Annotated in this window: 38 protein-coding genes (1 of these 38 only partly in view); 15 read left to right on the top strand and 23 right to left on the bottom strand. The window is 44.2% G+C overall.

Annotated elements, in window-relative coordinates:
* Nucleotides 1-284: 284 nt before the first annotated feature.
* The 4 genes from Q6344_06515 to Q6344_06500 form a co-directional block, all read right to left on the bottom strand.
* Nucleotides 285-1427, bottom strand: coding sequence for a M14-type cytosolic carboxypeptidase (locus Q6344_06515; protein ID WLG14979.1), 1143 nt, complete (start codon nt 1425-1427; stop codon nt 285-287).
* 291 nt (nt 1428-1718) lie between these two features.
* Entirely contained in the window at nt 1719-2129 is a 411-nt protein-coding gene (locus tag Q6344_06510) for a phospholipase D-like domain-containing protein (protein ID WLG14978.1), read from the bottom strand.
* 23 nt (nt 2130-2152) lie between these two features.
* A complete protein-coding gene (locus Q6344_06505; GenBank protein WLG14977.1) occupies nt 2153-2578 on the bottom strand; it encodes a hypothetical protein in 426 nt (141 codons plus the stop codon).
* 467 nt (nt 2579-3045) lie between these two features.
* Nucleotides 3046-3696 (bottom strand): glutathione S-transferase, encoded by a 651-nt coding sequence (locus Q6344_06500; GenBank protein WLG14976.1) that lies wholly within the window; start codon nt 3694-3696, stop codon nt 3046-3048.
* Nucleotides 3697-3962: 266 nt separating this feature from the next.
* Here Q6344_06500 and Q6344_06495 point away from each other — a divergent pair, with 266 nt between their 5' ends.
* Nucleotides 3963-4265 (top strand): DUF3817 domain-containing protein, encoded by a 303-nt coding sequence (locus Q6344_06495; protein ID WLG15165.1) that lies wholly within the window; start codon nt 3963-3965, stop codon nt 4263-4265.
* Between the two features lie 120 nt (nt 4266-4385).
* Here the strand turns inward: Q6344_06495 and fhuB are convergent, their stop codons facing one another.
* The 8 genes from fhuB to Q6344_06455 all read right to left on the bottom strand — a co-directional run bounded on the left by fhuB (nt 4386) and on the right by Q6344_06455 (nt 18879).
* Entirely contained in the window at nt 4386-6554 is a 2169-nt protein-coding gene (gene fhuB, locus Q6344_06490; protein ID WLG14975.1) for a Fe(3+)-hydroxamate ABC transporter permease FhuB, read from the bottom strand.
* The gene (locus Q6344_06485; protein WLG14974.1) at nt 6551-7576 is read right to left on the bottom strand and encodes an ABC transporter substrate-binding protein; all 1026 of its coding nucleotides are present in this window, start codon (nt 7574-7576) and stop codon (nt 6551-6553) included. Before Q6344_06485 ends, fhuB begins: the two co-directional genes overlap by 4 nt.
* Before the next feature lie 151 nt (nt 7577-7727).
* Nucleotides 7728-8492 (bottom strand): ABC transporter ATP-binding protein, encoded by a 765-nt coding sequence (locus Q6344_06480; protein ID WLG14973.1) that lies wholly within the window; start codon nt 8490-8492, stop codon nt 7728-7730.
* 544 nt (nt 8493-9036) lie between these two features.
* Nucleotides 9037-9960: a uroporphyrinogen-III C-methyltransferase gene (gene cobA, locus Q6344_06475; protein WLG14972.1), complete on the bottom strand. Its 924-nt coding sequence runs from the start codon at nt 9958-9960 to the stop codon at nt 9037-9039.
* 167 nt (nt 9961-10127) lie between these two features.
* On the bottom strand, nt 10128-13637 hold the full coding sequence (locus tag Q6344_06470) for a nitrate reductase (protein WLG14971.1): 3510 nt from the start codon (nt 13635-13637) through the stop codon (nt 10128-10130).
* Entirely contained in the window at nt 13634-15112 is a 1479-nt protein-coding gene (locus tag Q6344_06465; GenBank protein ID WLG14970.1) for an FAD-dependent oxidoreductase, read from the bottom strand. The genes Q6344_06470 and Q6344_06465 overlap by 4 nt, the downstream gene beginning before the upstream one ends.
* A 52-nt stretch (nt 15113-15164) precedes the next feature.
* Nucleotides 15165-17114 carry a protein kinase gene (locus Q6344_06460; protein WLG15164.1) on the bottom strand — a complete coding sequence of 650 codons (1950 nt, stop codon included), beginning with the start codon at nt 17112-17114 and terminating at the stop codon, nt 15165-15167.
* Nucleotides 17115-17370: 256 nt separating this feature from the next.
* Nucleotides 17371-18879, bottom strand: a complete 1509-nt coding sequence (locus Q6344_06455; protein WLG14969.1) for a NarK family nitrate/nitrite MFS transporter — start codon at nt 18877-18879, stop codon at nt 17371-17373.
* A 640-nt stretch (nt 18880-19519) separates the two neighbouring features.
* Here Q6344_06455 and nirB point away from each other — a divergent pair.
* Nucleotides 19520-22120: a nitrite reductase large subunit NirB gene (nirB, locus tag Q6344_06450; GenBank protein ID WLG14968.1), complete on the top strand. Its 2601-nt coding sequence runs from the start codon at nt 19520-19522 to the stop codon at nt 22118-22120.
* Between the two features lie 149 nt (nt 22121-22269).
* Nucleotides 22270-22620 carry a nitrite reductase small subunit NirD gene (gene nirD, locus Q6344_06445; protein WLG14967.1) on the top strand — a complete coding sequence of 117 codons (351 nt, stop codon included), beginning with the start codon at nt 22270-22272 and terminating at the stop codon, nt 22618-22620.
* An 85-nt stretch (nt 22621-22705) separates the two neighbouring features.
* Here the strand turns inward: nirD and Q6344_06440 are convergent, their stop codons facing one another.
* The 4 genes from Q6344_06440 to hppD all read right to left on the bottom strand — a co-directional run bounded on the left by Q6344_06440 (nt 22706) and on the right by hppD (nt 26912).
* A complete protein-coding gene (locus Q6344_06440) occupies nt 22706-24094 on the bottom strand; it encodes a Na+/H+ antiporter NhaC family protein (protein ID WLG14966.1) in 1389 nt (462 codons plus the stop codon).
* Nucleotides 24095-24186: 92 nt separating this feature from the next.
* The gene (locus tag Q6344_06435; protein ID WLG14965.1) at nt 24187-24528 is read right to left on the bottom strand and encodes a 4a-hydroxytetrahydrobiopterin dehydratase; all 342 of its coding nucleotides are present in this window, start codon (nt 24526-24528) and stop codon (nt 24187-24189) included.
* Between the two features lie 126 nt (nt 24529-24654).
* A complete protein-coding gene (phhA, locus tag Q6344_06430) occupies nt 24655-25611 on the bottom strand; it encodes a phenylalanine 4-monooxygenase (protein WLG14964.1) in 957 nt (318 codons plus the stop codon).
* Nucleotides 25612-25811: 200 nt separating this feature from the next.
* Complete coding sequence (gene hppD / locus Q6344_06425) at nt 25812-26912, bottom strand: 4-hydroxyphenylpyruvate dioxygenase (protein WLG14963.1); 1101 nt, start codon at nt 26910-26912, stop codon at nt 25812-25814.
* 145 nt (nt 26913-27057) lie between these two features.
* Between hppD and Q6344_06420 the strand changes: the two genes are divergently transcribed.
* From Q6344_06420 to Q6344_06400, 5 genes are all read left to right on the top strand, one after another.
* Nucleotides 27058-27987: a LysR family transcriptional regulator gene (locus tag Q6344_06420; GenBank protein WLG14962.1), complete on the top strand. Its 930-nt coding sequence runs from the start codon at nt 27058-27060 to the stop codon at nt 27985-27987.
* Nucleotides 27988-28152: 165 nt separating this feature from the next.
* Nucleotides 28153-29349, top strand: coding sequence for an amino acid aminotransferase (locus Q6344_06415; GenBank protein ID WLG14961.1), 1197 nt, complete (start codon nt 28153-28155; stop codon nt 29347-29349).
* A 262-nt stretch (nt 29350-29611) separates the two neighbouring features.
* Nucleotides 29612-30904, top strand: a complete 1293-nt coding sequence (fahA, locus tag Q6344_06410; GenBank protein WLG15163.1) for a fumarylacetoacetase — start codon at nt 29612-29614, stop codon at nt 30902-30904.
* A 113-nt stretch (nt 30905-31017) separates the two neighbouring features.
* Entirely contained in the window at nt 31018-31593 is a 576-nt protein-coding gene (locus Q6344_06405; GenBank protein ID WLG14960.1) for a VOC family protein, read from the top strand.
* 146 nt (nt 31594-31739) lie between these two features.
* Nucleotides 31740-32792 (top strand): TRAP transporter substrate-binding protein, encoded by a 1053-nt coding sequence (locus Q6344_06400; protein WLG14959.1) that lies wholly within the window; start codon nt 31740-31742, stop codon nt 32790-32792.
* Nucleotides 32793-32878: 86 nt separating this feature from the next.
* On the opposite strand, the gene Q6344_06395 is transcribed toward Q6344_06400, so the two are convergent.
* The gene (locus tag Q6344_06395; protein ID WLG14958.1) at nt 32879-33766 is read right to left on the bottom strand and encodes an IclR family transcriptional regulator; all 888 of its coding nucleotides are present in this window, start codon (nt 33764-33766) and stop codon (nt 32879-32881) included.
* A 142-nt stretch (nt 33767-33908) separates the two neighbouring features.
* Between Q6344_06395 and maiA the strand changes: the two genes are divergently transcribed.
* Both maiA and Q6344_06385 read left to right on the top strand, forming a co-directional pair.
* Nucleotides 33909-34556 carry a maleylacetoacetate isomerase gene (gene maiA, locus Q6344_06390; GenBank protein WLG15162.1) on the top strand — a complete coding sequence of 216 codons (648 nt, stop codon included), beginning with the start codon at nt 33909-33911 and terminating at the stop codon, nt 34554-34556.
* A gap of 369 nt (nt 34557-34925) precedes the next feature.
* Entirely contained in the window at nt 34926-36107 is a 1182-nt protein-coding gene (locus Q6344_06385; protein WLG14957.1) for an acyl-CoA dehydrogenase family protein, read from the top strand.
* Between the two features lie 249 nt (nt 36108-36356).
* Here the strand turns inward: Q6344_06385 and Q6344_06380 are convergent, their stop codons facing one another.
* The 3 genes from Q6344_06380 to Q6344_06370 all read right to left on the bottom strand — a co-directional run bounded on the left by Q6344_06380 (nt 36357) and on the right by Q6344_06370 (nt 44386).
* On the bottom strand, nt 36357-41600 hold the full coding sequence (locus tag Q6344_06380) for a YadA-like family protein (GenBank protein WLG14956.1): 5244 nt from the start codon (nt 41598-41600) through the stop codon (nt 36357-36359).
* 417 nt (nt 41601-42017) lie between these two features.
* Nucleotides 42018-43673 (bottom strand): ATP-binding protein, encoded by a 1656-nt coding sequence (locus Q6344_06375; protein WLG14955.1) that lies wholly within the window; start codon nt 43671-43673, stop codon nt 42018-42020.
* Between the two features lie 14 nt (nt 43674-43687).
* A complete protein-coding gene (locus tag Q6344_06370; protein WLG14954.1) occupies nt 43688-44386 on the bottom strand; it encodes a response regulator transcription factor in 699 nt (232 codons plus the stop codon).
* 267 nt (nt 44387-44653) lie between these two features.
* Between Q6344_06370 and Q6344_06365 the strand changes: the two genes are divergently transcribed.
* A complete protein-coding gene (locus Q6344_06365) occupies nt 44654-45190 on the top strand; it encodes a Spy/CpxP family protein refolding chaperone (GenBank protein WLG14953.1) in 537 nt (178 codons plus the stop codon).
* A gap of 161 nt (nt 45191-45351) precedes the next feature.
* Here the strand turns inward: Q6344_06365 and Q6344_06360 are convergent, their stop codons facing one another.
* Entirely contained in the window at nt 45352-46989 is a 1638-nt protein-coding gene (locus Q6344_06360; protein ID WLG14952.1) for a hypothetical protein, read from the bottom strand.
* 44 nt (nt 46990-47033) lie between these two features.
* Nucleotides 47034-49115: a hypothetical protein gene (locus Q6344_06355; protein ID WLG14951.1), complete on the bottom strand. Its 2082-nt coding sequence runs from the start codon at nt 49113-49115 to the stop codon at nt 47034-47036.
* A gap of 180 nt (nt 49116-49295) precedes the next feature.
* Here Q6344_06355 and ggt point away from each other — a divergent pair, with 180 nt between their 5' ends.
* A complete protein-coding gene (gene ggt, locus Q6344_06350; protein WLG14950.1) occupies nt 49296-51242 on the top strand; it encodes a gamma-glutamyltransferase in 1947 nt (648 codons plus the stop codon).
* A 93-nt stretch (nt 51243-51335) separates the two neighbouring features.
* On the opposite strand, the gene Q6344_06345 is transcribed toward ggt, so the two are convergent.
* The gene (locus tag Q6344_06345; GenBank protein ID WLG14949.1) at nt 51336-52466 is read right to left on the bottom strand and encodes a restriction endonuclease; all 1131 of its coding nucleotides are present in this window, start codon (nt 52464-52466) and stop codon (nt 51336-51338) included.
* 353 nt (nt 52467-52819) lie between these two features.
* On the opposite strand from Q6344_06345, the gene dnaE reads away from it, so the two are divergent.
* The 3 genes from dnaE to Q6344_06330 all read left to right on the top strand — a co-directional run.
* Nucleotides 52820-56530 carry a DNA polymerase III subunit alpha gene (gene dnaE / locus Q6344_06340; protein ID WLG14948.1) on the top strand — a complete coding sequence of 1237 codons (3711 nt, stop codon included), beginning with the start codon at nt 52820-52822 and terminating at the stop codon, nt 56528-56530.
* A 243-nt stretch (nt 56531-56773) separates the two neighbouring features.
* Entirely contained in the window at nt 56774-57151 is a 378-nt protein-coding gene (locus Q6344_06335) for an Hpt domain-containing protein (GenBank protein ID WLG14947.1), read from the top strand.
* Nucleotides 57151-57671, top strand: partial view of an RNA methyltransferase gene (locus Q6344_06330; GenBank protein ID WLG14946.1) — the 5' portion only. It continues 373 nt past the right edge of the window; 521 of the gene's 894 nt are visible here — the first part of the coding sequence; the start codon lies at nt 57151-57153; its stop codon lies beyond the right edge, outside the window. Before Q6344_06335 ends, Q6344_06330 begins: the two co-directional genes overlap by 1 nt.

The following is a 57671-nucleotide window of genomic DNA, read 5'->3' as shown; positions in this document are numbered from 1 at the left end:
TTAGATAAGCAAAATAATCTGGGATAGTTTTATGGGAAAAGAGCGTTATGAGCAAAATTCGCCCACCCAAACGCTCACTGCACAGTGAGTATAACGATTGTTATATCGGTAAGAGTGAGCGCGTCTGGTAGGATTGCAAGTGCCGTTATGGCACTCGCAAGGTCTGGCAGCAGATCAACCTGATGGCGTATCTAAGGAGATTTGGAGTGGCATAGAGAATGTTGAACAAGTAACCCTTGAGTGCATAGACTTATTTCATAACCCAAACAATCCACCTAAATGATTCACTCACGTAAATCATCCACGACTGCCAACATAGCCACTAATGAAGCTTCCCCTAATTTCATAGAGCGCTCTGGTGACCAACCCGTATCCGCATCGGGGACATTATTGTTGTCTATAAATGGCATCTCCAAGGTATTGGCAAGGCAGTCAAAACGTTCGGCAACCCAGTGAGTGGCAAGCGTCATGTTCGCAGTACCCGGTGCATCAACGTCATAGCCCTCTTCCGTCTGAAAGTCGGCACTGGCGATCTTTAACACTTCTGAAAATCTATCGCGTAGACGTGCGAGGCGGTCGCTATAATTTGGCGTACCCTGCGAGCCAGCAAGGAACACAAAAGGTATTTCTTCATCACCGTGCACATCATAAAATAGATCAACACCCGTCTCTTCCATTTTATTAATGACATGAAAGACTTCTGGGCTGGTTTCCAAACTTGGATTTGACCAAGCACGGTTTAGGTTAGTACCAACTGCGTTGGTACGCAAATGACCTCTCACGCTGCCATCTGGGTTCATATTGGGCACGATGTAAAAGTTAGCTTTATCTAATAATAATTTACCCGTGGCATTATCACCATCTAACAGGCTATGCAATAGACCATCGACCAACCATTCAGCCATCGTCTCACCGGGATGTTGACGTGCCGTAATCCAAATATTGCGTTTAGGCGCATCGTTATTGCTAGCGCCATCACTAATTTTGACTAAGGTTAAATCGCGCTTATCAAGGGTCTCCCCTAAATGCTCTAACGTCACTAATGGATGCATTTGCACCGCTGCTAATAAATCTTGATGACGCTCATCACTGTAAGGGGCAAAAAAAGCAATTTGAATGGTTTCACATTCCAACTCTGCCGTTATGGTTAAATTTCCGTCTTTATAAGAGGTGGGTAGACGAAACCAATAGTCACGATCGTACGAGGCAACTGCTTGGTAATTCTCCCACCCTGCAGGGAATGCTGCATCCCCTGCATTCATAATATTGAGCACATATTGCTCGCCAACTTGACCTGTCATGCGAAAATTAAACCACTGAAAAAACTCGCCACCGACGTCCGGACGAATAGCCAATTGGATATTTTTTTTATCTTCTAAATTAATAACCTCAATATTACCAGCATCGAAATTAGCAGTGATATGCATAAATTTTCCTTAATTGTTTTTTAGATATCTTAGTGAGTATCTGTAAAGTACCTGAGCATAAACGATTAAAAACAAGCAGGATAGAGACGCTAACAAATCATCTTAAAAAATAGTAAAAATGATTAATGATTGTAGCATCGCTGCTTTTTTAATTAAAAGAACATAAAAACATTCCAAACACTATGACAGACATAGCATTAGCCAATTTTTTATATTTATCACATTACTGAATGAATGTGTCAGATATTGGATATTATAGCTCATGATCCTATATAGCACTGTTGTCTATAGCTACAAAAGCCATTCAACTGGTAGCCACCCTACTACTGTCAATATAATGTTAAGCAGGGCACTTTGTCCAGGCTCCGAGACGCTCATCGATCCAGTATAGGAATCGATCCAGACAAGCCTTCCATTACGCTGCTCTACTCGCCAAGTAAGACCAACTATGCCCTCGTCAAATGCTTTGTGCAGTTTCTGTGCCATCTGTTCACTGTGGATCATTAAACCCATTTCAGTATTGAGAGCAGCCGAACGGGGGTCAAAATTGAACGAGCCAATAAAAATGCGCTTTCCATCTACCGCAAAGGTTTTCGCGTGAAGACTGGCTTTTGACGATCTGAACGCTCCTAGATGGTCAGCGTGTATACCAGACGCAGCTTGGCTACGTAGCTCAAAAAGGCTGACGCCATTTTCAAGCATGGCCTTGCTTTGTTGTTATTTTATTAGCTAGCGAGCTGAAGCTTTTTTACGTTACCCATAAGTGCGCTAAGATTTTTCTCAAGCTTACTTTTTTCTAGCTTCATTCTAACGACAACCTTAATAATCTCATCAGCTATCTCTTTATTGCCTTCAGCCACTGCCTGCTGCAATGCTAGGCCTTCACGCATAATAGCAACCCTTAAAGGCTCGATCTTATAAATAATACGGTTGATAGATTTATGCAGATCCGACTGTCTATAGCACTCTTTTACCTTAGATGATTTATATAAGAGACTGTTTTTATCACTTTTTGCGCGGGCTAACGTCTCGATATAATCAGCCGCTATCTTGTCAGCATAATCATCTTGAATACCAATCTCTAAAATATTTTTTACTAATATGATATCGATTTTTTCTAATTCAGTTTCTTTAATGGCACTTTTTAACATTTCAAACAGTCCTTCGTAAATGTTGGGATTAGGGATGAATTAAGTGGTTATCGCATATAAAAAGCAAAGCCATCGGCGTCACTATAATTAGCACGTGGATTCGTTGTTTGCGCACTCTTATATTCACACTCGTATAAAAGTTACTTTCACAACCATGCCAATCAATTCGTAATTGAGGTCACTCAAGAATATTTACATAATGATACACTTATGTTCATTTTAACCTAAGAGTACAAGTGTACACAATAGACATTCAACCCTTTTGATACAAAGGTTATGAAAAGCGGCTATCAAACCGCCATAGATTGATATTTATTCTGAGAATAGTACTGTTGAGATCTATCAAAATAATGAGGGTAAATAACTCCCTCATTATTAGGAATTGTTTAATGACGCGTGGGTGGTTGCTGGACATATCTAAAATAGATTGATGGAATATTTACAAAGAAATGAGTGAGCTACTTTTGCTAAGAAGGAAAAATCACTGGCTCATCGCCATCTTGCCAAGGTTGAAACTTGGTCATGGCTTGTATAAATAATGGATGCGCAAGCCAGTTTTTTAGCCATATTTGCAGCTTCGGATAAGGCAAACTGTAAAAAACGTCGCGATCTACATGAGCAAATTGGCGGACAAATGGCATAATACCGATATCGGCAATGGTCACACTGTCTCCTAGCAAATAAGTATTTTTAGTAAGCAGTGCTTCTAAAATCTGTAGAAATGCTTCACCTTTTTGCCGATATTCTGTTTGGGTCATTTCAAGATGACGGTCAGCATATTTATAGCGATCTAGCCAATGCTTAAACTCCTGATCGTTTTGCTCAATTAACGTATTACCTTGATGCAAAGTCTTAATGTTCAACAGCTCTTGTAGATCTTGCTGTTCAAGCGCCCACTCCATTATTTCCTGACTCTCTTCAATCACAACACCATCAGCGAGCTGTAAAACGGGCACGGTGCCTTTTGGGCTAATCGCTAGCATGTGCGCAGGCTTATTTTTTAGCGTTATCTCCCGTAGCTCTACTGGCAACTCGGCAAACAACAGACCGAGACGCGCGCGCATGGCATAAGGACAGCGACGAAAAGAGTAAAAACAAGAAAGGGAGTAAGCAGTCATATATTTTTTCACAGTTAAAACGAGATCAGTAGGCTTAGAGTCACTGACATCAAGAGTCATTTAGTTTCGTTACTGATCTCTATTAAGGGTTGTAAAATTAATACTTCAAAGCATTGAATAAAGCCAGTATCATAGCGGCATTGGAAAACCCTTACCTTATTTATTATAAACAAAAGGAAGATATAGTGTCTCAGGCTCAGACAACTATCACAGAAACACCTAATCTCACAAAAGATCAGAACTCTGTATTAAAGATTCTTACGATCATGGGTTATTTAGAAGGTACGTCCTTCTTATTATTACTTTGCATCGCCATGCCGCTAAAATATATGATGGGTATTGCAGAAGCGGTCACCTACATAGGGATGGCTCATGGCGGATTGTTCATCGCGTATATTTTAATGCTGTTGATAGCCACCACCAAAATCAAAATGCCGCTTTGGGCGATGCCAGCAGGGGTACTCGGATCCTTTTTGCCCCTTGGTCCGTTTATATTCGATCATTTATTAAAAAAGAGCTTGAATAAAAAGTTTAAAACCCCTTCAAAGCAATGTCAAATGACTTACTGAATATGACGAACATTGGTGATTTTAAGATATAGCGCTATTTAAGCGCTGGACGGTATGTATTAATGACTGATCATGATGGCTGATTATAGTTATTCGTCAGTCATTAATTTCCCATAAAAACTATCCACTCACTGCGACTGGCACTTTACGAATCAGCCATAAAAAGTACGCACCGCCAATGATAGCCGCAATCGTACCCGCAGGCAGCTCATAAGGGAAAATGACATAACGCCCAATCCAGTCTGCTATTACCATCACCCCTGCGCCTAACAAAGCCGCTAATGGCAATTGGCGCTCAAGCCTTACCGCACCGAGTGACGTCGCCAAATGTGGCACCATTAGACCAATGAAACTCAATGGCCCAACCGCAAGCGTACTGGCAGTACTTAGCGCCGCCACCAACACCAATAACGCGAGTGTCACTGGTGTCACTGCCACCCCTAAATTACGAGCGACTCCCGTACCCAAACCAAGCACTCTTAAGGGTTTGATAAGCAGTAAGCTGAGGGCAAATAAAATGAGGGCAATGCCGATAAGATACCACACCGTGCTAGGCTGAGCGCTATAAGTGGTTCCAGACAACCAGCTAAGCATCGCCTCTAAACGAGGATCACCAGACAGCTTGACCATGTGCATCACCCCATCCATCATCGCGGCAATACCGATACCGACCAGTAATAGATAGCCAGAACTTACCTTACGTGCTAGCCAAATAACAAGCAATAACACAGCCATCGCTCCTGATAATCCTGAGATTAATAAAGTACCAGCTCCGGCAGATAGCCCTAAGCTTGGTAGCAGTAAAAACCCTAAGATAACCCCAAGCGCCGCGCCCGAGCTCACACCCAATACTTCTGGACTTGCCATCGGATTGCGGGTGAGCGTTTGCAATAACACACCAGCGATGGCCAACATCAGACCCGTTGCCGCTGCGCTCAAACTGCGCGGTAGCCGATACTGCTGGGTGATCGCCCAATCGGTACTTAGTCCCCAGCCACTGACGTCTTGGACAAAAACACAGGCAACTATAATTATCATTACCACGCCAAGACCCCAGCGCCACCATGACACAGGTGCATGCTTGCCCGTTAGCATCGGGGTTACTGTTTCTATCCGCTCACGGCGCTGACGCAAAATCAGCCAAATAATCAGTGGTGCACCGAGAATACCCGTCATCGCCCCTGCTGGAATTTGCATATTTAGTATGGGTTCGAGTAATAAAGCAACATTGCTAGTCAGCCATAAAAGCAGCGCCCCTAAGACAAAGGCTGCAAGCAGACGTTTGCTAATAGAAGCGACTCCCAACGCATTGACCAGACTGGCAGCGCCAAGACCGATAAAACCGATTAGACCAACTTCGCTAACCACCAAAGCGGTAACGACCGCCACAATAAGCACCACCAATGCACGAATACCGTTAATCGGCACGCCCAAGCGTTTGGCTTGTGAGTCATCGAGACTCATCAAGGTTAATGGTTTTAACAAGGGTAGACAGACAACCGCCATCACGACGGCCGTTATCGCTAGCATCGTACTGGTATGCCAGCTATTCTGTGCCAAAAATCCCGCCGCCCACGACAGCATACCATTACTACGTTCAGCAAAAAACAACACCAAAACATTGGCAATGGCGGCAAGTAGAATGTTTACCACTAAGCCCGCCAATATTAAAATGAGCGGATTAAAACGACTGGGTGCTGACAATACAAAGACCAGTCCCATACTAATAAGCGCACCGACAAAGGCCACATAAAGTCCGCCATAAATCGCTAAGCTTGGCAAAAACAAGGTCACAATGAGCATGGCCAATTGTGCACCAACGCCGACGCCCAATGTGGTGTCTGACGCTAATGGGTTTTTGACCAATTGCTGTAGCAAAATACTGACAACCCCAAGCAGACCACCTGCCAATAGCGCCACTATGCTGGTCGCCACTATATGCAGCTGCGTCGCAAGACTGATAATATCCAATTGTGAGCTTGGAATAAACAAATCACTGATCGGGCGTGTCCACTCCTGAGCGATTAATGCCCACGTGCTCCATACTGACAACACCACAAGGATAATCATTACTGCCCAGATGCGCCATGTATCTGCAAATACCGAAGGTGATTTCCGAGGTAATTTTGGTGCTGGATTGGGAGGTTTTTGCATGAGCTTGGAGTGTTGCTCTGATGGTGTTTTCAATGTGGGCGACTGAGACGCTGCAAGTGAAGTCATAGGTTTGACATAATCAGTAGTATTATTGGTATGAGAGTGATGAGTCTGTGCGGCAGTATTGATAGTCATGATGCTGCCCCACCTTTTAATGTCACTGTTGATAAATTATTTGCCAAGCCGACCAGTGACGACATGCCACCATAAATCCATATGGTTGGCAGCTCACCCACGCAGCGCTCGTCGCCATAGCCTAGACGCTGCCAAACCAAACTGTCTTTAATCTCAGCTCGGGTTATCGGGCTTAAAGGATCGATGATTAATAGGCAGGTCTCATTATCCAATTGAGCCAAGTCGCCCATTCGAATAGGGACAAACCCCCATTGATTGCCTTTGCCTAATACATCCAGCTCTCTGCCCATCTCTTTTAGCACGGGCTGAAACAAACTATTTTCAACATACATACGCATGTTATTAGCATCAGCAAACTGCACAATGGCAAATCTCTTTACTTTTGGATAGCGCTGCTGCAGACGCTCACTTGCCAGTTTGATATCTGTCTGACTTTTTTTAATATAGCTTTCAGCCAAAGCTGGTTCATCAATTAGCTGTCCCAACTGACGAGTCGGCTCAGTATAATCTGCCCAAGTTGCAGTATCACCTTTAGCGGCGAACATGACCGACTCAGAAGGCACATCTCCATAGAGATTGCGGGCATGCTCATAAAAGAAGTTATCGACGACCAAATCGACAGGCAATTGGGCAACCAATTCCGCATTAGGCTGATAGCGAATGCCCAAATCAATGATTGAGGTTGGTAATTCAGGCGTACCTACCCATCTGTCCCACACCCTCACATCACCCGTCGCTATCGGGGGGTAACCCATGGCGGTCAAGGTTGCCGCATTGCCCCAATCAGGTGAGACTATATTGATGTTAGCGTTATCTGCATTGCCCACTTGAGCGTCTTTTTGTGACGTTATTGGTTGGTGACAGGCCGTCAGCACGGTGGTCAGTGTTAAGCTTGCTATAAGCGCCAACCACTTATATTTACTGATAGTGATAGTGATATTTGAGCCAGCTTTTATACAAGGTTTTATGAAAGGTTTTATGGCTATTAAAGAGAACAGAGATTTATAAAGAACAGGAAACATAGCGGCCTATCTTTTGCGCGAATAAGAGAAAATAAGAAATGAAAAAGATGAGGCAAATACTAGGGCATGCCCTCATTTTAAAAACGGTCATAAAAATTTAACCCTTTTTAGCCTACTTATTCATTTTCGTTCAGATTGATGATATGCCCTACTAGGCAACGGCGACTGGCTGCCCCGTTATAGGATGACTAAGCAGCTGCATATCGACGTTAAAAATCTTGTGCAATACTGTCGGTTGCATGGTGCTGCCGATATCACCATTATGGCAAATACGACCGTTTTTTAAGGCGATAACTCGATCCGCATACTGCGCGGCCAAATTAATATCATGCAAAATAATCACCACACTCAAGCCCTGCTCATCCACCAAACGACGGATAAGCTGGATAACTTCAAGCTGATAGTGCATATCAAGCGCAGCTAATGGCTCATCAAGTAATAAATATCTGGTGTCTTGTGCCAGACACATAGCAAGCCAAACGCGAGCACGCTCACCACCTGAAAGCGTGGCCGTAATGCGGTCAGCGAACGCCTCTGTTTGGGTGATGCGCATGGCTTCTATTACTTTATCTTTGTCCATTTGGTTGGGCTTTTGCAGCCATTTTTGATGTGGATAACGTCCTAGCATGACCAGCTCACGTACTGAAAACCCAGCGGCTTCTGGTAGTTGCTGTGGCAAATATGCCATTTGTCGCGCCAGCGCTTTGCTACTGTAATCACTGATACGGCGCTCATCCAAGCTGATGCTACCGCCACTACTCATCATCTCGCCTGCCAACGCTTTGATTAAAGTCGATTTTCCTGAACCATTATGTCCAACCAAAGCGACTAATTGGTTGCTATCAATCTCACAGCTTACATTGTCTAGTAAGGTATTTCCTTGGCGACTGATGGTCAATTGGTTTGCACGTAACATATCGGTACTCATCATTAATTTAAATCGTTGTGTATATATTGGACAGCCAATAAAAACCGATTTTACTCGTAAACGATAATAAAAACAATTATCATTAACTTAAAATACCATTCTTTTCATTCCCGTTCGCTGTTGCTTGTAAGTATATATACGACCGATTTTCTTTTATCTGTGACAAGTAACCCTTAAATACAAGCCTAATTCTTTATCACCTTAATCATTTTTGAACTCGCACAAACCATTACTCATATTAATGAGTTGAGATAAGCTGATTGGGTTTTTAGTCGCTTTTATTTCTTTAACCACCGAAGAGCTGTCGAATACCGACGTCAGTAACGACTATCTATGTCGAAGCAATGGCTGTACAAGTATTATTGAAAGACACAAAAAAACGTCTGCTCAATCTCTTGAACAAACGTTTTTAATCTCATGTACAGCGCCTACTACACAACTTAGCGAGCTGCAAACCCGATAAGTTTTTCTCAAACAGCAAGCATATAAAAAGTTTGCGTTGAAAGCGCAAGCTGAGAGACAAATCCAGTCTTTAAGCAACACTCACAGCGGGCAAAGCACTGTCTGGCTCGTCACTGGGCGTGATATTGCGATGATTGATGAAGTGAAGCGCCTTTTGTTTGATAGCATTTATATTGTAATCGGCAAGCTCGGCATGCAGAGTGACCACATCACCCATGATAAGTAAAGCAGGTGTCGGTAGCTTGGCGGTGGCTTGCAATTCAGCGATGCTGGCAAGCGTACCGATAAGCAATTGCTGCGTAGGTAGACTGGTATGACTGATAATAGCAAAAGGAGTTTCACTGTCTCGACCAGCCTCTATCAAGCCTTTCGTCATCTCATGTAGACGGTGTAAGCCCATATAAAAAACAACCGTTTGGGTAGTATCAAGCAATTCTTTATAATCGTTATTCGGCGCGCCAGATTTTTTGCAAGCAGTGATGAACTTAACCGATTGCGCATGATCACGGTGCGTTAGTGGAATCGCTGCGCGGCTTGCAGCAGCGCTGGCAGCCGTAATACCCGGAATAGATTCAAAATAAATACCATGACGTACCACCTCTTGCAGCTCTTCACCACCGCGTCCAAAAATAAAAGGGTCACCACCTTTTAGCCTCACCACCGTTTTACCTGCCAGCGCGTGTTTGACCAATAGCTCGTTAATGCTCTGTTGTGATAAGGCATGATTGGCGCGGCGCTTACCGACGAATATTTTTTCGGCCGTGCTCGCGCACATATCCAAAACATCTTCGGATACTAAACTGTCATATAACACTACTTCTGCGCGCTGCATCACTCGCCATGCTTTTAAGGTTAATAACTCAGGATCACCAGAGCCTGCGCCGACCAAATATACCATGCCTTTTTTATGAGAATTTTTAGCATTTTCTATACAGTTTTGCCCTGCCAAGTCAGATGTTGGGCTGTTTGCAATAAGGACAGATAAATCAATCATGACGATAGTTCCTAATGACAGTATAAATACAGAAAACCATGTAATAAAAATAAGGTTATTCGATAGAAATCGACCGACCAGATAAGCGCTCAGGCTCGGCTAACCTGTGTTAACACAGTGCAACTAATTCTACATAACAAGTTGCAAGCGACGTGCCATCCCATCATTTAAGCTTGCGCCAATGAGGCGTATTCTGCGATTAATGCGTTGATTTGCCCCACGCAAGACCCACAATTAGTACCTGCGCGGCACTGCTTACCCACTGCCGTTGCACTAGTACAACCATGCTCCGTGATAGCGTTAAGAATGGCATTTTTTCCAACCGACATGCAAGAGCACACCAATGCTCCTGGATCAACATAACCACTGGCAGGTCGCCCCGCTAACAACCATTTGTATCGTTGCTTGGCAGGTATCTGGCTAGTATCCGTAAAGCAGCTATCGAGCCAGCGTACACTCGGTAATTGGTTTTGCATTGGGGCAATATAGACTGCCATTATCAGTTGTGCGCTAGAGCTTTTACCATCGGACACTTGACGGTTGATAACAGGGCTATCTGCTCCTACCTTAGACTCAGTTTGGGTCACAATAAAACGCAATTGATTCTGCACATTATCGACAGTAAACGCCGTATGCATGACACCCTCTTGAGAGCTGGGCGGTGATAATGATTGCATAGAGGTCATAAACTGCTGCCAAAACTCGGGGCACGCTAAGGTACTGCTAGACTCCATCATCGGGCTAGCGAGAGTAATCAAGACGCTGTTACTTTGATGACTCAAGCTCCAAGTAAGTGCAGGTAATGCCTCTGGCACAATATTATTTGAACGTGCTTCGCATTTTGTTTCAGATAATTCTTTCTCTGATACTTTGGCAGAAAAATTGGCCAAAATAGTACGTAATTGCACTATAACAGCGTCTTGCCACTCAGGATGCACCAAAATCTTGCCAAATGATTGCATAGGAACAGGCGTGACGCTAATGGCTGAATTTTTGAGCTCTGGCTGCCCTGAATATGGATCGACCACTGTTGGAATAAGTGGGCCAACTCGGGCAAAGCTAGCAAAAGCATTGCTCCAATGCATGGGCATAAATGCATCACCAACGCGCAACGTATCGCTAATGACAACTTGCGCCATTACGGTACTCGCTGGCTTGTTATTATCCTTAGCCGTACTCATCGCGGTATCACTGACTATGCCATCACTGGTCACGCCGTTCTCATAACTTTCATGCTTTCCATGGTTTTCATACCTGCGATGCAGTTGCACAAAATCATTATCTTGAACGCCAAGCTGCCGTGCATCATTAGCGTGTATGGTCAGTGTGGGTAGTGGCTGATGTTGATTTAATTGCGGTGCAAGGCCAGTACGAGTCATGGTATGCCACTGATCGCGAAGCCTGCCCGTAATCAGGCGTAAATGGATCGCTTGGCTCTCAAGTTGAGTATGATGATCAGATTTATGTTCAAAGGATGCTCGATTCTCACCAATCAGTTGAGGTTTTTGCCTTTTTTGCCTTCTTTGACGTCGATGCACATTGGCTATGCTCGCTTCACTAGAGGGCGTAATAGCGATTAACTGTGACTTAGTAACAGTAGCAGCGGGATTATTGACCTCATTTTCTAAATATTTTATATTATTAATCATGGAGATACGCGTACCACCCCATTGAAATGGCAACAGCTCTTCGTATGCTTGTTGACTGAGTGCGATTGGGGTATGTATTGGATTGCCGTTCTGATTAATATGCTGGCTAATATGTTGTTGAAGTTGTTGAGCAGGTTTATCGGCTGGTACCTCATCTGTCATTAAAGCAGACAAGTATTCGCTAAGATTCAGGTAGCGAGGGTAATTTTTATTAGAGTGAGATGGGCTTTGGTTATGCGTATTACCATAAGCGGTCAATGCCACATGCTCATTGAATATCTCGCTTGGATGTTGGTAATCAAACCCTGTTAATCCCATGCGTGTGGCAACTTGAGACAGTATCCACCAATCTGGTTTGGCAATCCCTGCTGCAGGTGTTAATGTCCGCTGCCGAGAGATACGCCGTTCAGAATTGGTAACCGTTCCAGATTTTTCACCCCACCCCTGGGCAGGCAGTACAATATCGGCACACTTCACCGTGTCACTATCTACCGAGCAATCAGAGACAATCACTAAATCACATTCAGCAAGCGCTTGGCGAAAATTATCCGCATCTGGCAAACTGACCACAGGGTTGGTGGCCATAATCCAAATGGCCTTGATACGACCATCTAATATGGCAGCGGCAGCATCGCAGGCTTTGACACCCACGTTTGGGGAGATAGGTTGAGGCGACTGCCAAAAGTCTGCCACAAGCTGACGATGATCGGCATTTTCTAATTCTAAATGAGCCGCCAACAGATTAGCAAGAGCGCCTACTTCTCGTCCGCCCATCGCATTAGGCTGTCCAGTGAGTGAAAACGGACTGGCCCCTACTTTGCCTACACGCCCTGTGAACAGATGGGTATTAATAATGGCATTGACCTTATCAGTCCCACTTTTTGACTGATTGACCCCCATACTAAAGGCAGTGACTGTTTTATCAGTGGCGGCAACGCATTTATAGAACTGGCGGATACTATACGCAGACACTTGACAAGCACTGGCGACTTTATCAACACTCCAAGCTTTAGCCGCATTCACCGCATCATCAACGCCCAAGCTTTGGCTAATATATTCATCATTTTGGCAACCTTGCTGATCTAGGTAGTGCAGCAACCCATTATATAAATGTGTATCCGTGCCTGCAGCAATCGGTAAATGTAGGTCAGCAAACTCACAAGAGTCGGTACGGCGCGGGTCTATCACAATAAGTTTTTTATTGGGATTGGATTTTTTGGCTGCTAAAAATCGACCAAACAAAATAGGATGGCACCACGCCATATTGGAGCCTACCAGTACCAATAAATCACAAACCTCTAAATCCTCGTAATTACCCGGCACAAGATCTGCGCCAAACGCGCGTTTGTGCCCGGCTACTGCAGATGACATACACAGCCGAGAGTTCGAATCGATGTTGTTATTACCGATAAACCCTTTTATAAATTTGTTAGCGACGTAATAGTCTTCAGTCAGTAACTGGCCTGAGACATAAAACATAATACTGTCTCGCCCGTGTTTGGCGATAGTGTCATTTAAACGACTGGCCACGTCATCTAAAACGGTGTCCCAGTCTGTCTGCTCTATAAGTGGCTTGTCAGATTTACGTTTGGCATTGAAATCATTACCCAATTGCATAGGCTGATGCTGTTGCATGACTGCGTGCTTATTTTGATAATATGGCTCGGTCAAGCGGCGCGCAGTGCCCAGTGTTTGCGCCAATGCACTCCCTTTGGAGCACAATTTACCAAAGTTAGCCGGATGCTCAGGATCTCCTTTGACGCTCAGCACCTCTGTTGCATTCACGCTCGCTAAAACACCACACCCCACGCCGCAATAAGGGCACGTCGTGCGGATAGTAGTGATAGAGCTATCAATCAAATCACAATTAGATAACAACGGTGCTTTTTTGATATTTTTGGCAGCACTTACATCATGTGTTTCAATGACGCGGTCTGTTGTTTTTTGCGTGCTATTAGGTAGATTGTTTGACTTATTAGTTGATACTACTTTGCTTGCAACAGATTGATTGGCAATAGCGTCATTCATAATGCATCCTCTAACAGTTCAGCCGCTTTATGATGATCGACGTTCCTGTCTGTCTCATTAAATTCTATATCTACTTCCGTAGTTGGCGAATTGCTTGGCATTATTTCATCCAAATGACAATATGCTTCGCCAAATATGAGTGTGTCTTTGATGGACGTAATATCAACGTTATCTATAATTAACTGACTATAAAAGCTGCCATCGCTTGTATCGCCATAAAGCACAGCGCCAATGAGTTTGTTTTCTTTGAGGTACAGACAATGATAATGGTTTAAGGCAGGCTGACGGTATACCAGGGTCTCAACAGTATCAGCGGCTTCGTCATCAAAAGCGATTTGCCCTGCAGAAAATGCCGACATACCAGATACTTTCAATTTTAATGACAATGGTTTACTTACAAAAGGAACCCAGTGGTCTGGCACGGTGGCTTTACTATCTGCCATATTTGTATCGTTTTCTATCAAAGCCTCTTTTAAAACCGTGACCAACGTATCTACTTGCTGATTGACCGGAGCCACCATTCCAAATAGCTCGCCCTCTCGCTCTATACACTCACCAATGGCATAAACATTGGGACAACTGGTGTGCATAAAACCATCGACCACAATACCGCGATTAACCTCAAGCCCGCTTTGCTTAGCAAGCGCTGTATTGGGTATCACGCCTACTGCCATCACGATAAAATCAGCCGCTAGCATGCGCCCGTCCTTTAAAGACAATCCGCATACTTCTCCTGCATCATTCATCTCAATGGCCTCAGTATGGGCAGAAACCGCGAGACCAACCCCTCGGCGACTGAGCTCAGCTTGCAAAAGCTCGGCGGCTGGCAGGTCTAGCTGACGATTGAGTACATAACCATCCATATGAATGACCGTCATACTCGCGCCCTGTGCCGCCAACGCGCAGGCAGCTTCCAATCCCAGTACGCCACCACCAATCACCAACCCCGTTTTTCCTTGACGGGCATAGTCCATCAGAGCGGTCACATCGGCAAGGTCTCGAAACACATGCACGCCCTTAGCCGTGTAATTGGGGAACGGAATGACTCGGGCAGTTGACCCTGTGGCCATTACTAACTTGGCATAGTTGAATGTTTGCCCATCATCTAGCTCAATACACTGGCACTTGGTATCTATTGTCTCTACCGCAACCCCAGCCAGTACGGTGATACCTAGCTGCTCATACTCTGAGTTGTCATATAAATAAGTATCTTCAAATGCTGTGTCGCCAGCCAATACGGGTGATAACATAATTCGGTTATAGCCCACGTGCGGCTCTTTACTGATTAACGTAATTGGCAAACGGGCGGTGTCATCATTTGATTGCGTACGGGCAAGCTCAATGGCAAAGCGACTGCCTGCCATGCCCGCCCCGATAATAACGATGCCAGCGTTTTTTTGATGACCTGATGCTAAGGCGTGATTGTTGGTATGAGTATCTACCGTAGTGGCGGCTTGCGATATAGATAACGACATAAACAGTAAGTCCCTTAGCCGCGCGGAGCAGCATTGAATGCAAAACAACGTGTCATGAAAAGTATGCCAACAATAATAAAATGATGACAAACTCTATGAAGCAAATGCCATGCCATACCAGTAGAGGGTTACGCTTAATGAGTGGTTCTGGGTCGCGGCTGTGTGCCTTATTATCGGGGTTAAAATCTTGTAAAAACTCGCCAATGGCTTGATAGCGCGCGTTAGTATTGACATGCAGCGCACGCATGAGTGCCTGTTGGCTGGCATCAGGTACGTTCTGTTGCCGTAGCGGCTGCGCGGGCATCATTAGTGTTTGGTTTGGCATCATTAGTGTTTGGGTATTAAATGGCAATTGCCCCGTCAGCAATTCATAGCCAATCACTGCAATCGAGAACAAGTCAGAATGCACGCCTTTTGGTGCATCGGTGTAATATTCTGGTGCAGCATAGTGCAAATCACCATTTGGTGGTCGGGTGCTGTCTTTTAAGATAGAGGAGCTGGCGGAACCAAAATCAATCAGTTTAACGGCGCCAGATTTGGTTAAAAGGATGTTTTCGGGTTTGATGTCTTGATGCAACAGATAGTTGCGATGCATGACTCGAACCGCCATGCCAATTTTGGTGAGTAAATCAAAGGTTTGCCACACATCACAAGGCGCATGACGATCCATAAAGTCCCGTAAACTCTCACCAGCGATATATTCAGTCAAATGATATAAGTATGTGGTACTTGCTGGCACCGGATAGTATCGCAGCAGCCCCGACTCACTGAGGCCAGAACCCACACTATGACCGATATTGTTGGATGCAGGATTGATAGGTAATCGATTGGGGTCAGCTTGATTGTAAGCCGACTCGCCTGCGCGGCGATGTTTTGATAGGCTCAAACCAATTTTGCGTTCTTTTAAGAAATCACGCAGATAGTGACCATCGGCAACAGAGTCTAAACTGGGCGATTTTAAAACAAAGTCGCGGTTGTATTCATCTTGTACCCAGTACACGTGACTGCGAGCTGTGCGGGCAATGATACCAATCACAGTAAAGCCATCAATATGATCGCCTATCTGTAAATCGGTTGGCAGCTGGTAGCGATTCACATCACGTATGACTGTATCCAGATTATCAAAGTCAATACCATCAAAATGACCAATACCTTTAGAACCATTTATAGAAGTAAAATGGGTTGACCGTGTGTTCATACTCAGCATGACCATGCTTAGATTGTCATGACTACCTGCACTAAAGGCTTGCTCGCACACGGCTTGACTGGTGTTAAACCCTAGCGGTAATTTGTGTGTGGTGGCCATCAACTGAAATATATCAGTCGCACTGCTGCACAGCTCAAATTGCAACTCTGTGGGCTCTATATGCTCATACACCCCATCCGTCATAATGGCCAAACACTCGTTTTGATGAAGGGTAAATACCGATTGTTGTAGCTCTAACTGGCTATCTGCGCCGATAGCTGCGGCAAGCGCTCCTTTGTCTTGGCCGCGGTGCACGCGGTGATCTTTGCTCAATACTGTCAGACAATCTACCCCAACGCGGTATATTCGAGAGTCGCCTGTATGGAACAGGTGAATACGGTCACCAATACAGAGCAAGCCTGATAACGTAGATAACAACGGCGGCACCCGTTGATACGCTTGAGGAAAATATAAGATGTCGTTGGCTTTGTTGACTGCTGTTTTGATGATGCTAGCGACTTGATCATCGTCAAAACTGATGGATGGCGACTCATCTTGTGAGTGTGCCAACTCGGTCAACCCCAATGTGATTTTGTGGGCAATAGTATTGACCACTAGTCGACTTGCCTGTTTTGGAAACTGGCAAGCACTGACCCCATCTGCCATCAACACCAATAATGGCGCTGATGAGGACGGGTGAGATCTTGCTTGAGATATTGAGCGATTGGCACTAGATGATTCTTCACCTGAACATTGATAGGGCAAGCAGGTGGTAATAAGTAAACTGTCTTGATTTTCCGTCTTGCGACCTGCCATAGTGAAAAAATCAAGCCACCATAATGCAGTACTAGCATCATCAATATCCTTACTGTCACCAGTCTCATCAATAGCGTGGCTATCAATGCTCTGGCTGACATCATTGGCAACAAACTGACCTGAGCCTATTGGAGATGACGGATTGCCTGTATTAAAATGAACCGCCATCTCATCAGCGTTTTGGTACATATCACCATCCGCATTTTGACTATTGTTTCTATTGGCGTGTGCTATCGTCATCTGTCTTCACCCCGTACTATCTATGACTCACTTGTATTTCCGCAAATGTACCATCTGGCATTTCTTCAATAATGATGCCTTCTGGCTCTTTTAAGAAAAACAAGGCAAAGAATCCAGCCACTGCTGTCGCGGCAATCACAAAGAAAAACACCTGATAAGACACCAGACTCAGCACCGTTAAATACACCACTGATCCAACATTGCCATACGCGCCTGTCATCCCTGCAAACTGCCCTGTCATGCTGCGTTTGATCAGAGGAATCACCGCAAAAACAGCACCCTCACCTGCTTGTACAAAGAATGAGCAAAACATTGTGATTAACAATGCCAATGCCAGTGGCCACGTTGAGTCAAGGAAGCCCATCAACAGATACCCGATGGCCAAACCAGCTGTCAAAATCAATAAAGTTATTTTGCGACCAAACTTATCACTGAGCCAACCGCCGCCTGGGCGTGACATAAGGTTCATAAAGGCATAGCTCGATGCCAATACCCCTGCCATCACAATCGATAAACTAAAAGTTTCTTGGTAAAACAGAGGTAGCATCGACACAACAGCGAGCTCTGATCCAAACGTGGCAAAATACAAAATATTTAAGATACCTACTTGCTTAAAATCATAACGATGCGCCACTGGTACAGGCGTGGTGAAAACCTCTTTATTAAAGCGGTAGCTACTGATGAACTCGTAAACATAAAGTATCGCAAGGCCAATATAGACCATGGTGACACTAGACTGGCTCAATAAGCTCACACCATCAGGTGATAGTTTCCATGCCAATAATGCCAATGCCAAATACATAGGCAGTTTAAAAACCATCATTAACCAAAAATCACCTGATGACGTCACCATCATGGCACCTGATTTTTTGGGTTTAAAATAAGTAGCCCCTTTGGGTGTATTACGCGCCATCTTATAAAAAATGATGCTATAAAGCGCCATCACGACCCCTGATGTGGCTGTTGCATAACGCCACCCTTCATCACCACCGAACACTGCTGCTGCACCAATCGCTATAGTTGGTAGTAACAGTGCCGCTGCTGCCGAGCCAAAATTACCCCACCCTCCATAAATACCCTCAGCCGTCCCCAATTCATTGGTTGGAAACCAATCACTCATCAAACGAATACCCACCACAAAACCTGCACCTACAAAGCCCAGTAAAAACCGAGACAGCGCCAAGGTATTGTAATCCTGAGCGAATGCAAAGGTAAAACAAGGAATCGCACCAATGGCTAAAATGGCGGTATAAACAATACGAGGGCCAAAGCGATCTGTCAGCATCCCGATAATCACGCGAGCAGGAATGGTCAATGCCACATTTAAAATGAGTAGCGTTTTGATTTGATCTTTACTCAGATTGAGTGTTTCCCCAATCGCTGATAGAAATGGTGCATGGTTGAACCATACAAAAAAGGTAAGGAAAAATGCCATCCAACCTAAATGAAGGATTTTATTTTTACCCGTAAATGACAAAACATTAAGCTTGTCTTTACTAGGCGCAACGGGGGCTGATGATGACATAGGCAACTTCCTCAAATGATTAACTTCAGGGTTCTGACAACGTACTAAAGGTACTAAGTGTTCAAAAAACGCAGTGTTCAAATATGATAAGTAGCAATGTTTCAGGCGGTGCAATGGTTATGCCAGTTATTTGTGTACGCTGCCAAATCTGTATAAAGATCAGCACTCGTTAATTATCCAAGCGCCTTTACTGGTGGGTCTATAACCACGGCCACACCTGACGCTTATGCTAATAAAGCATTAACACAGCAGGTTTAAAACACTCAATCAACCTCCCTTATAAACAGCAATAACATCCAACGTGGGGCACTGCAGTATCTATTTTGGTGCATTAATTTTTGCTATCACTATCGTTAATAATCGTGCTCACCCTAGTTTTTGGCAAATAGTGGCACTAATCCTGCTCACGTAAAAACCTTTGTACATAAGCGACTGCTCCCGATACGACATACCTTTATGTCTAATAGCAACGCGCAAAAACCCAGCTAATCAAAGTGCCATGGCATGATTATTGAATGCTCTGTAATAGTAGGTATTAAATGCTGTTTATCAGCTGTTGTTGAGGGACGGAGCTGTTTATAGCGTGATAAAAAATAAACGATGACTGTGCCCAACCAGCCCCATTACTAAGGACAGACGCATGAGTAACACTGCATTGAGCACAGAAAGTAAAGGCAATTTGGTGGTGATTGGCAATGGTATGGTCGGTCATCACTTTATTGAACGAGCAATTGAGCAAGGACTACACCAGCAATTTGACATTCATGTGTTTGCTGAAGAAGACCGCCCTGCTTATGACCGTGTTTATTTGTCGAGCTACTTTGAACATAAAGATGCCAGTAAGCTGAACCTAGTAGATTTAACGGCTTATGAGTTATCAAAAGTTAACTTACATTTGAATCAGTGCATTGTAGATATCGATTCGACCAGTCAGCGTATTACCACCGAGGCAGGTGAGGTTATTGAGTACTCTGAGTTGGTACTGGCGACTGGCTCATATCCTTTTGTGCCGCCCATTCCGGGCCGCGAGCATCCGCATTGCCATGTTTACCGTACCATTACAGATTTAGATGAGATTTTAGCGATTGCTGAGCTGCCCACTGTCAAAAAAGGCGTGGTGGTTGGTGGTGGCTTACTGGGGCTTGAAGCAGCCAAAGCGCTCGTGACGCTAGGCCTTGACACCTATGTGGTCGAGTTCGCACCGCAATTGATGGGCGTTCAGCTTGATGCCGCTGGCGGTGAGATTTTAAAGCGAAAAATAGAAGCACTGGGTGTCAAAGTGCTGACGGGGAAAAACACCAAAGAGATTCTGTCTAACACTGCGCCCAACCCTGATGACACCAGCAGTGATGATCAACATTTAACCATGCAGTTTACAGATGGCACTTCTCTAACGACCGATATGATTGTGTTTAGCGCCGGTATTAGACCGCAAGACGGTCTCATTAAAAACAACCCCGAGTGCGGTATCGAAATGGGCGGGCGCGGTGGTATCTTGATCAATGAGCAATGTCGTACCAATGCTGATCATGTTTATGCCGTTGGAGAGTGCGCAGTATGGGACAACAAAGTATTTGGCCTAGTGGCTCCCGGCTACAATATGGCCAGTATCTGTGCCGCGCAAATTGCTGGTGATAGCAAACAGATATTTACGGGTGCCGACATGAGCACCAAGTTAAAACTGATGGGTGTGGATGTAGGCAGTATTGGCGATGCACATGGTACGAGTGACGGTAGCTTAAGCTATCTGTATCAAAACCCTGCGGAGGGCATCTATAAAAAACTGGTTACTACGCCAGATAATAAGCGCTTGCTTGGTGCCGTATTGGTAGGCGACACCGAAGACTATAACAACTTACTGCAACTGTATTTAAATGACATTGACCTACCCGCACATCCCGAAAGTCTGATACTACCCAATGTCGAAAAACCCGTGATGGGCATCGACAACCTGCCAGATACCGCCACGATTTGCTCTTGTTATAACGTGACCAAAAGCGCTATCTGCTCGGCAGTTGAGAACGGCGCATACTCCGTCAGCGATGTAAAAACCATGACCAGTGCTGGTAGTGGCTGTGGTGGCTGTGCACCTATGGTCAAAGATACGGTCAGCTATCAACTTACCGCCATGGGCTTTGAAGTAAACAATGACTTGTGTGAGCACTTTGCTTACTCTCGTCAAGATTTATATAGTCTGATTCGCGTGCACGGTATCAAAACCTTTGATGAGTTACTGACTGAACATGGTAGTGGTCATGGTTGTGAGATATGTAAACCAACGGTCGCCTCTATTTTGGCATCGTGCTGGAATGACTACGTACTCAAAACCGAACTGACACCACTACAAGACAGTAACGATTACTACTTAGGTAACATCCAAAAAGACGGCACTTATTCCGTCGTACCTCGTGTGCCGGGCGGTGAAATTACTGCAGACAAGCTCATCGTACTGGGTCAAGTAGCGAAGCAGTTTAATTTGTACACCAAAATCACTGGTGGGATGCGGGTCGATCTGTTTGGCGCGCGAATGGAGCAATTGCCTGATATTTGGACGCAACTGGTGCAAGCAGGCTTTGAGACTGGCCATGCCTATGGTAAATCTTTACGTACCGTGAAATCTTGTATTGGCAATAACTGGTGCCGTTACGGAGTCGATGACAGCATTGGCCTCGCCTTAAGATTAGAAGATCGTTATAAAGGTGTACGCTCACCGCACAAAATCAAGATGGGTGTGTCAGGCTGTATGCGCGAATGTGCTGAGGCGCAAAGTAAAGACTTTGGCATGATTGCGACTGAAAATGGCTGGAATTTATTTGTCTGCGGTAATGGTGGTATCACTCCACGTCATGGCGAGCTGTTCGCCACTGATCTGGATACCGAAACCATGGTTAAATATATCGACCGCATCATTATGTTCTATATCAAAACAGCGGACAAGCTACAACGCACCTCAAAGTGGCGTGAAAGCTTAGATGGTGGGCTGGATTATTTGAAAGCTGTCATTATCGAAGACAGTTTAGGCATAGCAGATGAGCTGGAAGCACAAATGCAATTATTGGTCGACAATTACGTGTGTGAGTGGGCGGCGACGATTAACGACACCGAAAAACTCAAACGTTTTCGTCATTTTGTAAACAGTGAGCAAGGCGATGAGAATGTCGTATTCGTGACCGACCGTGAACAGATTCGCCCAGCGACTGATGCGGAAAAAGCAACCATTAATCTGGTTGACTTGGCTTAGCCAATGATGAGTGCCTTGTTAGTTATTACAACAAGCAAGGTGCTGTTTTTTCGATGAGTTTCTCGACTCACGCTTTGCAACTCACAACTTGTCGCTCACGATTTATCACTCATACAGAGCAATATTATCATCACTAAGGATAACACCCCATGAACCAACATACTATTTGTGCACTTGACGATATCATTCCTGACACTGGTGTGTGCGCACTGGTAGATGGCAAACAAATTGCTATTTTTCGTACCAGACAGAACGATTTATTTGCTCTTGATAATTACGATCCATTCAGTCAGGCCAATGTGCTATCTCGAGGTTTAATTGGTGGTACCACAGTTACAGATGACACAGGGACAGCAGAAGAAGTGCTTTATGTGGCTTCACCCATCTATAAGCAACGCTTTAATCTTGCTACTGGCCAGTGTTTAGATGATGAGAGCGTGATGCTGGATGCCTATCAGGTTGTCTTAAATGACAACAATGTCATGATTGCAAGGGTATAAATAAAAACTAGGGCTTGTTGTGTTGTCTTAGAAGGCACAAGCCCTAGCATTTTAATGCAGAGTTTAGAGACAAAAGTTTTTCGGGTCACTGACTCTTGAGTCGGCTGATGGTAATTCCCGTAAAACCAAACAATATCGTTAGTAACAGCGATAAATAACAGAAGAACGCATAAGGCAGATAATCAAGCACGGGCACGCCTAATGCTTGGCTGATAAACACGCCGCACACACTCCAAGGCACTAGAGGATTGATGACCGTACCTGCATCTTCAATGGTACGAGACAGATTCTTAGGATGTAAATTCAAACGCTCAAACGTCGGACGAAAGGCAGTACCAGATAATAAAATACTCAAATACTGCTCGCCAATAAGCACGTTAATACTCAGAGCAGACATGGCAGCGGCAAATATGGCGCGCCCTGATGTGGTTAATGTGTCTTTAATCCCTGATAACAGTGCTGGCAAAATACCCAATGCTGTGAGCAAGCCACCCAGACTGAGTGCCAATATCACAATCGCTTGAGTGAAGAACATACTCTGCACACCGCCGCGCGATAGCATACCACCGACTTCACCCAGCTCTAACGATTCAGCTGGTGCATAGCCTGCAAATAAATAGCCGCCTAATTGTCCAAAACTCGGCGAGCTGTGCAAATAAGTAATAATCAATGCTGCCACAATGGTACAGATAATCGTATAGATGGCATTGACACGAAAAACCGCCAACCCAACCAGTACCACAAATGGCAATACCGCATAACCATGTACCAAGCCACTTTCAATCAACTGACCTTGCAATATGGTTACTTGACTCAAGTCAGAGCCTGCGGTCTGCCCAGAGAAAAACCAAAAAATAATGACCGTGAGTATCCACGCTGGTACCGTGGTATACATCATATTGCGAATATGCTCAAACAAATCAATACCCACCACCGATGAAGCAATGGTACAGGTGTCTGATAACGGCGACATTTTATCACCGAAAAACGCCCCTGAGACCACAGCACCAGCCGCAATCGCCACGTTGGCATCAAAGGCATTACTCATACCAATAAAAGCCACGCCCAATGTCGCCGCGGTGGTCAAACTACTGCCCAAGGCAATACCAATAATGGAGGTCAATACAAAGGCTGAAATGTAATAATACTCTGGTGAAATCAACTGAAAACCAAAATACATCAGCGTTGGAATAGCACCAGACATCATTAAAGCGGCGACCATCAAACCAATAAAGAAGAATAGATAGATCGCACCGATACCACGCATGACACCCGATGCCATTTGCGCTTGCATGTCATCAAAGGTCAAGCCTTTAAACAGACCAATGCCCAGCAAGACACAAATAGCGAGTATCAATGATAAATGCGGTACCCAGCCAAAACCTATCATGGTAACGCCCATAATAGCGATGACAATGGCAGAAATCATAAATGCCAGTTGAGGTGAAATTTGGGTTAATATTTTTGGAGGCATCACACATCCTTAGCTTGCCAGTCAAATCTGGCGTTAGGGTTGGCTTTGAGTCGGACAAGTTTAATGAGTTGCAATAGCGATTGCTACCCTCATTATTGATCCAGCAGACTATCGGTCTTAGCTGCCATGACAAAATCATTGCGATGCAGACCTTTAATGCTGTGTGACCACCACGTTACGGTGGCTTTACCCCACTCTACCAATATGCCAGGATGATGCCCTTCTGCTTCGGCGATGTCTGCTAATTGGTTGGCAAACTCCATCGCCTTGACGAAGTTTTTGAATTTATATTGACGTTGTAATTGCTTGATGCCATCAACCTCGATCAATGACCAATCTGGAATTTGCTGTAATAGCTCTTGTGTTTCGATGTCGCTGACCGTTGGCGCGCCAATGCGGCAGGCCTCACAGCTGGCTTGTGATAATGTCGTCATTATAATGTCCTTTTATGTTAACTATTCATTTTTTTAATACTGTTATGTTTAATACAGTTACGTCCATGTTGACGCTGTCATTTACGGCTACATCATTCAAATGATGCCGTGTTTCTCAACCATACGTTAGGCGTTTTTCACCGCATAACTAGGCTCGAACAATCCTAGCGACATGGCTTGTTTGACCATTCCCATGATATCGCTATTGACGATATCAAATAATGTATCCAAATCATCAATGACATAATAAATCGGCTGGATATGATCGATACGATAAGGGGTACGTAACACATCAAGCAAGTCAAACGCTCGGTGCTCTGGTTGATTTTGCGGTTGATGCTGAGGTTCTGCTTGCTGCTCAGAACCAGCATTGAGTGCATAAACCGTCTCAGACGGTGAGCTTAAAATGCCACCGCCATAGATTCGGCGACTGCTCTGATTTTGTCCCACCAAACCAAACTCGATGGTAAACCAATAGAGCCGTGCCAAAAACCACCGTTCTTCTTTAGTGGCATTAAGACCCAGCTTGCCATAAGTTTCATTGAACGTCGCAAAGGCAGGATGGGTCAAAAGCGGACAATGTCCAACGATTTCATGAAAAATATCAGGCTCTTCGATATAGTCCATATCATCAAATCGACGGATAAAAGTTGCCACTGGAAAGGATTTATTGGCAAGCAATTTAAAAAACTTACCAAAACTGATTAATGCAGGGACAGCGGCAGTTTGCCAACCAGTCGTGGCTTGCAATACTGCATCGATATCATGCAATTGCGGAATACGCATAGCGGGCAAATTCAGTTTTTTTAAACCGTCTAGATAGGCTGGGCAGGCGCGATTGGGTATTTGCTCGGCTTGACGCTCAAGCAATGCCTGCCACATACCATTTTCATCATCACTATAGTGAATATGACCATGGCTATCTGGCTGATGCGACACGTAAGGTTGTTTTTTAGGCATAGAATCCTGCTTTTTATGAGCAGAATCATCGTGACTGGCAGCATCAGTGCCTAGCGTTTTGCAAGCAACGCTGTTGGCACCGATAGCTTTATTAACAGAATTCGTATGTGGTAGGCGTTCCATGCCTGTATTCCTTTTATTGCCATTGGCACTCTGAATAGCGCTCTGAGTTTTTGCTATTCGTTCGCAATCATGACTGAACCATAGCCCAGTCATCGCATTGAACACATGGCATTACAGAGCGCAGTGATTATTAGGGACAAGACAAACTCCTTTTGCCCTGCCCGGTTATTTTATGGATTTTTCCCTAAATGTAGAGGCGCTTACGGTGTTTCAGTTTCTGGCTGACCAACCGTGCCACGACGGACTTGATCGCGCTCGATGGATTCAAATAGGGCTTTGAAATTACCTTCGCCAAAGCCATCTTCGTAATCACCTTTACGCTGGATAAACTCGAAGAAAACAGGGCTACCTAAGATAGTTTCAGAGAAAATTTGTAGCAGCAGACGCGGTGTGCCGCCTTCAGTGGTGCCATCTAACAAGATACCGCGCATCTGTAGCTCAGAGACATTTTCGCCATGATTTGGTAGACGCTCACTCAGCATTTCATAGTAAGTCGCGGTTGGAGCAGTCATGAGCGGGATACCCGCTGCTTTTAATTTATCGATGCTGGCAAACAAATCATTGCTGGCTAAAGCAATATGCTGAATACCTTCACCGTTGAAATGCATCAAGTATTCTTCAATTTGACCGCCGCCCTGCTTTGACTCTTCGTTCAATGGAATACGGATTTTGCCATCAGGCGCTGTCATGGCTTTACTGGTCAAACCCGTATATTCACCTTTGATGTCAAAAAAGCGGATTTCGCGGAAATTAAAGATGCGCTCATAAAAGTTTGCCCAATAAGCCATACGACCACGGTAAACGTTATGGGTTAAATGGTCGATAACTTTAAAACCATGCCCGACAGGACGACGGTCTACATCAGCAAAAAACTCGAAATCGACGTCATAAATAGACTCACCATCTTTATAACGATCGATGAGATAAATCAGTGAGCCACCGATACCCTTGATAGCAGGCAGGCGCAGCTCCATCACACCAGTTGGTACGTCTACTGGCTGCGCGCCCATTTCGATGGCACGCTCATAAGCTTTTTTGGAATTCTGCACACGAAAACCCATGCTACAAGCACCAGCACCATGCTCTTCAACGAAATAGCTGGCTGCGCTTTTTGGTTCACGATTTAGAATGAGATTGATATCACCTTGACGGTATAGCGCCACATCTTTTGAGCGATGGTTTGCGATATGGGCAAAGCCAAGCTGTTTGAACAATGCGTCGACCGCATCCGGTTGAGGTGAGGCGAATTCAACAAAATCAAACCCATTTAGGCTCATTGGGTTGTCAAATAAATCTGCCATTGTAATCATCCTTAATTTCAATTGGTGGTAAAAATGCAATAAAAAATGTCTTCAATCAATAATTCTTATTGACGATGTATTTATATTAGATTAGGTTTATTTATAAGACTAATTGTTTTTTATGATTTATTTATCAGGTTTACTTATGAATATCAGCATTCGCCAATTAACCGCTTTTATCCAAGTCGCTGACAATGGCAGCTTTACTCGTGCCAGCGATCAGATGCATTTGACCCAATCTGCCGTTAGCGGCTTGATTAAGGAGCTAGAGTCCAGCCTCGGTATTGTGCTGTTCGACCGTACTACCCGCCAGTTGTCGTTGTCGGTAGTAGGACGGCATTTATTGCCGCAAGCACGGCGTATCTTGAATGAGATGCAGCTTTTTGAAAATGAGGCAAGCAGCCTAACAAGCTTGGCGCAAGGTCAAGTCCGGCTTGCTGTTTCGCAGTTTGCCGCCTCTTCGATGCCAGCGGTCATCGCCCAATTCTCCAAACAACACCCCGAGATTGGCGTGTCGTTATTAGATTGTTCGGCAGAAAACTTACTCAGACATATTCAGGACATTGAAGTAGATTTGGGTGTCGGTACTGAGCTTGGATTTATGGAGGCTGAGGACGACATCAATGCTGATTTGTTATATCAGCTACCATTTTGTGTGGTGATGCCTGACAACCATGCGCTGGCACAAAAATATGAAATAACGTGGCAGGATTTATTAGACATTCCGCTCATCACGCTGCAAGGCCCTTTCATTGAACAAGTGACAGCCGAGTTGGACGACCGTATCGCCAGTCATATTCAACAGGCGCGTTACAAGGTCAATTTTATGTCCACCGCCCTTGAGATGACCCGTCAAGGCTTCGGCATTACCTTATGTTTGCCCTATATGCCCGAAGTCATCGACTGGGTTAGCGCCAATGGCTTGCAAATGAGGCCGCTGGCACAACCCGTTAAAATGCGGCAGTTTTTTATCTATCAGCGTTCTTCTCGTGCGTTATCGCCTGCTACCATTGCTTTCAAAGACTTCTTGCAGAGCTATTTTTCCAGTCATTTTAATGACTTACAGCATACTTAAGTATCCCTGACACAGGCATGGTTGATGCTTAAAAAGCTTTGAAACACAATGGTTTCAATCAACTATTTTATTAATTATGCAAGATAATTGAATCTCATATTGAGTTAACCGTCAATTTGCTCTATGATTTTTGGCGGCTTGATTTATATTTCATAAGGAAACAACATGTTTGAACGTATCGACTATTACGCTGGTGATCCAATCTTAGGGCTGATGGAAAAATATACAGCAGATAACAATCCTAAAAAGGTCAATTTAGGCATTGGTATTTATTATGATGAAAATGGTGTATTGCCTGTACTTGACTGTGTAAAAATAGCCGAAGAACGCATTGCCGATCCTATTGCGCCGCGTCCATATCTGCCGATGGCAGGCTTACCAGGACATCGTAAAGGCTGTCAGGAATTACTGTTCGGTAAAGACGCACAGATTTTAAAAGATGGTTTGGTCGCCACTATCGCTACGATTGGCGGTTCTGGCGCGTTAAAAGTCGGCGCTGAGTTCATCCATGAATGGTTCCCACAATCTAAATGCTATGTGAGTGATCCAACATGGGGCAACCACATTGCTATTTTTGAAGGCTCTGATGTCGAAGTGGGTAAATACCCGTACTACGACAAAGCCAACAGCAGCATCAAGTTCGATGAAATGATTGCGTTTTTTGAGACGTTGAACAAAAATGATGTGATCTTGCTGCATCCTTGTTGCCACAATCCAACAGGTCTAGATTTGACCCGTGAGCAATGGGATACCGTGCTGAACGTCATTCAAGCGCGCGAATTGATTCCATTTATGGACATTGCCTACCAAGGCTTTGGCGAAGACATGGACAGCGATGCTTATGCGATTCGTAAAGCTGTCGATATGGGCTTGCCATTGTTTGTCAGCAACTCATTCTCTAAAAACTTATCGCTATATGGTGAGCGTGTCGGCGGTCTATCAGTTGTTTGTCCAACGGTTGACGAGACAGAGCGCGTCTTCGGTCAGCTAAATGCTACCGTACGCCGTATTTACTCAAGCCCGCCATCACATGGTGGTCGTGTGGTCGATATCGTTATGAACGACGAAGCACTACATAAGCAATGGGTTGGCGAAGTTTATGCGATGCGTGACCGTATCAAAGCCATGCGTTTACAGCTAAAATCAGTATTAGAAGCCAAAATCCCGAACCGCAACTTTGACTATATTACTCGTCAAAACGGCATGTTTAGCTTTACTGGTCTGACGCCTGAGCAAGTCGAACGCTTACAAAGCGAGTTTGGCATTTACATGGTTTCCAACTCACGTATGTGTGTGGCTGGACTGAACACCAGCAACATCGACTATGTTGCCAATGCCATGGCAGACGTCTTAAAAGACTGAGTGAGCACGCATTAAAACGGTGCGATAGTCAGTAATAGCGATTCATAAAAAGGTTGAGCGAGTGCTCAGCCTTTTTTTATGTCCTGCGTTTTTCCTATTTATTTTACCAAAGAACATCAATGTCCCTAGTATCACATCTCTTTTAAGAAAACACTGCACAAAAACCCTTGCAATCTCCACTTTGATAAATTACATTATGCGTAAGTAGTTAATTATAACGTAATTCATTATATGCTTTAGCAAGGAGCACCCTATGTCAAAGATTGACAACACCCTCACATCCTTTATCGATATCGCCGCTGATTCTGACTTCTCCATTCACAACCTACCTTACGGTATTTTTAGTAATGCCAAAGACGCTGCTGGTAATAACAAGCGCCGCGCTGGTGTGGCTATCGGTAAGTACGTATTGGATTTGGCTGTGCTCGAAGCAGAAGGTTTACTGAGCTTAGAGGGCGGTCCATATTTTGATCAACCAACGCTCAATGCTTTTATTGATTCTGGTCGAGACAATTGGACGCAGGCACGCTCAACCATCCAAACCCTACTATCTAGTGCTAGCGATGCCTTGCGTGATAATCAAGACTTGCAGAAAAAAGCGCTATTTAATCAAGCAGACGTCACCATGCATCTGCCTGTTCACGTCCCAGGTTTTACCGATTTCTATTCGTCTAAAGAACATGCGACCAACGTCGGCACTATGTTCCGTGATCCAAACAACGCGCTACTACCTAACTGGACTGAAATGCCAGTCGGCTATAACGGACGCGCCAGCACCGTCATCGTCAGTGGCACTGATGTGATACGCCCCTCTGGTCAATTAAAGCCAAACGCTGACGACCGCCCTATTTTCTCAGCCTGCAAGCGTTTAGATTTTGAGCTTGAGACTGCTTTTGTAGTTGGTAAAGGTAATAGCATTGGTCAACCAATTGCAGTAGACAGTGCCTTTGAGCATATTTTTGGCATGGTTTTACTCAACGACTGGTCAGCCCGTGACATTCAAAAATGGGAATACGTGCCTTTAGGGCCATTTAATGCCAAAACCTTTGCTTCTGAAGTCTCACCTTGGATTGTGACTATGGATGCGTTGGCACCTTTTAAAACAGCATGCCCGATTCAAGAGCCAAAACCATTGGCATATCTAAACGAAAAAGACAGCAATAATAGCTATGACATCCATCTATCAGTTGAGTTATTGCCTGAAAACTCAGATAGCGCCACTGTGGTTTGTGAGACCAACTTCAAGCATATGTATTGGTCAATGTCGCAGCAGCTAACCCACCACACCATCACTGGCTGTAAAGTGGAAGTTGGCGATATGATGGGCTCAGGGACGATTTCAGGACCAACGCCAGATTCTTATGGCTCAATGTTAGAGATTGCTTGGAATGCGACCAAACCTGTCACTTTAAAAGGCGGCGAGACCCGCAGTTTTATTGAAGATGGTGACACAGTAATCATGAAAGGCTATAGCGAAAAAGACGGCATTCGTGTCGGGTTTGGTGAAGTACGCGGCAAAGTACTGCCCGCGCTTAGCTTTGATTTTGACAAATAGTCTAGAAAAAATGTGAGCACAGTTGTTTTGAGCTGCCAAGCAACCATCGACCTATAGTCAATCGGTACTGGCAGCCTATTACTCACTGCATTCCCTATCAAAAGGAGTTTGATATGAGCTTTAAAATTGAAAAAATCCATCATGTGGCCTATCGCTGCAAAGACGCCAAAGAAACCGTTGAATGGTATCAAAAATACCTAAACATGGATTTCATCCTTGCATTCGCTGAAGACCACGTGCCTTCGACCAAAGCCTTTGATCCTTATATGCATGTGTTTTTAGATGCCGGTAATGGCAACGTATTGGCGTTTTTTGAAGTGCCCAATCAGCCTGAAATGGGTTTTGATCCGAATACCCCAAATTGGGTGCAACACTTAGCCATGAAGGTAAAAGACCGTGATGCCTTAATAGCAGCAAAAAAGCATTTAGAAGAAAATGGTATTGATGTAGTCGGCGTGACCAATCATGGTATTTTCCATTCTATCTATTTCTTTGATCCTAATGGCCATCGTATGGAACTCACCTACGATGATATTACCTCAGAAGAAAAAGTCTCGATGATTACTGAAGCCATGAAGTATGAGATGTTAGAAGAATGGTCACGTACCAAACGCGCACCAGCTCATACCCAGTTTTTACATGCAGAAGAACTGGCTGAAGCAAGAGAAGTCGCGCCTGTCGGTGAGTAATTGACCTGCTATTCTGTTTGCTATCTCTTTTTATATGACTAATTAGGGCGTACCATCATTTTAAGACCACTAAATGTATCAATATACTAATTGATGATACGCCCTAGGTAGCGAACAATATCTAACCATCATGAAAGGATTCAATGATGAAAATAAAAACCCCTTTAGGAATACTCTTAGCGACCTCGATCGCAATGACTGGTTGCTCTAATAACAACCCAGCAGTAAACGCTGATGTAGATACAGGCGATGTGACTACTCTAAGATTCTCACACTTTATGACTGCCAATGACAACATAAACACCGAAGCATTGCAGCCATGGGCAAAGAAAATTGAAGAAGAATCAAAAGGCCGCTTAAAGATTGAGATCTACCCTTCTGCTACTCTTAGCAAACCGGGTGCTACCTATGATGCTACCGCGAAAGGTATTGTTGATATTGGTATGCAAGCGCAAGGATATACAGCAGGGCGATTTCCTTTAACGCAGATTGTAGAGCTGCCAGGTATCACAAATACTGCACCGCAGCAGAGCTGCATACTTCATAAACTGTATGATGATGGTGTCATTAAAAATGAGTACGAAGATACTCACCTGCTAGCGCTGATAGGCACTGGACAAGGTGCGCTGCATACCGTAGATAAGCCTATTCGCACGCCAGCTGATATGAAAGGTTTGCGTATTCGCCAACCTTCTGCGGTTGCCAGTCACATTATCGAAGCGACGGGCGCTGCGCCCGTTGGCATGCCTGCCAGTGATACTTATACTTCCCTTCAACGCGGTGTCATTGACGGACTTAGTTTTACTTGGCAGCCCATTCAAGCATTTCGTCTTGATGAGTTAATCAATACGCACACCAACATTCCTTTTTATAACTCTACTTTTGTTATCAGTATGAATAAAGAGAAATACGACAATTTGCCCGATGATCTCAAGAAAGTAATTGATGACAATTCAGGGGCGGAGATGGCAGCACGTGTCTCCAAAGTATTTGACGTCAGTAATGCCAAAGCAATGGCTGCCGCTAAAGAAAAAGGCGATATCATGATCGATATTCCTAACCCACTCAATGACCCAGACTGGAAGGGTCCATTAATGGAAGGCTCGCAGCATTACCTTGACGAAGTGAATGCCACTGGTCTAGATGCTAATAATGTATACGAAAAAGCAAAAGCAGCAAGTAGCGCCTGCATGGTCTAAAGGTTGAATATCATTAAATGATATTCAACCTTTACGCGATAGCCGGTCACTTTATATGATTAAAACTTATATAGTAAAAATACCAGCTACGCAATTTGATAACGCTGCGCGATTGCTAGTATTTGCTCAACCACGTTGTGTTGCTCACTCATGGGCAATTGCTCTGTCGTTCCGATGATAGTGATGGCGTATTCTAGTGGTAGTCCTTTGCTAGCAGTTTTGCCACTAACAGTAGATATATTAACAGCGCTATTAACAAACGGCGGCACTATGACAGGAATCGTAATGGCATTAATCCCCATGAGCATATCACCCGTCACTGTCGCATAGCCTTGGGTACGAATCTTGGCTTGCAAGTGACTGAAATTCTGCCATTTTTCTGTGATTATTGCTTCATTGTCTGTCTGCCATTCAGCTGTGACCAATGGCTGAATGACGGCATCTGGCTGATAACTGGCAAATAATTGCCCCGTCGCCGATGTCGTCAGCGGCATACGTGAACCGATACGAGTGATAATACTAATCGGGCTATCTGGTTCAACGGACTGAATAATAATAGGACCTTCGCTAAACCATTTGGCAATCTGCACACCGCAATTCAGGGTGTCTTTGATTTCATTAGCGATGTGCGTAAGCCGCTCTAAAATATTGTTTTGACTAAATCCAGAGCGCCCCAATGCTGCCAATGTGTTAACCCTATCGCCTAGCCCGTAGCGACCATCATCAAGCTTACGTGCATAGTTTTTACGAATGAGACTGACCAAATAGCGGTGACACTTTGCTGGATGCATTTGCATCACTTGCGCAATATCTTTTAGCATCATCGGCTCGTTATGATCAATAAGAACGTCTAACACCGACAATCCAATCTCCAATGACTGGACGCCACTTTGACTTTTATTGGTTGTCACGGGATTTTCTAAAGGGCTTTCAGCTGCTGGCATGTTTTGCTCAATGGGTAATTTACTTGGCATATTAATCTAATATATTCATGAAAGACTGAAATGAAGAAGTAACGTCATAAGAGTTTTTTAATTGTATAAGATACCTTTGGTATCACTAATTATAACCGCTTATCTCATTCACAACCTACCATAATAAAAGGAATTCACAATGATGACACTTTATGGCTACTTTCGCAGCAGCACCTCGTATCGTACTCGCATAGCGATGAATCTCAAAGGCTTAGACTATGACTATATTTCGGTCAATTTAGCAAAAGATGAGCAGTTAGCAGATGCGTTTAAATCACTCAACCCACAAGGATTGGTGCCTGTTTTACAGACCGATGATTTATTACTATATCAAAGCCCAGCCATCTTAGAATGGTTAGAAGAGGTTCATTCTGAAAATCCGCTATTGCCTAAAGACGCGGCTGGACGTATGCAAGTACGTGCCATTAGCGCTATGATTGGTTGTGATATTCATCCGATTAATAACCGCCGTATCTTACAATATCTACGCAATGAGCTGGCGGTAGACGAAGAAAAAGTCATGGCGTGGTGCAACCGTTGGATGAGTGAGGGCTTTGCGGCGTTAGAAAAAATACTAGCAAAAGACAAAAGCCGTGGAAAATTTTGCTACGGTGACAGCCCTACTTTTGCAGATTGCTATTTGATTCCTCAGGTCTCTTCGGCGCGACGTTTTAACGTGGATTTAAGTGCTTATCCCAATATCGTCGAAATTGACACGCATTGCCGTACGCTCAAAGCCTTTGCTGACGCTGATCCTAGCATGCAGCCTGATGCGCCCAAGTCTCAATAAACAATCAAACAGAGTGCTTTCAGTAAGGGTGTTTTGCTATTAAATGACTAGAAAATTAAATGATTAGAGAATTTAATAACAAAACGCCCTTATAATTGCTGGGCTCAGGGCTCAGACAAAGCAATCAAAGCGAATGACTGCCTGAAAACAGGCAAAGCATTGATACTCTTAAGCCAAACATAGTATTTAATATTTCATCGAATCATCACTTCTACTTTTCATCTCAATATAATATTTCATATATGCAAATTATTGGTTGTATAGCAGTCAACTGTTGGCTATTCTTGGTATAGGCGTTGTTATATCTCAAATTTAGAATTAATTTTAGATAAACATACTGTTTTATTCATTAAAATAAGGTTGGATATTATGAGTTATACACCTTTATCAAATAACAAAGACGCTCTACCATCCCAGGCCGCTCAAGATATTTATGATTTAGCCCTATCGGCTAGAGAAGAAACAGAAACCTGTAGAAAAATTGCACCGATAGTGGTCAAAAAGCTGTCAGAGTTGTCGCTATTTAGGATGGGACTGCCAAAATCGTTGGGAGGATGGCAAGGCAACCCTTTAGAAACATTAAAAGTTTATGAGACGCTAGCCAGTGCTGAAGCCTCAGTTGCTTGGATCGTTTGGAACAACCATTTGGCTTGCACATTTGGACGATTTTTAGACAAGCCTAGTATGCAGGAGATATACAGTGACCCCTCTCATGTCTATGCCAACTCTGCACGCCCTGAAGGGATTGCTAAACAAACCGCTGAAGGATATATGATCTCAGGTCAATGGACATTAGTATCAGGTTGTGAGTTGGCAGACTGGTTTGTGCTGCGCTGCTTGGTAATATCCGAAGGCTCGCCTACGACCCTTGGACCGGGTGCAAATTTAAAGCTGTTCTTTATTCCAAAAAAAGATGTGGAAGTGATTGATACTTGGCATGTTGGTGGACTAAATGGTACAGGCAGTCACGACATCGTCATCAAAGACGCGTTTGTGCAGGAGCGTTATGCGGTCGATTTTGATAGCCCTGTCACCATCGATAATGCGTATAGCCGCCTACCAATCGGCTGTATTAATGCCGCTGGCTGTGCAGCGATGGCGCTGGGTGTCTTAAAAGCAGCGACAGATGAGTTAATCCAAATTTGCCTTGAGAAAGTAACGCCCGGTAAAAGCCCAGATTTGCGTGATCGTGCAGCAGTACAAGCGACTATCGCTAAAAGCAAAACACTATTAGCGTCTAGGCGCGCACAATTACACAATAGTGTCGAGGTATTATGGAACGAAGCACAGCAACAGAATGCCTTTACCGATATACAGCTGGCTGATGTGTGGGCAGCAGCCTGTGAGGCAGCGAGAGAAGCCAGAGCCATGGTATCGGAAATTTATGCGGTCGCTGGTACGGTCTCACTATATAAAAAACATAGAATAGAAAGAGCGCATCGAGACATTCATGCTATTTTACAACATGGTATCGTGCAGCCACATTGGATGGAGCAAGCTGGCATGGCTTATGTCGGATTGACCCCAAATGCAGCCATGTTCAGAGTATAGAATTGCTTTTATAAAAATAAATAGGCCTTCATATAATGAGGGCTTTTTATCGCTTGGCTATTGAGCCAAAGAAAAACAAATCATTGGTAAAAATCATATAGTGATTACTATTTAGTAATCACCCAATCATCACGCTGAAAACGTCTTCATGCTCATGTCGCAAAAAAGCAAGACATCTGATGCCTTGCTTTTTTATGACTAATTTTTATAACTAACAAATCACTTTACTTGATAGTAGGCTTGATTGCTTTAATCAAAATGGAAGCCTGCACCAATCGAGCCGCCAGCATTACCTTGGGTATCAGCGGTGCCGTTTACCTTCATGACCCAACGACCATCATTGGATAACTTCGAGAAGCCAATAGCAACTGCACTTTCCCCATTGTACGTTCCTATACCGCCACCGATTAAGGATTTACCAGCGATGTAAGCTTGCGGTAGTGAAGACATTGCCATGGCGGCTGAAATACCAGCATTTGCATCGTCTTCGACTTCACCAATCTTATAACCTAGCTCATTCATGTTGTTGCCAAGTCTTTGACTAACAGCATCCAATTGACCCATATTCACAGCGTCTCTGGGTGCCATGCCATCAGCCACATCAGTGATCTTGTTGCCAGCGGCGTTGATACCGCTTGCAGTCATACTAGGACCACCGACAATGCTGACGCCATTATTATTAATTGTCGTATTGCCAGTTTTGACGCTATCGATATTAATATCACCGTTTAGATCAAACTTAATACTACTGCCTGCTGCTGTTGTGGTGATGTTATTACCACCTGTGAAGGTGAGGACACTGCCATCGCCTACTGGTTTGTTGATGGTAGCACCGCTATCAGCACCAAAATTGAGACCCGCATCTATTTTATCCTTGTTCACTTTGATATTGGTCGTATTGGTGTTGATGTTTGTTTTATTCGTGGCAATATTCGTGGTATTGGTTTGGATATTGGTAGTGTTGGCTTGGATGTTTTCATTGATAACGACTTCTCCTTGCTTAATAGAAGCAATCGCACCATCGATACTATTTTGACCAGTACCACCAATATTACTATTGGTAAAGGTGCCATCTACAGGATTGTAGACTGTCTCACCGCCAATGATACTACTGATGCCACTACCTTGTGCATAGAGCTGACCACCATTGATAGCATCTTTGCTACCTTCAGAGACATCGCCGTTCACAACGTTTGTAATCTTAGTGTCAGCAGCATTGATACCCGCTTTGGTGACACTAGGTCCACCTGTAATAGTCAGCCCATTATTATTCATAATGGTATCACCCGTCGTTACGCTATCTAAATTCAGGTCTGGATTTAAATCGAAGCTAATGTCATTGACGCCCGCCAATGGTGCAGCAGCACGTAGGTCAGGGCTAACATTATTGTCCGCTGATCTAGACACTTTAATATTACCATCTGTACTGTTCAAATCGATGGCGCTGCCTTGTTTGATCATAGTGGCAACATCACCCTGAGCCGTTAGTCCCCAACCTTGATCAAGGGCAAACGTCGTGGCGTTCAACTGTCCGACAGTCGCCGCATCTGTATCTGCAATACCAGCAGCTACATTGGTGATTCTGTTAAAACCATTGTCAAGACCGCTACTGCTCAGTCTAACCGTTCTACCGGGACCATTATCGGTAAAGGTAAAGCCATTACTATTCATAATGCTATTACCAATCTGCATGCTACCCTCATTGCCTAAATTTAACTGGTTATTCAGTTTCACCTGAACACCCGTTGCCGAGGCTGTCGTCGTAATGTTGCTATCACCAGTGACGTTGATGGTATCACCTAAAGCAAACTGCTGATCGTTGGCACTATTGCCATCACCGATTTTGATGCCTTTAGCCACGAGACTATTGGTTGCTGACAATTGGTCGAAGTTTACCGCATCCTTACCTGTGGTCGCTTCTGCAACGTTAGTAATTTTATTGCCACCATTGTTCAGACCATTGGCTGAGATGCTGACACCGCTACCAAAGTTTGCGCTGTTAAGACCAGTTAAATCTTTCGCAAGTTTCACGGTCAATGTGCTGGTACCGTCAGCAACGACGCCAATGTTGTTGCCATTTGACAAGTCACTTTCCACGGTCGCGCCACCTTTGACTGTCAGCTTGTCACCAAGCTGACGATTAACGGTAGTACCTGTATCACCATCGAAATCAAAACCTTTATCGATGGTCGTGGTCGTGGCTTGTAGTTGACCAAAGTTTACGGCATCGCTGGCTATTGTACCGTTAGCGACATTGGTAATTTGATTGCCACCATTGTCTAGCCCACTATTACTGAGTCTGACCGTTTGATTAGTCCCACCCATAAATGTGACACCATCAGCGTTGACGACTGTAGTTCCTGTGGTCAAGCTGGTTGAGACTAAGTCGGCAGCAGTAGCAACTTTGATACCGCCATTATCAGCGGTCAAGACAATATTGTCACCAGTGATAAAGTTGGCTGTATTATTGTCTTTATCCAAAGTCTTGACATCATTACCGTTGATTTGTGTCACTACCGTTTGCATCGCACTATCAGCTTTTGCCAAGCTTGCCTTACTACCTTCGCTTAGATCAACTTGATAGTCGGTGATATTGGTATCAGGATCTTTGACACTAGTGCTAACTGTTAGTGCATTAGCATCTGCAGTAGAAACACTGGCGCCATTGGCATTGACAGTATAGACATCCTGTCCAGTATCGCTATCGGTTGAAAAGTCAACACTGGCAACATTCGTACCTTTAACTACTTTGGTTCTCGCTCCTGCGGCTGCCATCTGTACATCACCGATGTTTGCTGCATTGGTTACTGTATTACCACCGCTTTTTACTCCCTTGATCTGGGTGTCGTTGGCATTGATACCAGTAGTAGAGATACTAACACCACCAAAATCTGCACTAGTGAGGCCTGTTAAAGTTGGAGACAGACCGAGAGCAATTCCATCACCCATTGATAAGCCAGTGGTGGTTAAATTGCTATCCGTATCAAACTTAATTTCTTCACCTAAGGCGAAGGTTTTTTTAAGAGTGCCGCCGCTACTTGCATCATTCACGTTAAACTTGATGCCTTTAGCAATATTGTCAGTGTTGGTACCAATATTGGTGGTATTGGTTGAGATGTTGCTAGTATTGGTCGTGACTTGTTGGTTGGTATTAAATAACTGACCACCATTGATGGCGTCTTTGCTATTTAGACTGACCGTACCATTAGAAACATTGACGACCTTCTTATTACCCGCATTGACCCCGCTTTTGGTGATGCTTGGACCATTTAAAATGGTCAGACCATTGCTGGTTAACGTGGCATTGGTAGGGTTAAATATGCTTCCACCCGTTACTGTAACACCTGCACCACTAACGGTAGTGACGCCAGTAAGTACGCCGCCAGTGACAATACCTAGACCATTGACCGTTGTACCGTTTAATAAGTTACCTGTGCTAACGCTGCCTGTAGTACCTAGGTTTAAGTTGTCATTAAGCTCAACTTCGATTTTGCCATTTTTTACTCGGGTATCGATGTTGCTGTTAGAACCAACCACTTCAACGGCTTGTCCCAATGGTTTCTGTACTGTATTACCATCAGCGGCTTTTAATGCAAAGCCTTTGTTAATAGTCGTGGTATTATTTCCGACCGCTTCATTGGTCGCATATAATTGACTACCATTCACTGCATCCGTACTAGCCGCAGTGACAGCTCCACCAGCGACGTTTTTGATCTGACGCTCAGATCCTACTACGCCCACGGATACTTGCGCACCCTCTCGTAGCATGCCCTTATCATCAATGACATTACCGGCGATATCATATACCACGCCACCAACTGTCATTGTCTTTTCAGAGCTTGCACTTGTTGCTGTTGTAGAGCCTGCACCTAAAGAGACTGAACCATCTTTGCTAGCTGACGCACCAACACCGAACGCTGAAGAAGCAGTTCCCGAGGTATTGGAATGAACACCAACGGCTGTAGACAGATCACCTTTAGACAGCGATTTTGCACCAATGGCTATCGACGCAGCACCTCCAGCTTCGGTATTAACATCGTACTGATTGTTTTCTACCAAATCTTTACCTACGTAGGATTTGAAAACATCGTTAACTGTGCCATTATTTAGTGGTGACAGCGGACTACCATCGATATTAGTTTTCGATGCAAAATTTAGGTCATCACCGCCTATTGCGATAGACGATGCCCCTCTAGACACGACGTTAGCACCGATAGCAATCGATTGCTCACCACTTGCCATCGTCTGTTGCCCAAATTCTGAGCTGCCAATCGCAATGGTTTGGCTGCCTGTGGCTTTTGCATTTCCGCCCAGCGCCATGGCGTTATAACCTGTCGCTCCGTCGTTATTAGCATTACCGATAGCAGCTGAGTCCACGCTATAATACTTGGTTTTATTATTAGCGACAGTATTCGACAGCCCCGTTAGCTGAGCCACATTGACAGCATCACTGTCACTGCTACCTGCTGCGACGTTTACAATCTGACGGTTGCCACCCGCTGCTCCTGTTCCTACAGAGACCGCGCCAAGTGTAACGCTATCCGTTGCTTGGATGACTGAACTATCTGCTCCTACTGGCACAAAACCACTGGCACCACCAGCACGATTTGCAATAGAGTTTGAACCTAATGCGATGCCATTTACTGCGTTAGATCGAGAGCCGACACCAAAAGCAAGACTGTTATCAGCAGTCGCTTTTGCATTACTACCAAAGGCAATCGTATCACTGCCAACTGCTTGAGTCTGTCCATTCGCTCTATAACCTACATTTGCTTGATCAGCCACTGTACCTGCATTTTCAAAATCAGTTGAACCAATCGCGATACCACGTTTGCCTGAGGCAAGTGCTGAATGACCAACAGCAAGAGAGCCTTGACCCGTTGCTGAGGAGACATTACCAATAGCCTGAGCAAAGTCAGCAGTCGCTGCCGATTGACGTCCAAGCGCTAACGAGGTATTTCCATTAGAATACGCTGCCGCCCCAATTGCCACAGATGACCGACCAATAGCTTTTGCTTGAGTGCCTAGAGCAGTAGCGACGTCACCGGCTTCTGTCCCAGTGCCAATGGCGGTACTACCAGAATTGTTTTGTGAACCACCCGTCCAAGTAAATGACGGATTGCCTCTATCGACCAGATTGAAGTTTTGCCCAGCGTCCGCTTCACAGCCAATGGCAACCGAATAGCTGCCTTCAGCATTCGCTTCAGTACTGTTTGTATTACAAGAAGAAATTGCTGTACCAGATCCCGTACCACCGCCGACATTCACTTGCGCAAAAGCTTGCGGTGACATTGTAAATCCAGCCGCCAGCATCCCTATGGCGATCGTGGATAGTCGGAAAAATTGGGTAGAAGAAAGATTAGAAGTCGTATTGATGGTCGCGTTTGCGCTCACGCTAGATTTGGAAGATTTGCCGCGCCCCTTTGCATATTCACCAACTGCGGTAAAACAGCTCAAGGCTTCATTCCATATTACTTTATAGATGCGGTTCATAGTGTGCACTCCCTTACAGACTGGTCAGATTTAAAAATCAGAGATAATATCCATCTTGCAGAGAGTCGATATCACAAAATAAAACACGTTATCGGCTGGCAATGAGTAAATGTTTTTTGTTCATCATTTATCTTGTTAACCAACAACTAACACTTTTTATCTTGAAAAGCCCTAATCGCTCTCTCTATATATTAGTATTACCGAATATATAGAGAGAGACAATGCCGCTCATCGGGCATTTATTACCGTTCATCCAATTATATAACAAAAAATGAATATATAGATGTTTTTTGCTCCTTGCTTATATTGAATGCTCCCACTTTTTTGAAATAATCCGCTTTGGAACTTAATAAAACACACGCTTATACACACACTTTAGAGATGTTTTCAGCGCGTGTTCGCCACTTTCTGCTGCTCTTAGTCCCCTTCAGAGTTAACAGGCAATGTTATTTGCATCACCAGCCCTTGGATATCATCTTGGCGATTATAGACATGAATCTGACCCTTGTGTGCCATTACCACGGCATGAACGATTGCCAGCCCCAAACCATAACCCCCCGTTTCACGATGGCGAGCCGAGTCAAGCCGTACAAAGGGCTGAAAAATACGCTCCAAGTCCTTATCCGCGATGCCACCACCCTCGTCTGTGATGCTGATTTGAAGTGCAGGCTTATTGCCTTCCATCTCCACTTTTTTAATGTCAGCAATGACTGTTGAATCAGAGGCCGTATGCATAAAAGCATTACGAATGACATTTTCAAGCGCACTATGCAGCTGTTCTTGATTGCCAAGCACTGTCCAAGGCGTTGTTGAATCAGTGGTAGATGAAACGTCTGCCACCAATGCATGACTCGGCTGCCATTGCCAGCGCACGTTTTTATGCTGAAACTCAAAACAAACGTCTTGTCCAATTTCACTAATAATGTCAGAAATATCAACCACTTCGTTTTCTATATTGTCGATCGTATATTGCTGCATTTGTAGAGATTGAATATGAATGATTTGCTCAATCAACTCATTCATCCGCGCCGACTCTTTATCGATACGGTCGAGATAACGACTGGCATTCGGTGCAAAGTCGCGAGTCAGCTCAGTCGCAACGTCTAGACGTGCCAGTGGCGATCGTAGCTCGTGCGAGATATCACTGAGCATCTGTTTGCGTGCCAGCTCACTCTCAGCCAACCGTTTTGATAGCTTAGCCACATCTTTCGCGAGTAAACCAAGCTCATCATCTCCCATTTTTGATAGGTCTGGGTGGGTCTGATAATCGCCATCAATCAGACGGTGTACGGTATTTTGTACACGGCGGATACGCTGAGTCATTGTACGGCTCAGCCAAATACAAACCAAGACGCTAAAAACGAGAATAAATAGCAAACGTATGGGAAAATTGCCACGTTGCAACGCCATAACATCAGCAAAACGCAAATGCGGACGTAACTGTATAATGACAGACTGCTCATCTGGTAAGACGACCGTCACATCAGCCAGCTCAGGGCGAGTGTCGAAATCAGCTAGCGTAGCGCTATTTGGCATCATCGGTTGCAGAATATGGTTTAAGAATGACGACTTATTATTCGACATTTTATTATTATCATCGTGACGGTTAGTCCTGTTATTGTCTACACTGGGCTGATCTGCCATTGATTGCACTGATGGCTGCATTGATAGTTGCCCTACTTCACGCCGACTACCCTGCATACCTTTTTGCCTACGCTCATCTCTATTGCGATAACGCGGAAATATAATTGCCCCTTCTTCATCGTAAACACTTATCTGATTCATGAGTTGACGGTCCTGACGATACATCTGCTTAACTGTACTTAAATCACCCGCTCTTAATGCCTCAACCATTTCTTGACGCTTAATCAATAAACTATCAGTTTGTACGTTCATGCGAGCCGTTAGTGCTTTTTCGACCAGCCAACGCTCCACCATGATCGATAAAATAGAGGTGATTATAATTGTTAATAATAGACTTAGAAACAAACGCCAAAACAGTGTGATTCGCACTTTAAACTTTGGGGTTTGCTTAAGCGTTTTATGGTTAATAGCTTTCTTGGAAGCGTTCATCGATAAGTCCGTCATTACAATACCAGCTGATAGCCTTTACCACGAACCGCCTTGATAGGCTCATCATGAAAAGGTTGGAGTTTTTTGCGGAGTCGCGAGACATGCACATCAAGGCTACGGTCGAACGGCTGTAATTCACGTTGTAAAACATGCTCTGACAGCCACGCTTTGCTCACCACCTCACCTTTTTGCTTCAGTAGAGCAACCAACAAATCAAATTCTGTCCCCGTCACTTGTAGTTCTATGCCATCTATCTGACAAAGCCGCTGGTTTTGATTCAGATGCAAACGGCTCTCTGGTAGCGGCGTATGCTCTGATATCGCTGCGCTGGTGCGTTTGATGACGGCATTGATACGTGCCAGCAGTTCTCTAGGATTGCAGGGTTTGGTAATATAATCATCAGCACCAAGTTCAAGCCCAATGATACGATCAATCTCCTCCCCTTTTGCGGTCAGCATGATGACAGGGATATCACTGATATTGGGCAATTGACGCAAGACACTCAATCCATCGATTTTTGGCATCATAATATCTAGCACCAGCAAATCGTAAGCAGCAGCGCCATTCAGCACATTATTGCTCGCGTTTTTGAGTTTCTGTATGACAGCCTCACCATCGTGAACGCAGTCGCATGTCACCCCATGATTGTGCAAGTATTCTTGTAACAATTGGGTCAACTCTTCGTCATCATCGCCTAGTAGTATGTGTGGCACATCTTTCTCCTTAAGCGTTAAATCGCTTTATGAGCCATATTATCAGTCAATTGCTTATCGATTCGCTATAAACGTTACCTTTCTTAATACTTCATAAATGTTCGTAACCTCTAACTGTCGTAATATAGCGTCTATCAGCGACAAATACTGATAACAAGCTATGATGGATAGTGGCTATCCGGGGCACTTACTGTTCATAAGCTGATCAGATAAAAACTGATTTTTTCGCAACCAATAACGTATGCACCATAAATTAAGGTAATGATGATGAAAAAATTATTAATGGGCTCAGTATTAGCAATGTCTAGCATTTTCACCGTAACGGCTTGTACCAGTGTTAATGCAACCACTGATACCACACCAACGACCAGTAAAATGCAGCATAAAGATGGCATGAAAAAAGGTGGTATGAAAAAAGGCGGCATGAGAGGTCCAATGTCGCAACTAGATCTAACAGCAACGCAACAAGCGCAAATCAAAGCCATCATGCAAGCACAACACGGCGATCGTAAAGCTGACCGTACAAAAAACAAATTGGAACGGGCGCAAATGCAGCAACAGATGCAAGCATTGACTAATAGTAGCACTCTAAATACAGCGGCAGTCAATCGCTTAGCTGATCAGCAAGCGGCTAAAACCAAGCAGCGCTTCATTGAGCGAGTACAGACTCAACATGCTATCTCTCAAGTATTGACTGCTGAGCAACGAGCAAAACTTGCTAAATTAAAAGCTGAAAAAATGGCGAAAGGTCATAAAGGCTCAGAGCACGGTAAAATGCATGGCAAACCACATCAAGGCATGTAATTCGTCATTAATAGGCTATTTTGCATTCATACTGAATGTCCTATAAGACTGATTATGAACACATAAAAAAGCGCATCGTATAAACGGTGCGCTTTTTGGTTCAAGATATTTAGATTCAAATAAACCTGTCATTTTAAAGATCTTTCTGGCGCCGTACTGAATTATTCAATCGCTCCAAACTTCTCTTTAGCCAGTGGCATGACACTAAACATCATCTTACCCATCGCAGTACCATTGCCATCACGATAATACTGCATCAGCTCGCTACCATACTCGCGCATATCAATACTATTACTGGCATTAGGCACTTGTACATCGTTTGGTAAATTGGGAAATACCATGTTTTTGGCGCTTATAGCGGAATACTGTTGCAAAACATCTATGACCATGTTCTTACTAGCGGCGGTTTCGCTCGGAAGCTCACTGCGCATATGCTGCCATTTGAGCTGACCACGCTTATCAAATCCATACAACTCTTGCGTCTCTGAATTTGATAGCATTGCACTTTCTGCCGTCTTTTCTTTTGCCTCTGCCATTGTTTCCTCTCTTGCCTCACTGCCACTATCCATACCACTTTTTATCATTGCTAGCATCTGCTGCACTAACGCTTTACTGGTAAATGTATCAGCATCTGTGTTGCCTACCTCGTAAGCCGCGCTTTCTTTGACCAGTTCTGGATATCGCTGACTCATCCGCTCGTAAACGATGCGCATATAATCTTGATAAAACTGCTCATAACTCTCAGCACTTTGTACACGGCGAATGACTTGGTTGCTTGCTAGCATTGCTGGTAGCTGATGCGCGGGTAACTTGGGAGAGAGCGAGGCTAGCGTATTAGGGGCGACATAATCAAACTGGCTAATAGGTGCGGCATCAAATGTGGCATCTAACGCGGCAAAGTGGCTTTTTATCAACTCACTACCAAAGCCTTTGGGTAAGGTGCCATCATCAATGGCTAGCTTTAACCATTTGTTGCGCCACTTTGTGCCGAGCTTGTCATCTAACAGTTCTGAATTAAACATCGCAAAATTATCTGCCCATAGATAAATATTACCGTTTTTCAAATCCAGATAAATTGGCTGATTCATGCTGCTTTGATGATTACGCGCTTGATACTGCACGCTCGCCAGCATCGTCGCCTTACCAGCCATTGGCTGATAGACGCCTTGTGCATTGATAGACAGCGGCTTTAGCACATAAGCATCTAGCAACTTTGCTTTTTTGATATCTTGCGCTGTTGCTCGGTCGTCGTAATTGTCAAATAACTGTTGGTAAAATGCTGGCACAGTGATTTCACTATCATATTTACTCTCTACCCATGCCTCATAGGCATCCGTACACTCAAGATAAGTGTCTTTGAGCACCGTTCGCTGAGCATCATAATCTGCCACTAAAATATCTTTATTTTGCGCTTCTGCTTGAGAAAGCAAGGCGGCATATGCTTGATCATGTGTGTCTTCGCAGTATTCATCGATATAGCCTGAGGCGACTGGCGCTTTAGCATCTATTTCAATATTTATATCGCTAAACTGCTGCTCGTTACTGATCTCCAGATTGCTATGGTAACTAAAAGACTGTCGGCGCTGTTTCTGTAACGCAGTCGCCAATGCTGTTTTGGCTGCTACTGGCGTTTGCTTGGCAGTCGTAGCATTAGAGTGGTCAAGACTGGTAGATTGGCAGCCCGTTAATAACAATGCCCCTGTGACTAATGCACCAGCAAATAGGCGATTGCCATTAAGAACTGATGCAAGGCTCGCTGACGGAAGGTGACTTGCAATGATTTTATGTACTTTTTTCATTTTTTATCCTTAATAGATGTGTGCTTGAACATGACAAGATAGCGTTATTGACCGTCTACCCTGTTGTCAGCATCGTCTTCGATATCAGTGTCATCTTGACTATCAAAACTGTCATATTCTGCTGCATCATAGCCGCTATCACCATCTGCATAATCGCTACTATAGTCATCATCATTGTAATCATCACTGCTCCCACTATAGTCATAGCGGGCATCACGTGCCGCTTGCAGTCTGTCTTTTTGTTGGCGTTGCTCTGCCATCCATGCATTGCCATCAATAGCGGCTTTAGCATTTGCGCCAAAAGACTCGGTCAACAAAGGCGTTAGTACATGTTTATTAAAACTGCTTTTATCATAGCGTACTTGATTGAGCACGCTGGTTGTCGAACCCATCAAATCGCCACCGATATTTACCCGTTGCTGCTTACCAAGCAGGCGATCTGAGCGGTCTAAATAATAGTAATTTATCTGATTAAAAGATATCGGACCGATGGCTTCAATTAGCTGCAAAAGCGAACCTACATCCGTACTTTGGTAGCCTTTATTGTATAGCTGCACTTTCGCAAGCGCAGTTCTTAGCATAGCGCCATCAGGATATTTCTGTGGATTGGCATCGACATAATCCTGTAGCGACTTTGTCATGTATTTTAGGGTTTTGCCGATCATCTCACCACTTTGCTTACTGCCAAAATAGACTTTTACCGCTTGGCTCGCACCGACTTCTTTGGCAAAAGCATCACTGCGAATATCTACCGCGCTAAAATGCTCAGGCGCAAGTTCTGCCATGCTGCTCTGTATGGCAGCAATGGCGGCATCGTAAAGCACTGCTGGCGGCAGCTGCGCGGTAATACTCTCGGGCAACCCAAAACTAACGATATGCGAGGCCATCTGGTTAGGTAAAGGGGTATTTTCAGGATTAACAAGCGCCACAATAGGCATGATTGCCGATGGGTCTACCGTGACTTTACTATGGTTAAAATCGAACGCTAACGGTATCTGTATGGATGAGGCAATCGTCGGCGTCACATAGTCATAGCTATAGACGCTTTGCAGTTGTCGCTGTTTGGGTTTGTACTGACTGACACTATTAAACGTTAAATTTTGATATTGATAAGCATTTGACGCAGCTATCTGTTCCGGCGTGCGATGGAACATACTCAGCATTTGACCAATGACGCCCGTAGATGGCGTTGATGATTGGCTACCTTGTTCTACATCCTCTGATTGTTGTTTTGCCATTTGTACGGCTTCATAGCTTTTTAACAGAGTTTTGGGCTTTAAGTTCGAAACCCCTGAGAGAATGCCGCCCTCTGCATTGCCATATTCATTATAGCCATCGCTGTCGTAACCCTCTCGATTGTAGCCATATTCATTGTAACCGTCTGGATTGTAGCCGTCTTCATCGTAGTTATACTCATCATCAACGGTCTCATCGGCATCGATGACATCATAATCACCATATTCACTAACCTCGTCTACTTCTGCCTCGTCTACAGCTGTTTCCTCACTAGCTTCTGCTAGATCGGAGTCATCATAGTCATAACTGCCATCATTATCATTCGACCCACTTTCGTTATCATCGTTATATAAAGAATCGCCGTCTAAATAATCATTGTCTAAATCCTCAGGCTCATAAGCATAGGCTTCTATAATTGTTCTAAGCAAGCTACTAGAGCCTGCATCAATGCTATCTGGATCAATAAAAGGAACGGCTTGATAATTGGCTTGCGAGACTGCTACGTGTTCTGTTGCAAGATGCTGACGAATAGCCGCCAGTAAATGTGATTTGGCTTGATTGTCAGTATTGGGGTATTTTTCTTGGTCAAATAATTGCTGATAACGCTCAGATTTGGCTGTGAGGCTAGCATTAAATGCGCGTCCTTGTGCTTGGCTCTGTGCACTATCGGCGGTACTAAAATCGATCATACTTTTTGATACAGCAGTCGACGATACCGCTGGGCTTGATTGACAGCCCAAAAGAGCCAGAGACGTAGTGCCAACCAGCAAGGCGATAGACGTCAATTTACCTACCTGATATACATGATCGTTATTATTGATAGACGAATGATGACTCGTCATCTCAGAGTAGCGCTGTCGATTATGATTATTAATATGATTTGATGACATAGTAATCTCTTTGTATAAATAGCCAGTCTATAATTAGTGTACATTAGTACCGTTATTTATATCACAATGCGTTACAATTTAGTAATATTAGAACCTATTTATTAAGAAAATACTTAGATTTTTTTATACAAAATAACTTTCTCACTACTGCTTTCTCGCCCAAGTAAAAAGGACTTTACAATGCCAACCTCTATATCAAAAAACAACATACGCACTGCTGACAATAATCCTCAAGGTAGAGCAAATATTAAAGCGGCTATTTTGTTAATCAGTAGCACATTTTTAGTATCACTGTCTGCTCACGCGCTTGAGCCGACAACCAATCAATCAACTACTATCAACCCAACATCGATTAACACTAGCGCCATCAATCTCGCGATTATGGCTGATAATCCTACTGTAATATCTGAAACTCAGCGTGTGACAAGAGCCAAAATCAATGCCCTCACTTCCACGATTAACAATGCCAAGACCGATCAAGCCATCTATTCTGAAGATGCGATTCACCACCCTGTTTGGGCAAAGAACGGTATGGTCGCCACCCAAGAAGCCCTCGCCTCTGATATTGGACTCAAGATTTTAAAAGACGGTGGTAATGCGGTTGATGCTGGCGTCGCCGTTGGCTTTGCCTTAGCAGTAACTTTGCCGCGCGCAGGTAACATTGGCGGTGGTGGATTTATGATGATTTATGATGCCAAGCAAGGCAAAACGGTGGCACTCGATTACCGTGAAAAAGCACCGAGTAGCGCCTCGCGTGATATGTATCTCGATGAGGATGGCAATGCGGTCAGCGACTTGTCTCGTTATCACGGTCTAGCAGTTGGTGTACCGGGAACGGTCGCAGGATTACTTAAAGCATTAGAAGATCATGGCACCATGAGCCGCGGACAAGTGATGGCACCAGCGATTGCACTGGCTGAGGACGGTATAGAAGTCACAGCAGGTCTGTCTGAGTCACTCACAGCATTAAGCGATCGCATGCAAAAATGGCCAAGCACGAAAAAGATATTTTTTAAACCTGATGGTAGCGCCTATCAACCGGGCGAACGTTTAAAACAGCCTGAATTGGCAAAATCGCTTAAGCTCATTGCCGCAAAAGGGGCGGATGGATTCTATAAAGGAGAAACCGCAAGTAAGTTGGTCAAAGCGGTCAATGAGGCTGGTGGTAGCATGAGCTTACAAGATTTAGCAAATTATGAAGCTATCGCTCGCGAGCCCGTCAAAGGCGATTATCGTGGTTATGAGATTGTCTCCATGCCACCACCGTCTTCTGGTGGCATTCATATCGTGCAGATTTTAAATATTTTAGAAGGTTATCCGCTAAAAGACTACGGTCAAAACAGCGCGCAAACCATTCATTTAATGGCTGAGGCGATGCAGTTGGCTTATGCGGATCGCGCAGAGTACTTAGGTGATTCTGACTTTATCGATGTGCCTGCCAGCGGTTTAGCTTCTCAGGCTTATGCGGATAAACTACGCACCTTAATCAATCCAGACAAAGCCACGCCAGCGTCTACCATTAAAGCCAACAACCCTCTACCGTATGAAAGTGATCAGACCACGCATTTCTCTATCGTTGATAAAGATGGCAATGCAATAGCCAATACTTATACGCTAAACTTCTCTTATGGCACAGGTCTTGTCGCTGAAGGTACGGGGATATTGCTCAATAATGAGATGGACGATTTTTCTGCCAAACCGGGTGTGCCAAATGGTTATGGCTTAATCGGCGGTGATGCCAATGCCGTTGAAGCCAATAAACGCCCATTGTCTTCTATGAGTCCAACACTGGTCTTTAAAGACAGTAAACCATATATCGTCACGGGTAGCCCTGGTGGTAGCCGTATCATTACTACTGTCACCCAAATAATCTCGAACGTCATCGATCATGATATGAATATCGCTGAAGCCACTCACGCACCGCGTATTCATGACCAATGGCTGCCTGATGAGATTCGGGTCGAAAAAGCACTGAATATTGATACGGTTAAAAAGCTTGAATCAATGGGTCATACGGTCAGTCCAAAATCAGCCATGGGCTCAACCCAGTCGATTATGATTACGCCAAATGGTGTCTACGGCTCGTCTGATCCGCGTATCGTTGATGCGGCAGTCGTTGGTTATTGATTTAACTTTTACTTGATATGTATAAATAAAAAACGCTCTCTATCATAATAAAGAGCGTTTTTTAATAGATATGAAAAGTATTGAAAGATACTATCAATACAACTTGATCTTGTTAAAGAAGTCATTGTCTAATAATAATTTCGGTCTGGCATTGACCTCTTTTAGACCCACCTTATGTTGCATCATAAGCTCTATGAGATTCATTTGATCGATGAGTATCAGACTGTGCGAATCCGTTGCATTGGCATATTCCTGTGCAGGCTTGGTAAAGCTTGTTGTAGTAATGAACAAGCCATGATGATTGGTTTTTTGGGGTGGATAAGCCCCTATGAAGTTTCTCAAATCGCCATTAGATATATTATTACCGGCACTATATAATTTGGCTTGAATATAATAGTTATGCACCTCACCATCTGGGAAATCCTGAATAATCAGCCCATCAATGCCATTATCATTCGAGCGTCCAGTATGACGCGAGGTCAAATTACTCTCAGGACTTTCAATCTCTAAAGATCGTTCAATCATTTTTAGACAAAACCACTCAAACTGCAGAGGTGACAAGCTTTCAAGCTGCGCCATAATCATATCAGGCGTTACTTTGACAAAATCATTGCCCACAGTAGCATCTGCATAATTGTTCATAAACATAGACGTTCGGCGCTGAGTTTCTTCTATCAAATGATTAATAAGTGCATCGCCGTTTTTACCATAAGCCGAAATATTGACTTTTTGCAGATCAGCAAAGGCTTTATTATCAAAACGGGTCAAGTTAGCAATATAATCACTATTTGGAATGCCTTCGTTAATGTATTGAGTAAAATTATTTCCTGCTAACCAAAAATAGACTTTGCCAAACGGGTCTAAACGTATGATGTTTTTAGGCGTTACTTTTTCATCAAAAGTAATAAAATTAGCAAAATTTTGATTTAAATTGGGTACCAAGCTGAACTTGTCTTCTTTGACCAGCCCCATTGCGGACAAGCACAATAAAATTAGATCAACGATGTCATCATAACAAGGTGAGCCGTTATGACACTCATGGCGTATATCATAATTACTCATGTAATTGATTTCTTTATGATCATTGACAATTTGTGCTAACTTTTCAAACTCTCTATAAAATACCGTGCGACCAACGGTATTCCGCGTACTCAAATTTTTTATGGTTTGTATACCCGCATTTAACATGTCACCAAATGCGGGCAGCTTCGTAATGTTACTCATAATATTATCGTCTTTGTTTTATTACATGAACATTATTGTGTGAAATAAGGCGTCAAATAGGCTTTGTTTCGCAATAATTTAAGGACAAATGTTTATGCTACCAACTATTAAGACAAAACACAGCAAAATTTTACCTTTATAAATAAGAAAAACAAATCCTCTCACTCAGATTAAACCCTTTGAATCAGTGGCTGTCTACGGCAAATAATGCTATTATTGACGACCCCATTTTAAACGTATCAACATGGCTATCGAGGTCTTACTTACCTTTGAACATCAATATAAATAACGGATACACATCCTTTATTTTATCGATAGCTTATTGCTTTTGATCGTACTAGTAAGAGTCTTCTATGGCATTTGTACACCTTGGCATCCACAGCGAATATTCAATCACTGATTCTATCGTGCGTATCAAGCCGCTAGTGAAAGCTGCGGCGGCTGACCATCAGCGCGCGCTGGCATTGACCGATTTGTCCAATTTGTATGCCACAGTGAAGTTTTATCGTGCCTGCCTAGGTGCGGGTATCAAGCCCATTATCGGCAGTGAAGTCATCATGGAAAATGAAGACACACGGCTCACCCTACTCGCGATGGACAACGAGGGCTATCAAAACATCACTCGTATCGTATCGCTCGGCTTTACCGAAGGGCGCGCCGACGATGCCAATCATGGTGTACCAGTGGTCAAGCGCAGTCATATTCTAGCGCATGCGGCAGGCGTGATTGTCTTATTTACTGAAAAATCAGATGTCGGTCAGGCACTGGTCGGCTCGATGCCAGAAAAAGCCGATGAGCTGCTAATAGAATGGCAAGCGCAATTTGCTGATCGCTTATATTTTGCGATTAAGCGTACCAATCGCTCAGGTGAAGACGCCTTTATTAAAGCGGCTATTCACTCTGGTGCTAAGCATCATATTCCTATCATTGCTCATAATGACGTGCGTTTCTTAGAGCAGGATGATTTCGATGCTCACGAAGCGCGGGTTTGTATCGCAGGCTCCTACGTACTTGCCGACCAAAATCGCCCGCAAACTTATTCCGATGCGCAATATCTTAAAACCCAAGCACAAATGCAGCAGCTATTTGCTGATATTCCGCAAGTTATTGATAATACTTTGCGCTTAGCAAGCCGCTGTAATGTGACGTTGACGCTTGGTATCAACGTACTACCCGATTTTCCTGTGCCTGAAGGTGAGACCATTGAATCGTTTTTCCGCGCAGAGTCAATACGGGGTCTGAATAATCGACTAGATAAACTATTCCCCATCGAGAAACGTAGCGATAATTGGAGCGACTTTCGCCAAAGATATGATGACCGCTTAGAGTATGAGCTAAAAGTTATTCTTTCAATGGGCTTTCCTGGTTACTTCCTCATCGTCATGGATTTTATCCGTTGGGCAAAAGCCAATGGCGTACCAGTCGGTCCTGGTCGTGGTTCTGGTGCAGGCTCACTCGTTGCTTATTCGCTCAATATTACCGACCTCGACCCTATTCATTACGACTTATTATTTGAGCGCTTTTTGAATCCCGAGCGTGTGTCCATGCCCGATTTCGATATTGACTTCTGTATCGAAGGTCGCGACCGCGTTATTGATTATGTGGCGCAAACCTATGGTCGTGAAGCAGTCTCGCAAATCATTACCTTTGGTACGATGGCAGCAAAAGCGGTTGTACGAGATGTCGCACGCGCGCAAAGTAAATCCTACTTCCTTGCCAGCAAAATGTCGAAACTTATTCCCAAAACACCGGGGATTACCCTCAGTCAAGCGCTTGAACAAGAGCCGCAGCTCAAAGACTTAATCTCCAATCCTGACAATATGGATTACGAAGATGCCACTGAAGTGTGGGAAATGGCGATTAAGCTCGAAGGCATTTGCCGGAACGTGGGTAAACATGCTGGTGGCGTATTGATTGCGCCGCACAGAATCACAGATTTTAGCGCGATTTATTGTGATGACGAAGGTCACCGTGTCAGCCAGTTTGATAAAGATGACGTTGAAGCCGTTGGGCTAGTAAAATTTGACTTTTTGGGTCTACGTAACTTGACCGTGATTGATGCTGCTGTCAGAAATATCAACCTGCGCCGTGCAAAAGAAGGCAAAGATGCGTTGGTGTTAGAAGACCTACCATTAGATGATAAAAAAGCCTACAAGCTCTTGCAAGATGCCAAGACCACTGCCGTCTTTCAGCTAGAAAGTATGGGTATGAAAAAATATCTGGCGAAATTACAACCGACCAACATCGAAGATGTGATCGCCATGTGTGCGCTTTATCGCCCAGGCCCACTGGACGCTGGCATGGTAGAGATGTATATCGACCGTAAGCACGGTCGCGAAGAAGTTATTTATGATCATCCCAATCTTGAGCCGATTTTAGAAAATACCAATGGCGTTATTGTCTATCAAGAACAGGTCATGCAAATCTCGCAGGTCATGGCGGGCTATAGCTTAGGCGGCGCGGATATGCTTCGCCGTGCTATGGGTAAAAAGAAACCTGAAGAAATGGCAAAACAGCGCGATATTTTCATTACTGGTGCAACAGAGCAAGGTATTGATGAGGCGACATCAGGCGGTGTGTTTGATTTGATGGAGAAGTTCGCCGGTTACGGTTTTAACCGCTCACATTCTGCCGCATATGGCGTGCTCGCTTATCAGACCGCGTATCTAAAACAGTATTACCCTGCTGAATTTATGGCGGCGGTATTAACTTCCGATATGAACAATACCGATAACGTGGTGTTCTTTATCAATGATTGCCGTGAAAACTTTGATTTGACCGTCGTTAATCCGTCAGTAAATCGCAGTGAATGGCATTTCGTTGCCGATACCCCAACCAATATCATTTATGGCTTGGGTGCGATTAAAGGCGTTGGTGAAGGTGCGGTTGAGTCTATCGTTGATGCACGACGCCGTGAAGGTCCGTTTAAAGATCTATATGATTTTTGCCGCCGCGTTGATATCAAAAAGGTTAATAAACGCACTTTAGAGGGACTGATAAACGCTGGTTGTTTTGATGACTTTGCAGCCACCCTACGACCAGATTTACCAGCCGATGAAGCGTACGAGATTCGCGGCGCATTAATGAGCCAGCTGCCAAGTGCCGTACAAGCTGCTGAACAAGACCGTCAGAACCGTGAAATCGGCATGATGGATTTGTTTGGTGAAATGGATGGTGTCGTCGCCGCGCCGCTGCTGGTTATGACGCCAGAGCTGATTTGGGGTGATAAACATCGTTTAAAAGCAGAAAAGAACACGTTAGGATTGTATTTGACGGGTCATCCAATCAATGAATACTTGGATGAGTTAAAACGCTATACCTCAGGCACTCGTCTCGATAAACTGACTGACACGGGCTATAACGGTAGCTGTTATTTCGCCGGATTGATTATTGATATTGCCAACTTTGGTAATCGCAATGTCATTATCTTAGATGACGGCACTTCAAGGCTGGAAGTAAGCTGCTATGCCGAGCGTTTCAATCGTGTCAAAGAACAGTTGAAAATTGATGAAGTCGTCATCATCAAAGGCAGCATTCGTGAGCGTGATGGGCGTTTATTTGCCCGTCTTGATAGTGCCATGAGCATGGTCGATGCGCGCCTAAGATGGATGAAAAAAATCAGTATTAAAATTCATGGCAGCGACATCAATCTGCTGACGCGACTGCAACCGTTACTCAAGTCTGCACAAGCCAGCATTATTCCGGCACCAAAACTGTCTCATGACAACGAGCAAGACGAGGAAAGTGGCAGCTTTAATGGCAATAATGGCTACGATGCTGCGATGGGTGGCAGTCTATATGATGAAAATGGCAATGATTTATTGGCGCTAGAAAATGACATGAATCAAAATAGTGCTAGTCAAAGCTACGCCAATAATGCTCTAAGCAATACCGACGCCTCCATCAATGATAACTGCCTGCCACTCGGACTGAGCATTTATGAGGAATTTGGCATCGCTAACGTAGGGCTATCTGAGCACTGGCGCATCTACCCCAACGATGATAACTTACAGCAATTAAAGAATATGGTTAGTGAAGACAATTTGCATTTCCATTATAGCTAGGGCGTATCCTCATTTTAAAAATGGTGATAAAAATGAGATAAATTGCCGTCAAACAAGGAAGATAGCGACGTTAATATCGAGATATTGATAAGCTATTTGACGATGTTTAACAAAATTTAGCCATGTTTAGCCCATTTAGAGAGTAATTGATTGAATTGAGGACACGCCCTAATACCTGAAGAACATTGACGTATTTATTACAAACCCTTTACCGTTTTAACTTTTAGAATTGGACATAAAACCATGGATGAAACCCCAAATAAAAATATGGCTCACCAAGCTGAAGAAATCATTAATCATGAGCAATTTGAAGACATGCGTGATTTGTTAGAAGAAGACTTTGCTGATTTGATACAAGTGTATATCACTGACAGTCAGCAGCGAGTAAGTGCGCTGCGAGTCGCTCAGCAAGAAAATGACAATGCCAATGGTTTTGAGGTTGCTCATGCGCTAAAAGGGGCTAGCGCCAACTTGGGCACGACCCAATTAATAAACTTGAGCAGCCAGTTACAAGAGCGCTGCCGCGAGCGTCTTATCAGCGAGCAAGCGGCACTGATTGAAAGTATCGCCGTCGCATTGCAACGCGCAGAACAAGAAATCAATCTAAGATTGGGGTTGTAATGAGTAATGATTCTACCCCTATATTAGCAGCATCTACTGTCAATCATACGGTGAGCGACTATTTGTCTTATGTGCAAATTGTCATGGTTAATACTACTTTGCCTGCCAATATTGGCTCAGCAGCGCGCGCCATGCACACAATGGGCTTGTCTCGTTTGACAGTTGTCGATCCCAAGCTACCAATTGATGAAACCAGTGTGTCTCATGCAGCAGGTGGCAGCGAGCTGCTATCATCAGCCTTGATTGCACCTACTTTAGAATCTGCTATTGCGGATTGCCAGTTGGTATTTGCTGCCAGCAGTCGCAGTCGTCATTTGCCCCGTCCTGTGGTCACGCCTACACAAGCTGCCAAGATTATATTTGATTTTATCGATAAACAGTCGGTGTCGGGCAAAGACGATAGCAACGCTGATACCCTATCGGCTGCTACTACTAATAAACCAAATATCGCTATCTTATTTGGGCGTGAAGATCGTGGATTGACCAATGAAGAATTGGCTTATGCCGATTATCATATCCA

Origin of the sequence: Psychrobacter cibarius (assembly GCA_030686115.1) — a bacterium.
GTDB classification, from domain to species: domain Bacteria; phylum Pseudomonadota; class Gammaproteobacteria; order Pseudomonadales; family Moraxellaceae; genus Psychrobacter; species Psychrobacter cibarius_C.
The sequence above is the reverse complement of the archived record's forward strand: the minus strand, read 5'-3'. Positions and strand labels throughout refer to the sequence as shown.

Bases quoted from the DNA above. Each gene is read 5' to 3' on its own strand.
- Q6344_06515 (WLG14979.1), bottom strand. From the start codon at position 1,427: ATGCATATCACTGCTAATTTCGATGCTGGTAATATTGAGGTTATTAAT.
- Q6344_06510 (WLG14978.1), bottom strand. From the start codon at position 2,129: ATGCTTGAAAATGGCGTCAGCCTTTTTGAGCTACGTAGCCAAGCTGCG.
- Q6344_06505 (WLG14977.1), bottom strand. From the start codon at position 2,578: ATGTTAAAAAGTGCCATTAAAGAAACTGAATTAGAAAAAATCGATATC.
- Q6344_06500 (WLG14976.1), bottom strand. From the start codon at position 3,696: ATGACTGCTTACTCCCTTTCTTGTTTTTACTCTTTTCGTCGCTGTCCT.
- Q6344_06495 (WLG15165.1), top strand. From the start codon at position 3,963: ATGGGTTATTTAGAAGGTACGTCCTTCTTATTATTACTTTGCATCGCC.
- fhuB (WLG14975.1), bottom strand. From the start codon at position 6,554: ATGACTATCAATACTGCCGCACAGACTCATCACTCTCATACCAATAAT.
- Q6344_06485 (WLG14974.1), bottom strand. From the start codon at position 7,576: ATGTTTCCTGTTCTTTATAAATCTCTGTTCTCTTTAATAGCCATAAAA.
- Q6344_06480 (WLG14973.1), bottom strand. From the start codon at position 8,492: ATGTTACGTGCAAACCAATTGACCATCAGTCGCCAAGGAAATACCTTA.
- cobA (WLG14972.1), bottom strand. From the start codon at position 9,960: ATGATTGATTTATCTGTCCTTATTGCAAACAGCCCAACATCTGACTTG.
- Q6344_06470 (WLG14971.1), bottom strand. From the start codon at position 13,637: ATGAATGACGCTATTGCCAATCAATCTGTTGCAAGCAAAGTAGTATCA.
- Q6344_06465 (WLG14970.1), bottom strand. From the start codon at position 15,112: ATGTCGTTATCTATATCGCAAGCCGCCACTACGGTAGATACTCATACC.
- Q6344_06460 (WLG15164.1), bottom strand. From the start codon at position 17,114: ATGGCAGGTCGCAAGACGGAAAATCAAGACAGTTTACTTATTACCACC.
- Q6344_06455 (WLG14969.1), bottom strand. From the start codon at position 18,879: ATGTCATCATCAGCCCCCGTTGCGCCTAGTAAAGACAAGCTTAATGTT.
- nirB (WLG14968.1), top strand. From the start codon at position 19,520: ATGAGTAACACTGCATTGAGCACAGAAAGTAAAGGCAATTTGGTGGTG.
- nirD (WLG14967.1), top strand. From the start codon at position 22,270: ATGAACCAACATACTATTTGTGCACTTGACGATATCATTCCTGACACT.
- Q6344_06440 (WLG14966.1), bottom strand. From the start codon at position 24,094: ATGCCTCCAAAAATATTAACCCAAATTTCACCTCAACTGGCATTTATG.
- Q6344_06435 (WLG14965.1), bottom strand. From the start codon at position 24,528: ATGACGACATTATCACAAGCCAGCTGTGAGGCCTGCCGCATTGGCGCG.
- phhA (WLG14964.1), bottom strand. From the start codon at position 25,611: ATGGAACGCCTACCACATACGAATTCTGTTAATAAAGCTATCGGTGCC.
- hppD (WLG14963.1), bottom strand. From the start codon at position 26,912: ATGGCAGATTTATTTGACAACCCAATGAGCCTAAATGGGTTTGATTTT.
- Q6344_06420 (WLG14962.1), top strand. From the start codon at position 27,058: ATGAATATCAGCATTCGCCAATTAACCGCTTTTATCCAAGTCGCTGAC.
- Q6344_06415 (WLG14961.1), top strand. From the start codon at position 28,153: ATGTTTGAACGTATCGACTATTACGCTGGTGATCCAATCTTAGGGCTG.
- Q6344_06405 (WLG14960.1), top strand. From the start codon at position 31,018: ATGAGCTTTAAAATTGAAAAAATCCATCATGTGGCCTATCGCTGCAAA.
- Q6344_06400 (WLG14959.1), top strand. From the start codon at position 31,740: ATGAAAATAAAAACCCCTTTAGGAATACTCTTAGCGACCTCGATCGCA.
- Q6344_06395 (WLG14958.1), bottom strand. From the start codon at position 33,766: ATGCCAAGTAAATTACCCATTGAGCAAAACATGCCAGCAGCTGAAAGC.
- maiA (WLG15162.1), top strand. From the start codon at position 33,909: ATGACACTTTATGGCTACTTTCGCAGCAGCACCTCGTATCGTACTCGC.
- Q6344_06385 (WLG14957.1), top strand. From the start codon at position 34,926: ATGAGTTATACACCTTTATCAAATAACAAAGACGCTCTACCATCCCAG.
- Q6344_06380 (WLG14956.1), bottom strand. From the start codon at position 41,600: ATGAACCGCATCTATAAAGTAATATGGAATGAAGCCTTGAGCTGTTTT.
- Q6344_06375 (WLG14955.1), bottom strand. From the start codon at position 43,673: ATGAACGCTTCCAAGAAAGCTATTAACCATAAAACGCTTAAGCAAACC.
- Q6344_06365 (WLG14953.1), top strand. From the start codon at position 44,654: ATGAAAAAATTATTAATGGGCTCAGTATTAGCAATGTCTAGCATTTTC.
- Q6344_06360 (WLG14952.1), bottom strand. From the start codon at position 46,989: ATGAAAAAAGTACATAAAATCATTGCAAGTCACCTTCCGTCAGCGAGC.
- Q6344_06355 (WLG14951.1), bottom strand. From the start codon at position 49,115: ATGTCATCAAATCATATTAATAATCATAATCGACAGCGCTACTCTGAG.
- ggt (WLG14950.1), top strand. From the start codon at position 49,296: ATGCCAACCTCTATATCAAAAAACAACATACGCACTGCTGACAATAAT.
- Q6344_06345 (WLG14949.1), bottom strand. From the start codon at position 52,466: ATGAGTAACATTACGAAGCTGCCCGCATTTGGTGACATGTTAAATGCG.
- dnaE (WLG14948.1), top strand. From the start codon at position 52,820: ATGGCATTTGTACACCTTGGCATCCACAGCGAATATTCAATCACTGAT.
- Q6344_06335 (WLG14947.1), top strand. From the start codon at position 56,774: ATGGATGAAACCCCAAATAAAAATATGGCTCACCAAGCTGAAGAAATC.